The organism is Paenibacillus sp. IHB B 3415, assembly GCF_000802655.2.
GTDB classification, from domain to species: domain Bacteria; phylum Bacillota; class Bacilli; order Paenibacillales; family Paenibacillaceae; genus Paenibacillus_AQ; species Paenibacillus_AQ phytohabitans.
Genome location: NZ_JUEI01000033.1, coordinates 1 through 52,317 on the forward strand (window position 1 = coordinate 1; position 52,317 = coordinate 52,317).

Annotated in this window: 45 protein-coding genes, 1 pseudogene and 2 other annotated features; of the genes and pseudogenes, 1 reads left to right on the forward strand and 45 read right to left on the reverse strand. The window is 52.2% G+C overall.

Annotated elements, in window-relative coordinates:
- Positions 1-339: 339 nt before the first annotated feature.
- The 36 genes from QW71_RS38045 to QW71_RS16560 form a co-directional block, all read right to left on the reverse strand.
- Entirely contained in the window at positions 340-1,848 is a 1,509-nt protein-coding gene (locus QW71_RS38045) for a LysM peptidoglycan-binding domain-containing protein (protein WP_052770053.1), read from the reverse strand.
- 223 nt (positions 1,849-2,071) lie between these two features.
- Entirely contained in the window at positions 2,072-2,953 is an 882-nt protein-coding gene (gene ilvE, locus QW71_RS16390) for a branched-chain-amino-acid transaminase (protein ID WP_039300474.1), read from the reverse strand.
- Between the two features lie 4 nt (positions 2,954-2,957).
- Complete coding sequence (pheA, locus tag QW71_RS16395) at positions 2,958-3,845, reverse strand: prephenate dehydratase (protein ID WP_039300477.1); 888 nt, start codon at positions 3,843-3,845, stop codon at positions 2,958-2,960.
- Positions 3,842-4,822, reverse strand: a complete 981-nt coding sequence (gene thrB, locus QW71_RS16400) for a homoserine kinase (protein ID WP_039300478.1) — start codon at positions 4,820-4,822, stop codon at positions 3,842-3,844. The genes pheA and thrB overlap by 4 nt, the downstream gene beginning before the upstream one ends.
- 60 nt (positions 4,823-4,882) lie before the next feature.
- Positions 4,883-6,169 carry a homoserine dehydrogenase gene (locus QW71_RS16405; protein WP_039300481.1) on the reverse strand — a complete coding sequence of 429 codons (1,287 nt, stop codon included), beginning with the start codon at positions 6,167-6,169 and terminating at the stop codon, positions 4,883-4,885.
- A 162-nt stretch (positions 6,170-6,331) separates the two neighbouring features.
- Complete coding sequence (locus tag QW71_RS16410) at positions 6,332-6,769, reverse strand: ACT domain-containing protein (RefSeq protein WP_039300484.1); 438 nt, start codon at positions 6,767-6,769, stop codon at positions 6,332-6,334.
- A 153-nt stretch (positions 6,770-6,922) separates the two neighbouring features.
- Positions 6,923-7,678 carry a zinc ribbon domain-containing protein gene (locus tag QW71_RS16415; RefSeq protein ID WP_039300487.1) on the reverse strand — a complete coding sequence of 252 codons (756 nt, stop codon included), beginning with the start codon at positions 7,676-7,678 and terminating at the stop codon, positions 6,923-6,925.
- Positions 7,679-7,693: 15 nt separating this feature from the next.
- Entirely contained in the window at positions 7,694-8,440 is a 747-nt protein-coding gene (locus tag QW71_RS16420; RefSeq protein WP_152679777.1) for a hypothetical protein, read from the reverse strand.
- A gap of 5 nt (positions 8,441-8,445) precedes the next feature.
- Complete coding sequence (locus QW71_RS16425) at positions 8,446-9,618, reverse strand: SPFH domain-containing protein (protein ID WP_039300492.1); 1,173 nt, start codon at positions 9,616-9,618, stop codon at positions 8,446-8,448.
- 321 nt (positions 9,619-9,939) lie between these two features.
- Positions 9,940-11,250, reverse strand: coding sequence for a GTPase ObgE (obgE, locus tag QW71_RS16430; protein ID WP_039300495.1), 1,311 nt, complete (start codon positions 11,248-11,250; stop codon positions 9,940-9,942).
- A 15-nt stretch (positions 11,251-11,265) separates the two neighbouring features.
- Entirely contained in the window at positions 11,266-12,006 is a 741-nt protein-coding gene (locus tag QW71_RS38535) for a Spo0B domain-containing protein (RefSeq protein ID WP_039300498.1), read from the reverse strand.
- Between the two features lie 216 nt (positions 12,007-12,222).
- On the reverse strand, positions 12,223-12,534 hold the full coding sequence (gene rpmA, locus QW71_RS16440; RefSeq protein WP_020429282.1) for a 50S ribosomal protein L27: 312 nt from the start codon (positions 12,532-12,534) through the stop codon (positions 12,223-12,225).
- 17 nt (positions 12,535-12,551) lie between these two features.
- Positions 12,552-12,887 (reverse strand): ribosomal-processing cysteine protease Prp, encoded by a 336-nt coding sequence (locus tag QW71_RS16445; protein ID WP_039300501.1) that lies wholly within the window; start codon positions 12,885-12,887, stop codon positions 12,552-12,554.
- A gap of 12 nt (positions 12,888-12,899) precedes the next feature.
- Positions 12,900-13,211 carry a 50S ribosomal protein L21 gene (rplU, locus tag QW71_RS16450; RefSeq protein WP_036698983.1) on the reverse strand — a complete coding sequence of 104 codons (312 nt, stop codon included), beginning with the start codon at positions 13,209-13,211 and terminating at the stop codon, positions 12,900-12,902.
- Positions 13,212-13,225: 14 nt separating this feature from the next.
- Positions 13,226-13,311, reverse strand: a sequence feature (ribosomal protein L21 leader region).
- 123 nt (positions 13,312-13,434) lie between these two features.
- Complete coding sequence (locus tag QW71_RS16455; protein WP_039300508.1) at positions 13,435-14,676, reverse strand: Rne/Rng family ribonuclease; 1,242 nt, start codon at positions 14,674-14,676, stop codon at positions 13,435-13,437.
- A gap of 31 nt (positions 14,677-14,707) precedes the next feature.
- On the reverse strand, positions 14,708-15,550 hold the full coding sequence (locus QW71_RS16460; protein ID WP_039300511.1) for a M50 family metallopeptidase: 843 nt from the start codon (positions 15,548-15,550) through the stop codon (positions 14,708-14,710).
- The gene (locus tag QW71_RS16465) at positions 15,543-16,397 is read right to left on the reverse strand and encodes a M23 family metallopeptidase (RefSeq protein WP_039300514.1); all 855 of its coding nucleotides are present in this window, start codon (positions 16,395-16,397) and stop codon (positions 15,543-15,545) included. The genes QW71_RS16460 and QW71_RS16465 overlap by 8 nt, the downstream gene beginning before the upstream one ends.
- 206 nt (positions 16,398-16,603) lie before the next feature.
- Positions 16,604-17,398 (reverse strand): septum site-determining protein MinD, encoded by a 795-nt coding sequence (minD, locus tag QW71_RS16470; RefSeq protein ID WP_039300516.1) that lies wholly within the window; start codon positions 17,396-17,398, stop codon positions 16,604-16,606.
- 5 nt (positions 17,399-17,403) lie between these two features.
- The gene (gene minC / locus QW71_RS16475; RefSeq protein ID WP_039300519.1) at positions 17,404-18,063 is read right to left on the reverse strand and encodes a septum site-determining protein MinC; all 660 of its coding nucleotides are present in this window, start codon (positions 18,061-18,063) and stop codon (positions 17,404-17,406) included.
- A gap of 81 nt (positions 18,064-18,144) precedes the next feature.
- Positions 18,145-18,675 carry a rod shape-determining protein MreD gene (mreD, locus tag QW71_RS16480; RefSeq protein ID WP_083442576.1) on the reverse strand — a complete coding sequence of 177 codons (531 nt, stop codon included), beginning with the start codon at positions 18,673-18,675 and terminating at the stop codon, positions 18,145-18,147.
- The gene (gene mreC / locus QW71_RS16485) at positions 18,675-19,550 is read right to left on the reverse strand and encodes a rod shape-determining protein MreC (RefSeq protein ID WP_039300521.1); all 876 of its coding nucleotides are present in this window, start codon (positions 19,548-19,550) and stop codon (positions 18,675-18,677) included. The genes mreD and mreC overlap by 1 nt, the downstream gene beginning before the upstream one ends.
- 58 nt (positions 19,551-19,608) lie before the next feature.
- On the reverse strand, positions 19,609-20,643 hold the full coding sequence (locus tag QW71_RS16490) for a rod shape-determining protein (protein WP_039300524.1): 1,035 nt from the start codon (positions 20,641-20,643) through the stop codon (positions 19,609-19,611).
- A gap of 39 nt (positions 20,644-20,682) precedes the next feature.
- Complete coding sequence (radC, locus tag QW71_RS16495) at positions 20,683-21,372, reverse strand: DNA repair protein RadC (RefSeq protein ID WP_039300526.1); 690 nt, start codon at positions 21,370-21,372, stop codon at positions 20,683-20,685.
- A gap of 21 nt (positions 21,373-21,393) precedes the next feature.
- A complete protein-coding gene (locus QW71_RS16500; RefSeq protein ID WP_039300528.1) occupies positions 21,394-22,002 on the reverse strand; it encodes a nucleoside triphosphate pyrophosphatase in 609 nt (202 codons plus the stop codon).
- A 37-nt stretch (positions 22,003-22,039) separates the two neighbouring features.
- A complete protein-coding gene (locus tag QW71_RS16505) occupies positions 22,040-22,285 on the reverse strand; it encodes a DUF4321 domain-containing protein (protein WP_039300531.1) in 246 nt (81 codons plus the stop codon).
- Positions 22,286-22,570: 285 nt separating this feature from the next.
- Complete coding sequence (locus tag QW71_RS16510) at positions 22,571-23,890, reverse strand: SPOR domain-containing protein (RefSeq protein WP_152679778.1); 1,320 nt, start codon at positions 23,888-23,890, stop codon at positions 22,571-22,573.
- Between the two features lie 76 nt (positions 23,891-23,966).
- A complete protein-coding gene (locus QW71_RS16515) occupies positions 23,967-25,154 on the reverse strand; it encodes a glycosyltransferase (protein WP_039300534.1) in 1,188 nt (395 codons plus the stop codon).
- 176 nt (positions 25,155-25,330) lie between these two features.
- On the reverse strand, positions 25,331-26,503 hold the full coding sequence (locus tag QW71_RS16520) for a glycosyltransferase family 4 protein (RefSeq protein WP_039300537.1): 1,173 nt from the start codon (positions 26,501-26,503) through the stop codon (positions 25,331-25,333).
- 243 nt (positions 26,504-26,746) lie between these two features.
- Positions 26,747-27,934 carry a GGDEF domain-containing protein gene (locus tag QW71_RS16525; RefSeq protein ID WP_039300539.1) on the reverse strand — a complete coding sequence of 396 codons (1,188 nt, stop codon included), beginning with the start codon at positions 27,932-27,934 and terminating at the stop codon, positions 26,747-26,749.
- A 57-nt stretch (positions 27,935-27,991) separates the two neighbouring features.
- The gene (locus QW71_RS16530) at positions 27,992-29,149 is read right to left on the reverse strand and encodes a diguanylate cyclase (RefSeq protein ID WP_039300542.1); all 1,158 of its coding nucleotides are present in this window, start codon (positions 29,147-29,149) and stop codon (positions 27,992-27,994) included.
- 249 nt (positions 29,150-29,398) lie between these two features.
- Positions 29,399-30,775 carry a UDP-N-acetylmuramate--L-alanine ligase gene (murC, locus tag QW71_RS16535; RefSeq protein WP_039300544.1) on the reverse strand — a complete coding sequence of 459 codons (1,377 nt, stop codon included), beginning with the start codon at positions 30,773-30,775 and terminating at the stop codon, positions 29,399-29,401.
- Positions 30,776-30,782: 7 nt separating this feature from the next.
- Positions 30,783-32,159 (reverse strand): folylpolyglutamate synthase/dihydrofolate synthase family protein, encoded by a 1,377-nt coding sequence (locus tag QW71_RS16540; protein ID WP_039300547.1) that lies wholly within the window; start codon positions 32,157-32,159, stop codon positions 30,783-30,785.
- 5 nt (positions 32,160-32,164) lie between these two features.
- On the reverse strand, positions 32,165-34,801 hold the full coding sequence (locus QW71_RS16545) for a valine--tRNA ligase (RefSeq protein WP_039300586.1): 2,637 nt from the start codon (positions 34,799-34,801) through the stop codon (positions 32,165-32,167).
- Positions 34,802-35,071: 270 nt separating this feature from the next.
- Positions 35,072-35,357: a binding site (T-box leader), on the reverse strand.
- A 163-nt stretch (positions 35,358-35,520) separates the two neighbouring features.
- Complete coding sequence (locus tag QW71_RS38055; RefSeq protein WP_052770055.1) at positions 35,521-36,171, reverse strand: stalk domain-containing protein; 651 nt, start codon at positions 36,169-36,171, stop codon at positions 35,521-35,523.
- Positions 36,172-36,397: 226 nt separating this feature from the next.
- Positions 36,398-37,798 (reverse strand): LysM peptidoglycan-binding domain-containing protein, encoded by a 1,401-nt coding sequence (locus tag QW71_RS16555; protein ID WP_039300550.1) that lies wholly within the window; start codon positions 37,796-37,798, stop codon positions 36,398-36,400.
- 137 nt (positions 37,799-37,935) lie between these two features.
- On the reverse strand, positions 37,936-39,357 hold the full coding sequence (locus QW71_RS16560; protein WP_052770056.1) for a glycosyltransferase family 4 protein: 1,422 nt from the start codon (positions 39,355-39,357) through the stop codon (positions 37,936-37,938).
- Positions 39,358-39,554: 197 nt separating this feature from the next.
- On the opposite strand from QW71_RS16560, the gene QW71_RS16565 reads away from it, so the two are divergent.
- Positions 39,555-40,796: a GGDEF domain-containing protein gene (locus QW71_RS16565; protein WP_039300552.1), complete on the forward strand. Its 1,242-nt coding sequence runs from the start codon at positions 39,555-39,557 to the stop codon at positions 40,794-40,796.
- A gap of 655 nt (positions 40,797-41,451) precedes the next feature.
- Here the strand turns inward: QW71_RS16565 and QW71_RS16570 are convergent.
- From QW71_RS16570 to QW71_RS16610, 9 genes and pseudogenes are all read right to left on the reverse strand, one after another.
- Entirely contained in the window at positions 41,452-42,309 is an 858-nt protein-coding gene (locus tag QW71_RS16570) for a neutral zinc metallopeptidase (RefSeq protein WP_039300554.1), read from the reverse strand.
- Positions 42,310-42,481: 172 nt separating this feature from the next.
- On the reverse strand, positions 42,482-43,036 hold the full coding sequence (locus QW71_RS16575) for a hypothetical protein (RefSeq protein WP_039300557.1): 555 nt from the start codon (positions 43,034-43,036) through the stop codon (positions 42,482-42,484).
- A 195-nt stretch (positions 43,037-43,231) separates the two neighbouring features.
- Positions 43,232-43,669, reverse strand: a complete 438-nt coding sequence (locus QW71_RS16580) for a hypothetical protein (protein WP_039300560.1) — start codon at positions 43,667-43,669, stop codon at positions 43,232-43,234.
- An 865-nt stretch (positions 43,670-44,534) separates the two neighbouring features.
- A pseudogene (locus QW71_RS42215) lies at positions 44,535-45,296 on the reverse strand (RluA family pseudouridine synthase); the annotation flags it as partial.
- 86 nt (positions 45,297-45,382) lie between these two features.
- A complete protein-coding gene (gene hemL / locus QW71_RS16590; RefSeq protein ID WP_039300562.1) occupies positions 45,383-46,684 on the reverse strand; it encodes a glutamate-1-semialdehyde 2,1-aminomutase in 1,302 nt (433 codons plus the stop codon).
- Positions 46,685-46,728: 44 nt separating this feature from the next.
- Complete coding sequence (hemB, locus tag QW71_RS16595) at positions 46,729-47,727, reverse strand: porphobilinogen synthase (RefSeq protein ID WP_039300565.1); 999 nt, start codon at positions 47,725-47,727, stop codon at positions 46,729-46,731.
- 136 nt (positions 47,728-47,863) lie between these two features.
- Positions 47,864-49,411: a uroporphyrinogen-III C-methyltransferase gene (gene cobA, locus QW71_RS16600; RefSeq protein WP_039300598.1), complete on the reverse strand. Its 1,548-nt coding sequence runs from the start codon at positions 49,409-49,411 to the stop codon at positions 47,864-47,866.
- A 21-nt stretch (positions 49,412-49,432) separates the two neighbouring features.
- The gene (hemC, locus tag QW71_RS16605) at positions 49,433-50,440 is read right to left on the reverse strand and encodes a hydroxymethylbilane synthase (RefSeq protein ID WP_039300568.1); all 1,008 of its coding nucleotides are present in this window, start codon (positions 50,438-50,440) and stop codon (positions 49,433-49,435) included.
- 729 nt (positions 50,441-51,169) lie between these two features.
- Positions 51,170-51,811 carry a bifunctional precorrin-2 dehydrogenase/sirohydrochlorin ferrochelatase gene (locus tag QW71_RS16610; RefSeq protein WP_039300571.1) on the reverse strand — a complete coding sequence of 214 codons (642 nt, stop codon included), beginning with the start codon at positions 51,809-51,811 and terminating at the stop codon, positions 51,170-51,172.
- Positions 51,812-52,317 lie beyond the last annotated feature (506 nt).

The window sequence follows — 52,317 nt, forward strand, 5'->3', positions numbered from 1 at the left end:
AGCTCGTTGTCAGCGCCGCTTACCGCGTCACCAGCAACTCTTATAATATACCATGTTTCTCATCTGAATGCAACACTTATTTTTCATAAGCTGTTTGCATACTCTTCAGAGCAACATGTCCAATCTTGTGAAAAGGCTTCCGCCCCGCGACTGGATTTATAATATACCACGCATTTATTACTAAAAACAACCCTCAATATTTACCATTTCAAAAAATGGTTCTATAGAACTCCATAGTTATACTATACAAGTCTCTGTACCTGCAAAACTCTAAAAAAGTGCAGCAAGCCCGCATCCTATGCGTGACCTGCATGCACTCCATAATCTATCGTTTCAGAGTTAGTTAGAAATCCATGGATTCTTATTCTTTTTGGCTGTACTTGAACGTCCGTTTGAGCTTGAACCTGTTTTGGAAGAAGTCTTAGCTTTGGCCGTGGTTGTGGTTGTCTGGCTGGAAGTTTTCACTTTTCCCCCTCCCGGTTTGGAAGCACCGCCTTTGGAATTCTTAACAGGCTGCGCTTCAGGAGTCTCTGCGGCTTCCTGCACCGCAGGCTCTGGAATCTGGATTTCAGGTACACGGTTATGGGCAAAGTTCTCCATACCAGGGTAGGACGGATAAGGCGGGATATTCGATACCATTGGCTGATCGTACACAGGTGAAAGCGCATTGGGCATTGAATTCATTCCTGCTGAATAAGGGGATATCATTCCCGGCTGCGGCATATCATACACCGGATACGTATTGTACATAGGCTGCATTGCTTGCTCATACGGATAAGGCTGAATAGACATCCCGCCGCATCCGCAGGAAGGCCAAGGGAGATTGACTGGCTGGCTGCTATACTGCGGAGATACAAAAGATGCGTTATCGCTCAAAGGGCTCACTGCGGACATTGCCGCATTGTTATAGTCTGGCGCAGCATTCGGGTACCAGGCTCCGGGATAATCCCCTGCAGGATAAGCATAGTACGGGGGGCAATCCGGCATGAAAGCTGCAGGCTGAATGTAATTAGGCGCAGCGTTTATATCCATCATCCCCATTGGCTCATACACGGGATACACCGGCGGACAATTCATGAAATACGGATTCTCATTCAGACCGGGATAACCTTCGGTCTGGTCGCATGGAGAGACCTTACCATCGTTCCATGCCGCTGGCTGAATCTCAGTTTTATGTGCTTCTTTGGGCATCTCATATGTGATGGCTTCTTGTGCCGGAACTGAGATTTGTACAAATAAGCTTTGTTTCTCATGAACGATTTCCTGAATCGGCATCACTTCGGGTGCTTTATTGGGTGCAGGATTAGGTGCCGGTACAGGAGCAGCAATGGGAACCGGGACAGCTTCTGCGGCAGGGGACACGACAGGAGCCGGCTTTTCTATGGGCCCGGTATAGGTTTTTCCGCCAATAGCTGTTTTGTCTACGACTGCAGGTGCTGTGGATTGTGCCTGAATGGGAGTAGTATTAGCTTTTGCCGGAGAGACAGACTGAGCCTGAATAGGAGAAGCGGTATTAGCCTTCTTAGGGATATTCACTACTTCCCCAGTCATCAGAACATTGGGATTCTTAAGCTGCGGGTTGGCATCAATCATGTCCTTCAGCGTAATGCCCCATGCTTTGGAGAGCTTCCACAAGGTATCGCCTTGCTTGACGGTATGCTTGTAGTAGACCTCACTGTTATCTGGTACAGGTATCGGGGCTGCCGGTATTTTGACTTTATCCCCGACAGCAAGCACATCTGGATTCGTGATTTGCGGATTGGCCTCGATTATTTTTTGCAGCGGCACTCCATACTTCTGCGATAGCGCAAATAGCGAATCGCCTTGCTTAACAATGTGTATTTTCACGCAGCATTTACCTCCTAATAAGTATCTGTTATCGACGTTGCCCCTAGTTCAGGGATTACTGCACTCCAGCATGGTATATGCGGTACAGCCGCCTCCTTCGTTACTACATCTTATGCAGCCCATGGGCGAATGACATCCCTAATACAAAAAAAATCCTCCCATGGCTCCATGGGAGGATTGCTGCTTTATTCATTCATTGGTTTGCGGAATAACTATTAATGAACTATTCCCACACCTTATAACCGTCTTTATCCACAACATTACGGAATTCTTCAAGCAGCTGCAGGGTAATCGGACCGGCGTGACCGGAACCGATAATCCGTCCGTCGATTTCACGGGCTGCAATAACTTCGGCTGCGGTACCGGTGAAGAAAACTTCATCGGCAATATATACATCATGCATTGTGAACGGCTCTTCCTTCAGCGGCAAGCCCAGTTTCTCACATAGCTCGATAATCGCCAGACGGGTAATTCCTTCAAGCGCGCCCAAATAGCAGGGAGGCGTGTAGACTACTCCTCTTTTGATAATGAAGATGTTGTCGCCCGATCCTTCGGTTACATATCCTTGCGCATTCATCATGATAGCTTCATCAGCTTCCGCCAGATTAGACTGGATCTTCACCAGAATGTTGTTAAGATAGTTCAACGATTTGATCTTCGGATTCAGCGCATCCGGGATATTACGGCGCTGGGATACCGACACGGCACGGAGTCCGTTCAGATAAGCCTGTTCCGGGTAGATCGCCAGCTGCTCTACAATAATAATGACACTCGCTTTGGGACAGCGGCGCGGATCAAGCCCCAGGTTACCAGGACCGCGCGAAACGATCAGACGGATATACCCGTTACGCATTTCATTAAGGCGGATAGTCTCAGCCATAGCCTCCAGCATCTCATCATACGTCAGCGGAATCTCCAGCATAATCGATTTGGCTGAATCATACAGCCTGTCCAGATGCTCTTTGCATTTGAAAATGTTGCCGTTATAAATACGGATTCCTTCGAAAATACCGTCTCCATATAAAAAGCCGTGATCAAATACCGATACCTTAGCATTGTCCTTCGTTACATGTTGTCCATCCAGATAGATCCATTGTTCAGCCATGAACTTACTGCACCTCCGCTTTCTCTTCCTCATAGGTGTATGTGGGATAGGACCCCAGAATCCGTACCTGACAGCCCAAGGCCTTGATCTCTTCAATCGCCCCCGGGAGCAGCACCGACTCTATCGGTTCCAGCACATCAATATAGAAATAATAAGTACCCAGTTTCTTCTTGGTCGGCCGTGATTCAATCCGCGACAGATTCAGCTTCCGCCAGGAAAATGCAGCCAGCACCTGATGCAGCGCACCAGGAAAATCCTCGGGCAGCGTCACAAGAATACTCGTCTTGTCCCCGCTGCTCTCTAGCGGGAGCTCCAGCTTCTCCTGGCCAACAAGTACAAAACGCGTGTAATTGTTGTTATGGTCTGTAACCTGCCGCTCCACAATCTCCAGCCCGTGCGTAGCTGCCCCCAGTGACGTACCGATGGCGGCCCAGCCCTTGCCGGGATTATCCTTTACAATTTCAACAGCTTCGGAAGTGCTGCCCACAGATTCCAGCTCCGCCCACGGTGCGGCTTTGCGGATGAACTGCAGACATTGTGCCATAGCAACCGGATGGGACAGGATTTTGACAATCTTCGTATAATCCTTATGCCCGCTCCCATCCGTGAATTCCTGCGGATTACCGATCAGATTCTGCACCGACGGAAAAATCCACTCCGCCTGCATCGGCAGATTCACCTCGTTAATGAGCCAGTCAATATGCAGGCTGACCGAGCCTTCAATCGTATTCTCAATCGGAATCACACTGTAATCCGTAACTCCGTTCGCCGTAGACAGAAAGACATCGGATATCAGCTTATGATGCTCAATATTTACCGGGCTACCCCCAAATAAATGCAGCAGCGCTTCATGCGACACCGAGCCCTGAGGCAATACCGCTATTGATTTCATGACTGTAATTCTCCTTTTATCATATCCAAAAATGATCCGTTTTGCATCCCGTTTCTTTCAAGCAGCTCCGTAGTTACACCTGAAGTACATGGCGACAGCCATACAGTCCGGGAAGGAATCCCATTCTCCTGCATCGTTTCTGTCAGGAAATGCTCCAGCTCCTGCTTCTTATCGCTGCTACGGTCCACCATACATAACAATGTAGGGCCTGCGCCGCTTAGCGCAATCCCCAGAGCACCACGCCTGGGCGCCTCGGCAAGCAGCTTCTCCATCCCAGGCACCATGGGTGCACGGTACGGCTGATGCAGGCGGTCCTGCATCGCTCTGCCAATCATATCGAGTCGGCCGGCGGATAGTGCTGCAGTTAGCAGCGAGGTACGGCTGATATTATGGACAGCATCGCCCATTGTAACTTCGGCAGGCAGCAGCCCTCTTGCTTTGACTGTCTCCAGCTCAAATTCAGGAATAACCACAAGCACTTCCAGCGCCTGTGGAGGCTCTATCCGGATATAATCGGCATGCTGCCCATCCCATGCTGCTGTGATAATCCCCCCGAAGATGGAGGCTCCAACATTATCTGGATGCTTCTCAAGCGCTGTGGCCATATCAAACAGCTTCGCAGACCCAAGCGGTGAACCAATCATAGCATTAGCTGCGGCCAATGCGCCAACAATCGCGGAAGCACTGCTGCCGAGACCCCGGGTAAGCGGAATTTCTGAATACATCGAGATGGATAGTTCGGGGACCGAAACCCCGGCTTCTGCAAACACCATCTGGGCTACCTTGTACAGCAGATTGCTTTTGTCACGGGCGGTACCCTTCATCTCATCACCATAAAGGTGAAATACCGTTTCTGCCGCCTCTTCCATCTCAATCCAGGCATACAGTGACAGTGCCATGCCCAGTGTATCGAATCCCGGACCGAGATTGGCGGTGCTGGCAGGGACTTTTACTCTAGACCTTCCGTAAATACTCATGGCGTGGGAAATCTCCTTCGTTATATTTGCACGCAGCCGATGAATCTCGGAATGCGGTACTCAGCCTTCTACACGATAATGGCTTTTGATGCGGTGAATGACGTTCAATTGCTCTAAATGCCGCATTACTTTATTCATACTCGCCTTGCTGGCATTGTGCGTTACAATAATGATTTCTGCATCCGGGTTATTGGCATTGGCCTGCTGCACTACAGAATCCAGACTGACATCATATTCGGCAAACACTTGAGTAATCTTCGCCAGCACACCCGCTTTGTCATCCACGTGCAGGAGGAGGAAGTTCTTGTAGAAGATATCTTCATCGCTCTTCAGCTTCTTCTGCTTATAGGGGACAATCTGCTTGAGCCCATTCACACCCAGCTTCAGATTCTTAATTACGGCCACAAGATCTGCCACAATTGAGGTTGCGGTAGGCATTGCGCCTGCTCCGGCACCATAAAACATCGTTTCCCCTACAGCTTGCCCATACACATATACGGCATTATATACTCCGTTCACGGATGCAATCGGGTGGCTGGCACGGATCATCGTAGGCTGCACACTGATGCTGAATTCTTCATCCTGGCGTTCAGCAATGCCGAGCAGCTTCATCTCATAGCCCAGCCGTTTGGCAAAAGCAATATCCTCTTTGCTCACGCCGGAAATACCGCTCACACTGACATCACTGAGTTCAACGTTGGTCCGGAAGCCAAGGGTTCCCAAGATCGCCATCTTGCGGGCAGCATCCAGACCCTCCACATCGGAGGTTGGATCAGATTCAGCATATCCGAGTTCCTGCGCTTCCTTCAGCACATCCAGATAAGACGCGCCTTCCTGGCTCATTTTGCTAAGTATGTAGTTGGTTGTCCCGTTAACGATACCCATAATCTTCATAATCTTGTCGGAGGAGAATCCTTCAATCAGTGTACGGATAATCGGAATGCCTCCAGCCACGCTGGCCTCGTAGAACACATCACACTGCTTCTCCTGAGCTTTGGCCAGAATCTCCGAGCCATGCAGGGCCATCAGGTCCTTGTTGGCTGTAACGATATGTTTGCCGCGCTCCAGCGCCTCAAGAATGTACTCTTTCGTTCCCGCAATACCGCCCATGACCTCGACAATGACATCAATTTCCGGGTCCCGGATAACCTCCCATGGGTCATCGGTGATCTTGGATGGATCGACTTCAATTTCCCGCGGCTTCTCCGTATTCTTCACGGCTATACGTTCAATCAGGATCGGCGAGCCTACCTGGCTGCTCAAATCCTCCTGATTCCCTTCAACGATACGGACTACGCCCGTACCTACTGTACCTAAACCCAGCAATCCCACTTTAACCGGCTTCATTTGTATCCTCCTAAAAGTTTTGCGAGCGTCTGCTCCTTGTATTTACTTCAAGCAAAACTCACTTCGTAAGCATAGGCTTAAGTTTTATGAAGCTAACTACTCCGAACCTCTTCGCAATAAAACTCGCTTCGAAAGCATATGCTTTAGTTTTGTTAAGCGATACTAGCCCTGGCCGATAATTAACGCCCGCTTCACACCCGAGATTGCCTTTAGACTATCCAGTAAATCGCCTAATTCTTCATTTAAATGAGAAATTTCAACAGAGATCACCACGTTGGCCCGCCCCTGCAGCGGGATGCTCTGGTGAATCGTCAGCACGTTGGCTCCGTGGACAGCTACAGAACCCAGCACTTTAGAGAGCATACCTGATTCGTGCTCCAGATCTATCGAGATGGTTACTATACGCTCACGTTCCAGCTGATGAATCAAATGAATTCCGTCTTTGTATTTATAAAAAGCGCTGCGGCTAAGCCCAACCTGCTCCACGCCCTCGTGTACCGTTTTGGCATCTCCTGCTTCCAGCAGCTGCTTGACCTGCATGGTCTTCAGTACAGCATCGGGCAATATGTCCTCCCGGACCAAATAATAGCGTTCTTTCACGAACGTCCTCACCCCAAAGACTTTTGTATGTACATAGTGGACATTATACGGGATTGAAGACTTAAATTGCAACACTTTTTCCTCTGACGGCAAGTGACCTTGAATTTTCAAAAAAGGCTATTCCACCCGTTAACCAGGAGGAACAGCCTTTGCTTAACTGTAAGAGACGGTCGTACCGCAGTAGTCACAGTTCTTGGACTGGAGAGGGGAGACGGTATTCTGTGCACCACAGCCAGGGCAGCGTATGGACTTCGGCTGCTGCTGCGGTCTTGGCGGCTGATACACCGTTTGTCCGCCCGGGGAAGAAAATGGCGATGAATCCGCCTGATTAACCGGAGCATCAGGCTCAGTATCCGCTCCCTCACTGAAGAGCAGCCCGGAGTCCAGCACCCCATACTTCTTGAGGTAGATCAAATCCCGATTCACATCCCCCTCACTTTGCCCGGTACGGTCAGCCAGATTTCCAATATAACGTACTCTGCCGGCAGTGATTAGCTGCACATATTGATTGGCGAGCTGGGAGAAACGGAATCTGGCTTTGGCCGCCCTTTTGGCAAAAGCTGACGCGGGCAGGAGCAGAACAAGAGCAAAAAGGATTAACAGTATAATCAGCGTAGTGACATCGATCCCGTCGTCACTATATATCGAATAAAGGATAAAGCCCATCATCTGCACAAATCCCCCTACAAAAACATGATACAGCAGGCTGTAATTGACGGGTTTGCGGTAATTTTTGTAATGCGTTCCAAAGAAGCGGATCAAAGCAAGCACAAGCCCGAGCGGCATCACAAGGTAGCCCACTCCGATAGTTACATAGTCAAATGTTGTCCGCTCATATTTGGGCAGACCGTCAGACGGCTGGCCTTCCCGGCCCGGCAGCAGTCCCTCTAGCTCATTCACGATACCCATTCCGTAATCTTCCTCCTATTTAAGTGCCGCCAGCTCCCGGTTGCGCCGCTGGAGCGTGCCGGCAATACTATCCGTCAATTCCTGTGTTTCCGCTTCCCAGCCGCCTGGCGGATCCTTCAGTACAAGCAATAAGGCAACATGATCATGAAGCAGAGAAATCTGCTGGCTTATCATATCCTCAGTTGCGGCCAATTCCGGATTCGAAACCGGATCACTGTACTGGAACCTTTCCTCCAGGGAACCCACCAGTTCAGTCAAACGAATGGATTCCGGATGCTTCCAGCTCCCCGCAAGCTCTCTAATCTCACGCAGCTCCTGCCGGTAACGCCGCAGATTCCTTGAGGCATCGGCATCCCTCTGTTCCTGAGACGCTGCATTCCGGCCATATAACCTTATCGCTTCAAGAACAGCCACAGCAGTAACCAACATAAGTAGCTGCACTCCCGCATACAAGAGCGGGCTAAGTTCCAGGATCCAGTCAAGCAGCACAGCTGACGCAATTACCACGAATACATAAAAGGCAATAATCCAAGCCCCGCTCAGGAGTAGCGGTGAAGTCCTGCTGACATCAGGAGTAGAACGCAGCCAAAATACGCAATAACCATATACGGCTGTCTCAGCAATGCATACGGCAAGCAGGGTCACTATGAAACGCACCAGCGACTCAGAAAATCCAAGCATGAAGAAGGAGAAAACAGTGACCGCCAGAACAGCAACATAAATGACAGTGATAAGCCCCGTGTAAGACCTCTGTTTATTCATCCAGCTCACCCATTAGCCGCCCTTGTTCCGCATTCCGCGCAGAATTTCTGGCCGGGCTGCAGTTCATGCCCGCAACCCGTGCATTTGATGATCAGGCTCTCGCCGCAGTGCGGGCAGAATTTGGCGCCGGGAATTACCGGCTTGCCGCAGCTGCGGCAAGTACTGCTAGCTGCTGCCGGCACCGTCTGCAGGCTCTGACCGCAGCCGGTACAGAACCGCGCATCTGCCGGGTTAAGTGTTCCACAGCCTGCACAGGATTTGGAATTTGTTCCCGGTCCTGCCGCCGTACCCCCGTCCAGTGACATACCGCGTGTCATCCTGTTCATCATATCAGTCGCAGGTCCGGCAAGGCCAAAGCCCATACCGAGCCCCAGGCCGGTATTCATCATCCCGGCGCCTAAATTACCCGGATTCCCTGCGGCTTCCTCCATGGTATCGAAGCTGCGTTCCTGCTGATAGGTGAAGCCGATGATGTCCATCTCTGCTTTTTTGGCTAAAGCCTCTTTCAAGCGGAGTATGGCCGGATCATTATCAGGAATGTTAATGGAATCAATAAAGAAGTTATTCAGCTCGATCCCGCTATCCAGGAAGGACGACGCCAGACGGCCTTGTATATGCTTCGAAATTTCTACGACATAGGCATTGATCTCCAGAATGCTGATTTTTTTGTGCACCAGATAAGAAGAGATCAGTTCATTAATATTCGACATCAGCAGGCCGCGGAAATAACTTACCATAGTGTCTTGATCAAATAACGGCAGCGTCCCCACCAGCTTCAGCAGGAATTTGCGGGGATCCTCAATCCTGACTCCGAATTGGCCGAAGGCGCGGACAGAGATCATGATTTGGTATTTAGGATCCTGCAGCTGCAGCGGCGAACTTGTCCCCCACTTGACGTTCATAGAGTTCATCTTGTTCACGAACCATACTTCCGCTGTAAACGGTGATTTGCCGCCGAACGGCAGATTCACTACATTCGACAGAATCGGGATGTTCGCCGTGCTGAGTGTGTGACGTCCCGCTGTGAAGGAATCGAGTGCCTCACCGCCTTTGAACAGAATCGCCTCCTGGGATTCATTCACAATCAGCTGTGTCCATGTGCCCAGCTCCTGATTAGGATATTTCCAGGCAAAGACGCCTGCAGGCCCGTCATATTTGACTACTTCAATAATTGCCATCTGCCTATTCCCTCTTTCATGACAGGTTTGTATTTATATTATCGGTTGGTTCAGCTGGAAATTAGTGCTTATTGCCCTTAATTATATACGGGGATTTCCTTATTTGGATTCGGTTGCAGATAAATCCGTCCGCCCATGACCTATTCCCGTTCTTGGGCCCACATATGATTGTAGTAAATTTAGCCAAATATTTAAAGCAGACTTTATACAAAGCGGTTCTTTATTCCCCTGTCTATTAAAAAAGCCGGCTGTGTCCCCTCACGGGAAACACAGCCGGCATATTCGAAGCTGCTTGACAACACTCAGCAGCAAGCGCAGATATTAATAGTAGCTGCTGTTCTCAACAAACTCGAATTCGAAATCAGCAATGCGCACAATGGTGCCTTCTACAGCACCGCGCTTGCGCAGTTCAGCATCCACGCCCATGTGACGCAAGGTACGGGCCAGCTTAAGGATGGCATCATGTGTACTGAGCTGCATCCGCTTCAGCATCCGCTCAATACGCGGACTGGTGACCACAAATGCTTCATTGTCGCGGGTAATAGTGAAGGAATTATCTTCTTCCGCTTCCAGCTTATACACCTTGCGCTCAGTAGTTTCAGCCACTTCTTCAACGACCGGTGCCACAGGAATACTATCCAGTACGTCCGTTGCCCGGTAGAGCAGTTCCTGCACTCCCTGACGGGTAAGCGAGGAGATCGGCATGATTTCAAGATCCGGACGAAGCTCCGCCACACGCTCGCGGAAAGCCGCAAGATTCTCTTCGGAATCAGGCATATCCATCTTGTTCGCCGCAACAATCTGCGGACGGTCAATCAGAGCCGCATTATATTGCTTCAGCTCATCATTAATCATCACCCAATCCTCAAAGGGATCACGGCCTTCAGAGCCGGACATATCCACGACATGAATGATGATACGTGTACGCTCAACGTGGCGCAGGAACTCATGTCCAAGCCCCACACCTTCACTCGCACCTTCAATCAGGCCCGGCAGATCCGCCATAACAAAGCTGCGGCCATCCCCAACGTCAACTACACCAAGGTTTGGTGTAATTGTTGTGAAATGATAGGCGCCGATCTTCGGCTGGGCAGCAGATACTACCGACAGCAATGTAGATTTACCCACACTCGGGAATCCTACCAAACCTACGTCTGCCATTACCTTCAGTTCCATTACGATATAACGCTCCTGGCCTTCTTCGCCGTTCTCGGCAAGCTCTGGCGCAGTGTTGTTTGCAGTCGCAAACCGGGTATTTCCCCGGCCGCCACGGCCGCCACGGGCCACAACGACCTGTTGTCCATGACGGGTCATATCCGCAATGATCTCCTGGGTATCATCATCGATCAGCACAGTTCCCGGAGGAATGCGTACGATCATGTGATCAGCGTTTGCCCCGTGCTGGCTCTTATTGCGTCCCTTAATTCCCTTATCGGCCTTGAAATGGCGCTGATAACGGAAATCCATCAGTGTACGCAAGCCTTCATCTACCCGGAAAATCACATCTCCGCCGCGGCCGCCATCGCCGCCGGCAGGACCGCCCTCCGGCACATATTTCTCACGGCGAAACGCCACGAGACCATCTCCGCCGTCGCCGCCCTTAACATAAATCTTAGCTTTATCTACGAACATTAATGTTCACCTTCCTTACATCTCCAGCGGTAAACGCAGTTCTACAGAGCTTGTGCTCGGCTGGAACTGCTCCGCCTTCATGATTTTTCCTCGCACTATATTATAAATTTGCCCCTGCAGCAGTTCGGGATTGCCATGATCTCCCTCCCCTTCGAAAGAGATAAGAATGTCTCTTCCCTCCTGTGAAAATCCGAGCCGTAGCTTCCGCGCTTCTCCTTGCGGTACAAGTCCGCTGTACTGATACGCCCTTATTGTCTGCATAATCACAGACGTCAGCTCATTACCGGTTTCGGGAGTCAGCTTGTCCTCCAGCTGCAGCCCTTCTTCCACCTCTATTTCCAGCTCCAGGCTGCTTCTGTAGGTGCGGAAGGATTGCAGATAGAAGACCAGTGAAGGAACCCCAAGTTTGGCGATACGGCTGTCCAGCGCGATACGCTCCTTTATTCTTTCCACACATAACACGGATTTATCAGGCTTGCCCAGCTGGATATATCCGTAAAGTACTTGCAGATCGTTCATCCAATCATGACGATGGTGATTCAGTGTCCGGTTTGCCGCCTGCTGCAGAGTCTTCTCCTGTATACGCAGTTCCTCTTCATAATGACGCCGGTTGTAAAGAAAGCTGAATGCAAGCACTGCCGCTACCCATACACCGAGCAGCAGGCATGTGAAAAGGGAGGGTTGCCAATACACGAGACCTAAAGGAAGCACTGCGGATAACATGACTGCCCAGACGATACTTTTCCAGGATTTCATTCTTTCTCCCCGTCCCTCGGTTCGCAAAATTCATTCCAATGTCGCTATTGCTCATCTTGCTCGATATTTTCCATTTCCCAGTATAACACAGGCTTTCCCTGCAATCACCAGCATTCCTGCCGGGCGTTTGACTTGAATTCTATATGTGCGAATATTTTCAAAAAAAGCCCCCGGCACTCATGCCGGAGGCTTCTCATCTAAATAGGTTCCGAAAGCTTACGCTTCCAGTGCCGCTGCTACCGGAGCGACATCAACCGGGTACACGCTCACTTTTTTGCGATCGCGACCCCAACGTTCGAACTTCACTACGCCGTCCACAAGTGCGAACAGTGTATCATCCTTACCGATGCCCACGTTAGTGCCCGGGTGGATTTTTGTTCCGCGTTGACGAACCAAGATGTTGCCGCCGGTTACTGCTTGACCGTCAGCACGTTTCACGCCAAGACGTTTAGAGTGGGAATCACGTCCGTTCTTTGTGGAACCTACACCTTTTTTCGATGCGAATAATTGAAGATCCAATTTCAACATGTTGTCAACCTCCTTCTTCAAATAATGACTTCCTGTATCTGAACAAATTTTCTGTAAGATTTAGCGATATCTTTGAGCATCAGCACCATGGATTCCAGCAAAAGCTGCACCTTGGCGGAGACTTCAGGATCATTCACGGGAACCAGGGTTCCACTCAGAAATCCATCCTTCATCGAAGTATCCAGGACTACACCGGTCAGGCTTTCAATCGCATTCACTGTTCCAACCGTAACGGTCGAAACGCCCGCGCAGACGATGTCTCTACCATTCCTTGCGTATTCCGCATGCCCTTTGACGGCAAAACCGACAATGACACCTTGAGCAGAAGCCCGTGTAATCCGCACGTTAATCATTAACGCACCTTCTTACGCCTGAATCTTCTCGATAGTTACTTTGGTGTACGGTTGACGATGGCCTTGTTTCTTGTGGTAGTTCTTCTTAGGTTTGTATTTGTAAACTACAACCTTATGACCTTTACCATGTTTCTCGACTTTGGCTGTTACAGACGCGCCGCTTACCAGCGGAGTTCCTGCAGTCAAACCACCTTCGTTAGAAACAGCCAAGACACGGTCAAACGTTACGCTTGCGCCGTCTTCAGCTTCCAGCTTCTCAATGAACAACACGTCGCCCTCTTGGACTTTGTATTGTTTACCGCCAGTTTCGATAATTGCATACATTGTACTTGCACCTCCTCATGTCTCAGACTCGCCTAGTCTAGGTGGCAACCCCCGGAGGAATTACACTTGATATACCCGATCGGAGCGGTTACAGCATGTGCAGGAATTTAACAACCAAACACATACTTGAAGATATTATCATACTTATTAGCCTAAGTCAAGTAGAAAGCGGCATTGTCATCCTATTAACAGACGGTACCCTCTCAGCGAGAAAAAAACTTCCCTACTCCAGCCATGTCCCTACTTTGCCGGTCCCGCCGCAGCATTGACAGATCACCGGAGCAAATCCGGCCGAATCATGCCTTGCCTTCTTGCGGGTCATTTCCAGCAGGCCCAGATGGGTCCAGCCGAGAATATGCGTCTTGGTGCGGTCACGGCTGATGATGCTCTCCAGCTTCGCGATAACCTGCTTCCGGTGCTCCTCCCGCTCCATGTCAATGAAATCAACAATAATAATGCCGCCCGTATCCCGCAGACGGACAAGCCGCCCGATCTCTTCCGCCGCCAGCAGATTGGTCCGTGTTACAGTATCCTCGAGGTTCGTCCCGCCGGTGTACTGAGCCGTATTCACATCAATAACGGTGAGCGCCTCTGTCTCATCCCAAATGAGCGTAGCCCCGCCTTCAAGGATGATTTTGCGGCTGAAGCTCTTATGGAGCTGATCCCCCACACCATATGCCGAGAAGATGGACTCTTGTCCACGGTAGAATCCTACAGGCTTGTACCCTTCGGGAGCCATATCCGTAAGGAATGCTTCCGCCTCTTTAACCGCCTTGGCCGAATCAATCATCAGCTCATCACGCTGCGGGTTGAAGGCATCCCGGATAAACCGCTGAACGATGCTCAGATCACAGTGCAGCAACGCCGGCGCGTCCGCTTCCTTAGCCCGCCGGGTAATTACTTCCCACTGGGCCCGCAAAAAGGCCAGATCCCCTTCAACAGCCTCCACAGGCTCGTCCTCGGAGACTGTACGCATAATGATTCCTTCTTCACCCTGACGCAACCGTTCGCCGATTCCTTTAAGCCGGCTTCGCTCGGATTCGCGGCTGATTTTTTTGGAAACCCCGACATACTCGGCAAAAGGCATATACACCATCCAGCGTCCGGGCAAGGTATAGTGGGTAGTCACCCGCGCCCCCTTGCCGCCACGCGGCTCTTTTCTCACCTGGACGACGATCTCCTGACCGGGCTGCAGCAGCGTCTCAATAGAGGGCTTCACCTCCGGCTGCTTCTCCAGATGGGGATGCAGCACATCGTCTACATATAGAAAGGCATTCTTTTTCTGTCCGATATCTACAAAAGCCGCCTGCATACCCGGCAGCACATTCATAACCCGACCTTTATAATAACTCCCGACCAGACCTTGCTGCTGATCGCGTTCAGCCGCATATTCCACCAGCCTCCCGTTCTCCAGAAGTGCCATACGAGTAATATGCTGTGTGCAGTGAACGATCATTTGTTTCATGGCTTCACCTCTGGTTTGAATCATTCTTGCTTTATATTCCGAAATAAGAAGAAATCAGACGCTGCTCAGGGAGAACAGCCACTATATCCCTGTCATCGTTCATTACATAGATAAAATGATAATGGTTACGTTTAAATAGACGCAATATATCATCCAAAGGTTTCGCAGAGAACGCAACTATTGGCCGGGCAGCGCCCTCTGAATGCAGATACCGCTCATAGATCTGTTCCCTGTTCATCAAAAAAGCAACAAACCGGTAAGGCAGGTTGCGCTGGTCCGTTATATTGGAATAGAGCAGAAAGGCACCAATCATCAGCAGGTTAAGACGGAGTCCGCCGCCGGTTCCCAGCGGAAGCAGGGCGAACACCACCACAAGCAGACTGGCCGCAATACTGACTCTGCCAATCCACAGCAGGGTGTAATAATACGGAAGCAGCAGGCTTAGAGCGGCCTGCAGAATTTTGCCTCCGTCGAGCGGAAGCACCGGCAGCAGATTGAACAGCGCGATCATGGCATTGGCCCCGATGAAATAATCCAGATAAGCGCTGCTGCCATACTCCGCTTGCTTGAGGGCCAGCGCCATCAGGATCATAATCCCGTTCTGAAGCGGTCCGGCAAGGGCAATCCCCATTTCACGTCCGGCTGTTAGCCGCCCATGATCCTCAATAACCGCAACTCCCCCGAACGGCAGCAGTTGCACGGACTTGACGGTAACCCCGGTCAATAGTGCCGCACATACATGTCCGAGTTCGTGGATAAATACAATCGAAAACAGAGTAATAATTTCAAGGAACTGTCCGGTGAGCACGGAGAAAAACAGAATCAGCACGAAGAGCGGATGCAGAGACAGCTCAATACCGAAGATCCTAATCAAACGATACCACTTCAGCAGGATCAATATAAGACTTGTCTTTCATAATCGCAAAAAAAAGCATCGGAATCTGTGCATCCTCTGTCCCCTGAATCCAGCCCACCGCATCTCCGCTCTGTACCCAGTCATCCACCGCGAGCCGCGTCCCGCTCAAATGGCCGTATTCCGCCGTTATATTTCCGGTATGGCGGACTGTGATCCGAATGCCTCCCTGGGCTTCTTTGGACACGGACAATACGCGGCCCGTATCTACACTTTCCACCGTGACACTGGAGCCTGAATCATCTGCCGGTATAATTTCTACCCCCTTAAGGGATGCGGCAAAGGGACGCGCAATGCTTCCCTCCAAGGGGGCGCTCAGTTCATGAACGGCTGTCACTTTCTCTGCCGGCACCTCTTTATCTCCGAAGATCGGAATGAACGAAGGTGCTCCATTGAAATGCTCCTCATACCATACCTGCGCTGCGGCGAAATCCATATCATTACTAAGGGCGCCAGTAATGAAATACTGCGACTTCACTGCCCACGGCTCACTCACTGCGAAGATTCCCCATACCGCTCCGAAGACAAGCAGGCTGGCTATCGTCCTCCGCATGAAACCTGCGCCAAAGCGCGGCCCACCCCCGCCTTCGTCCTCCCAGCTGCTGCGCTGCTTCTTCCACATTACCTCAGGATCAGGTTCCGTTGAAGCAGTGAATTCATTTCGGGGACCCGCCCCCCATTCCCTGAATGGGATAGTGTTGTCAGGCAGCGTGAAAAGCGCTGGCGCTGATCCGGCTTCGGTCTGATCCTCTAATAAGCTCTGTATACGTTTCTTACGGCGATTTTTGATATCTCTCTCGTATTCCATATTGATCCCTCCGGACGGGCTTGTTTTACTTCCATTTTATGAGTAGCGGAAGCTGCTTTAGAACAAGCCCTGCGGGGAGATAACTATCAAGCGGAAGTGGTGGTACCGGCCTTACTTCGTATATTCGCACAAAAAAAACCCGCCAAGGATTTCTCAGCAGGCGGGTCAAGACGAAAGATCGCTATAAATAAGTGCCTGGCCAGGGTTCAGCCCATTCCAAAAAATTTCTTGAACTTCTTAAAAGCACCCGGTTTCTGGTCCAGCTGCATCAACGGTACCGCATCGCCAAGAATACGCCGGGCAATATTGCGGTAAGCAATCGCAGCTGCAGAATTCGGATTCATCACGGTAGGTTCGCCGCTGTTCGCTGCCTTGATGACCAGCTCATCATCAGGCACGATCCCGATCAGATCAATGTTGAGCACCTGCAGAATATCCTCGATATCCAGCATATCGCCGGATCTCACCATACCCGGACGGATACGGTTGACCACAAGCTTCGGTGATTCCACATGCGACTGCTCCAGCAGACCGATGATCCGGTCCGCATCCCGCACCGCAGCATGCTCCGGAGTAGTGACCACAATAGCTTTATCGGCCCCTGCAATGGCATTACGGAAGCCGTGTTCAATTCCGGCTGGACAATCGATCAGAATATATTCGTATTCCTTCTTGAGTTCAAGAATAATATCCTTGACCTGCTCCGGAGTGACTGAGGTCTTGTCTTTGGTCTGGGCTGCAGGCAGCATATACAGCTCTTCAAAACGCTTGTCTTTGACCAGCGCCTGATTCAGACGGCAGCGGCCTTCCGCCACATCCACAAGATCGTAAATGATCCGGTTCTCCAGCCCCATGACTACATCCAGATTCCGCAGTCCAATGTCAGTATCGACCAGACATACTTTTTTGCCCTGCAATGCAAGTGCGGTCCCAATGTTGGCTGTTGTGGTTGTTTTGCCAACTCCGCCTTTGCCCGAGGTTACGACAATCGCTTCTCCCATGGAGGCTACACCCCTTTAAACACATTTAAATCCTGACGTAATTTGACTATATTATGAATTTTGTCGATTTGCATAGCACCGCCTGATAAATAGGCAAATTCCATGCTGCTCTCCCGGGTTCCCCATTCATCCGGCGGCCTGCTGATAATATCAGCAATCCGGAGCTGGGTAGGAGCCAGCAGCGAAGCCGCAATAATTGCTTCCTGATTGCCGTTGATTCCGGCGTGTGCCATCCCTTTAAGCGCTCCAAGAATATAGATATCCCCCGAGCAGGTAATGGTTCCTCCCGGATTCACATCGCCGAGAAACAGCAGATTGCCCTCATGATGCAGCACCTGGCCGGAACGGAGCATTCCGCTCATCATAAATAATGCTTCCGTATCCTTCTCTTCAGGGTCCTCCAGGGCTTCAACGGAACGGATTAATAAGTTCCCCTGGCTTTTGAGGATCTCCAGAACTGCCTCTTTATCTTCTTCGGTAACAGGACGGTTGCCCAGCTTGATGTCCACATGCACAATCGGTCCGGTCAGAATATTTTGATGGCTGTGCTCCAGCTTATAGCGAAGCTCGCTTAAGAGATCTTCAAAGGGACACTTGTCGTCTAGCAGGAATACCAGGCCATCCTTGATGCCCTTAATCCTTACATGCTTGGATTTAACTGTCATATGCCTGTCCCCCCATCCTCATTCATTCGTGCCGGGCCGGGCAAATTCCTTCTTTATAGGATAAGAAAATGCAGCAGCGGCTTAAGCAGCTTCTTCTTCGCGGGTCTCTTTCTTCAGCAGCTCCAGCTGGCGCCGGAGCGGAATGTAGAGAAGCAAGCCGATGGCAAAATGAAACAGCATAGTAGGCAGCATATGGTGCAGGAGCGCCCAGTTATAGGGTTCTTTACTCAGATTAAAGACACTGTAAATGGCAAAAAGCATGCTGTCCTCCAGCAGGCTGCCCAGCAGCACCACCGTCATCATCAGCGGCAGCGGTGCACGGGGAATCTGGAATATCAGACCAATCAGATATGCGGATAATCCCATTGCAAAAGAATGTGCCCCAAGAATGCGGCCATAGAACACCACATCATGCAGCATTCCGAAGGATAAGCCAAGAATAAGTGCCGTATGCCGGTGATGGTATACCGTCACAAACAGGATTACGATGAACACGAGATCAGGGATAATCCGCATCTCCCAGGCATTCGGAATCAGCCAGGGGAGAATAGTGTCTTCAAGGATAAACAAGAGGAACAACAATAGAATTAGAACGGATCTGCGCATCCTCACTATTCCGCACGCTCCTCCGTAAAGACAACGAAGAGTTCCTTCCAGTCCTGGAATCCTGCCGCCGGCTTAATGATTGCAGTAGAGGTTAAATAATCTCCTGTCTTCACCTCTTGGACTGTACCGATGGTCATTCCGCGCGGGTACACTCCGCCACTACCGGAGGAGATAATGATATCATCCTTGGCAATTGGATCTCCTGCGGGAATTTTGTTCATCATCAGCATTCCGGTCTGCTGGTCGTAACTTTCAATCATCCCAAAGGTCTCGCCTTCCTTGTTAAACACCGTCGCCGCGATCGGTGGCTGCGAATTGGGATCATGAATATCCATCATCGTCATCAGCTTGACGGTAGAGGTGAAATTACTAACATTGCTTATGACCCCTACAAGTCCCTCGACAGAGGTTACAGACATATTCAGCCTGATGCCGTCCTTCGCCCCGAGGTCAATAACGAGCGTGTTATTGCTCGGCTCTGTCGTCACGCTGACTACGTTAGCGATATGATATTCATAGTTATACAGATCCGTTTGCGCCTTAGTGAAATGAAGATCTTTTTTATAATTTTCATTCTCGGCCTTGATAAAATTATACTGCGCTTTATCCCGGGCGTATTGTGCAGCCAGAATCTTAAGCTCCTTGTTCTCTTCCGCCAGATCATGCAGATTGCCGATATCTTGGAACAAGCCCGCTACGTATCCAGCGGGCTTGTAGAACAAATTCTGCACGAAACCGGTCGTATCTCTGAGGAAATTCTCCGGCCAGGACAAGTTTTTCCTCTGTCCCAGGCTGAAGCCCATCAACACAATAAACATAACCAGTGTAATCAGCAATATGAATAAACGTTTATTATTAAACAGCTTAAACAGTTTCAACACCCTCTAACAACCGAATTTCTCCCACATCAGGGGTTGACGTTCACAGGTCAGAATTGTCCTAGCGTTTGGAACGAAGACTCGAACTGCTGCGGCTCTTGAACAAATGAATATTCTCGAGTGCCTTGCCTGTACCAATAGCTACACAGTCCAGCGGATTCTCGGCAACGATAACCGGCATTCCGGTCTCACGCGCCAGCAGCTTGTCCAGGTTACGCAAAAGCGCACCGCCGCCTGTAAGCACAATACCGCGGTCCATAATGTCGGCAGCAAGCTCAGGCGGACATTTCTCCAGCGTTACTTTTACAGCTTCAACAATAGCGTTCACTGTATCCGACAAAGCTTCACAGATCTCATCAGAGGTAATAGTCAGCGTCTTCGGAAGTCCCGTTACCAGATCGCGGCCGCGGATTTCCATAGTTTCGGCTTTCTCGAGCGGCAGAGCAGAACCCACATCCATCTTCAGCTGCTCCGAAGTGCGTTCGCCGATCATGAGATTATACTGGCGTTTGATATATTGGATGATGGACTCATCCGCTTCATCGCCGGCTACACGGACAGAACGGCTTGTTACGATACCGCCGAGTGAGATGACCGCCACTTCGGTAGTTCCGCCGCCGATATCCACAACCATGCTTCCTGTAGGTTCCCATACCGGGAGATCTGCTCCGATGGCAGCGGCAAAAGGCTCTTCAATGATATAGGCCTCACGTGCTCCTGCCTGCTTCGTTGCATCTTCAACGGCGCGTTGTTCAACAGCCGTAATTCCGGATGGAACACAGACCATGACATTCGGGTGGCGCTGGAACATCGAGCGCTGCTTCTGTGCCTGGCGGATAAAATATTTGATCATTGTTGCCGTAGTATCAAAATCGGCAATGACCCCGTCCTTCATCGGACGAATGGCACGAATGTTGCCCGGTGTGCGTCCGATCATTTTTTTGGCGGACTCCCCTACAGCTTCAATCGTCTTAGTATCAGTATTAATGGCTACCACGGAAGGCTCTCTTACAACAATCCCTTTACCGCGCACGTAGACAAGCGTATTCGCTGTCCCCAAGTCAATTCCTAAATCTTTCGTAAAACCACCTAACATCTTGTATGCTCCTTTTCCTTGTGAATCTAGACAATTGTATTACATATAACCTTTTTCTTTCAAACTTACAAAGCTGCTGTCACCAATGACCAGGTGATCCAGCACGTCGATGCCGACGATTTCACCTGCCTGCATCAGCCTTGAGGTCAAGGAGATGTCTTCAGGACTCGGCGTCGGATCACCGCTCGGATGATTATGTGCGCATATAATAGCTGCGCTGCTGCATTTCATGGCTGCCCGGAACACCTCGCGGGGATGCACAATGGAGGCGTTAAGGCTGCCCATGGACAATGTTTCCTGCGCAATAACATGATTCTTCGTATTCAGAAACAAGCAGATAAAATGCTCCTTCTGCAAATAACGCAGCTGCTCGGTCAGAATCTCCGCCGCGTCCTGGGGACTGCGGATGATAACCGGTTCTGTAAGCCGGGAGTTCGCCATGCGTCTTCCCAGCTCTATGCCTGCTTTCAGTTGCACGGCCTTGGCAGGGCCAATGCCTTTGATTGTTGTCAGTTCTTCAATGCTCAGGTCCGCCAGCCCGCGGAGGCCGCCTGTAATCCCCAGCAACCGCTGGGCGATATGAATAGCCGATTCACTCTGCGCACCTGTGCGCAGCAGAATAGCCAGCAGCTCCGCCTGACTTAATGATTCCGCCCCATAATGCATCATGCGCTCTCGTGGTCGTTCTTCATGGGGGAGGTCACGCAGCATAAATGTTTGCGACTCCATCCCTAACCCTCTTTCTTCCTGCTATCCTTGCCGGTTCAGTACAGAAATGCCGAACCCGGACAACATGCCGCTTAGCAGCGACAACGGCAGACCGACCACGTTAAAATAACAGCCTTCAATTTCGTCCACCAGGGTGGCACCAAGCCCTTGTATTGCATAAGAGCCGGCTTTGTCGGCAGGCTCCCCGGTCGCGATGTAGGCGCAGATTTCATCTTCGCTCATTGCTCTCATAGTTACAGAGGTTACCCTGTGATCTACCAGGGTCCGCCCCTCTGCGAGACCGATACAGGCCACCCCGGTATATACCTGATGTGTCCTTCCCTGCAGCATGGCCAGCATCTTAGCGCTGTCCTGCTCGTCCACCGGCTTGCCGAGCACCTTGTCGTCAAGCACGACAATCGTGTCGCTGCCGACAATAACAGCATCCCGTTCTCCGGCAGCAGGGATTACTGCCTCCGCTTTGCGCACAGCCAGATTACGCACGATGGTCTCAGGCGTCCATTCCGGCGGCGTACTCTCATCAGCATCACTGACCAGAACCTCGAAAGGCAGGCCAAGCGAGGCTAACAGTTCACGCCGCCGCGGCGAACCCGAAGCAAGAATAATGTGTCGCGTGTTGTCATGCTCCACTGTAATAAACGTCCCTTCTAGATGCCGGCAGCGAACGCTACAGTCTGCGGTACAGCCATACAGCTGTTATCATTCCGGCAAGACTGAGCAGGCACAATTTCAAATGGATAGTGATGTCATAGGTTATGATGTCCAAATCAGCTTGCGGCGACCACTTGAGTACAGTCGAGGTTGTAAGAAAAGACAGAGCTTTTACAGGTTCCAGCAGCTTGGCAATCCAGGCTCCGGCCAGCCAGCCCAGAATTAGAAATAACAGCAGTGTTCCTACATTTTTCTTCTTCATTTTGGTCTTCCCTCGCCATTTTTTGACACCCTAATTATTATACGGTGAAACGGAGTTCAATACAAACGCAAAATCCGTTCAGGGAATGTTTACCACATCCGTACCGCATAAAGCCTGATTTCACCAGTCTCCGCCGGGTGTGGTCCACTAACATTATCCGACTCCGGCACAATAGGCAACTGATTTATCATGCAGCAGCTATACTGGCGAGCCACACAGCAATCCCCCGTCCGGCAAACAGCCGGTACGGGGGATGGGCAACACCTTATACAATTGGGTGGATGTTCAGCTTATCGCAGACAGCAGACTTTTCTGGCCGGTCAAAAAGCTCATCATAGCCTCCTGCACTTCCCAGAGCAGGCCCTCTGCCTTATTCTTGCCGTACTCGTTCAATGCGGATATTCCCCGGCTCATGGATTTCTCCAGCCCGGCGGCGATACTCTTCCCTTCCGGAGACAGCCCCGACTCCAGCTGCTTGACGGCTTGGGTCCATTGCATATGAAGATCACTTACCGCTGAGCTGTCTGTACTGCTGGCCGCACCGCTCAGCAGAGAAGCAGACAGGCCGCTCAGCTCACTCAACAACTGGCTGCTGACCACAAAATAGCTGTCCACCGCTTCCGCCGTTCCGTTATAGCTGACCTGATCCACAGCCGGCAAGGCCACTTCCCTTACATACAGCTCGATCCCCTGATTCTTCAGGCCGCTGCTGAGCAGCTTGGCCTGCTCGCGGTCAGGCGACATCCCGGCATACACCCGGTTGCCGTCCGCTGGGTCCAGACCTGCGGCAAGCCCTGCGGCAAGTAGCTCCTGCTGAGCCTGCGCAGCACCAGCCGGTGTGCTGAATACGCCGTATTGGAGCAGATAATAGCTCTGCGCCGCAATCTGTACCGGAACATGCGCTGCCACCGCTTCACCGGTTCCTTCAACCGGCACGCCTGTGATATCTGCTGCTCCCCCGCCAGTGTCATTCTGGCTCTGAACGATCCCCGTCTGAACAGCGGAACTGCCGCTTCCATTCCCGGTGCCCGTCCCTCCGCCGCTGATGAAGGACAGCGCTGCATAGCCGAGCAGGATTCCCGTGCCTATTGCCCCTGCTACTGACAAAGCAAACTTCCACCAATAAGAAGGGCGGCGGGTATGGTAGGAGCCTCCATACAGATTCCCGTGCGTGCTGAACTGCCCGAACCGCTCCTGCTCAGCGCCCCGCTCATCCTCAAACAGCGGGTAGTGTTCACCTGGCGGTGCATTATCATCTTCCTTGTAAACCTCCGCATAAACTGGAATTGTACGTGTTCTGGAGTCTGGGAGATATGAATACTGTCCAGTATCATACTCTCCATCTGAATCATCCCAGTTCCGGCGGCGCGGATCAGCGGATTTCATATAAGATACTTCAGCTGCACGGGGGATTTCCACCCGCTCCAGATCAACGATATATTCATCTGCACGGAGATGCGGGGCCGTTCTGATCTCCTCACGCTGTTCCCTGTCCTCAACCTCCAGGGTTCTAACAGGTTCTCTTCCTATACGGCGGTCTGCCATTTCCGCCTTACGTTCTGCCGTCTCCCCATCAAACCGGAATGTCATTCTTCCGCTATTCAATGCTCACACCTCGCTATCTTCAGTTCTATACTGAAATATATGATAGATGTGAGATGGATATGCTATTTTAATATATTTATACCAGACTAAGTACCTTCTCCCTAACCCCTTCCGCCGCGTAATGCTTGAGCAGTGTCCGGTAAGCCTGATCCGCAATAATGTAGCCCAGCTCCGGCGTTGTCAGCAGCTTCACCAGCTGGCCGGCAAAGACTGCGCTCGTGCCTGCGAGCAGAATATCCCGTCCCGTCTCACAGATTAATTCCTCCGAACCGCTCAAGCTGCAGACGACCGGCGTCCGCAGCGCCCAGGCTTCCAGGATCTTAATCTGCCCCCCGCAGCCTTCGCGCAAAGAAGCTACCACGGCGCTGGCCCGCCGGATGTAATCGGCTGTATGTTCAAATTCCCTGACAATTTCAATAGAAGCATCATTGCGGGCTAAGGCAGCGACCTCCGGATGCACTTTATCGCTGATCATATAGCACCGGAAATCCGGCACCTCCGCTTTGACCAGCGGGTATATCTTCTTTAAGAACAATAAGGCCACATTCTTGCCTTGGCTGGTATTCATATTCCAATGAAGGACTATGGATTTCTCCTTGATTACTGTCTCACCGGAGGCATAAGCAGGCTCCTTCAGGTCAATGTAAGGCGGAATTACATGCACCTTGCTAGCATCCGCAAAGGATAACGCCTTAAAAGAAAGGGCATCCCATTCTGTAGCGGTCAGCAGCAGACTGGTCTTGTTCATTAATCTGCGCTCTTCCCGGCGGATCAGTGCGGCATTCAGCTTATGATAGCTTTTGCTAATACCGCGTTTGCCGGCTGCCCTATTCTCCAGCATTCCGCTCCCGAAACGGTGGGCATCTGTAATGATGACAGCCTCCGGAAGCAGTGAGGATACAATATCCAGGCAATTACTCAGCATATAATAGGAAATAAACACATGACTGTATGTATTCAAGCGGCACATCTCCGTGATTTCAGCCCGCAAAGACTTATCATTACCGATCAGCGGAGAATGTGAGCGCAGCTTATTCAGCGGGTGCAGCAGTGATCTCTGGGAAGCAGAAGTCCTCTTCACCTGGTGCACCGTAAGCGCAGGTCCAGGCTCTACCGCCAGTTCCCGGCGGCAATGACAATACTCTAGCAGATCAATATCAAACCGCTCCAGCAGAATATCAAGAAAATTCTCTGTTCTTATTTCTCCTTCTAAATCTTCGGGATAACGGCTCTGGGCTGATAGGAACAGCATTTTCTCTCTCATGGCTATAGCTCCTTGGTTCTATGTAAATGGTTATTATTGTATACAAAGAAAAATAGGCCGGATTACATCCAGCCTTCATTTATGAATCTTTAGATGTAGATCAATAGTAACGCAGTTTCCGGAAAAAGATTGTCGATTTATGGGATGAAATAATATTTTTTCGTATTCCCCTTACATTAGACAAGACTTAGCAGCTTTTCCCGGACACTTTCCGCCTCATAGTTAGCCAGCAAGGTCTGGTAGGCACGGTCCGCAAGCACTACTCCTTTTTCGTGATCCTGAAGTAATTGAGTCACACTTTCAGCAAACGTAACCGGATCATCGGCAATCATAATATTCGCGGAATGCTCATACAGCAGCCCTTCTGCTCCTTTGGTGCTTGAAACGACAGGAGTCTTGAGCGCCCAGGCCTCCAGTATCTTCAGGCGTGTTCCGCTGCCCTCCTGCAGAGGGGCGATCACAACCTGCGCCTTCCGTATATAGTCCGCCACACTGTCGACATATCCGGTGATGATGATGGATGGGTCCTGGTCTGCCAGAGCGGCAACTTCCGGATGCACATCCCGGCCGACGATATACCATTTGATGCCCGGAACCCTGGCTTTGATGAGCGGATAGATCTGACGGTAGAAATAGGTAGCTGCATTAATGTTCGGGAAGTAGTTCATATTGCCCGGGAGGATAATCCACGGCTCTTTCGGAAAAAGCGTATTTGTCCGATAATCACCCATACGGATGAAGTTAGGGATCACGTGGACCTTGATAGAATTTTTAAAAGAAAGTGCCTTGAAGCTCAGCCCATCCTGTTCGGATGTTGTAAGCAGCAGATTGGTCTTGTCCATCAGCTTAAGCTCATCTCTGCGCGTCCATACCGCATTAAGGGAATAAAAGAGTTTGGCGATCCCCCTCTTCCTGCGGGCAAGCTGTGCAGACAATCCGCTCTCGAAGTTATGCGCGTCCGTGATTATAACAGTGCCAGGCAGGGAACGGCGCACAATGTCAATGCAGCAGCCGAGCAGACTATGGGAAATAAAAACATGGCTGTATGCATGCTGTCCGCAGAGCTCTGTAATCTTCTCCTTCATATCTACATCTACATGGCTCATATAAGAGCAATTGCGCCATTTGTACAAGGAGCGAAGCATCGCCCTGCGGTAATTCATTGTGCGCTTCACCTCATGCACGGTAAGGGACGGTATGGCCTCCGTATCTTTGGAACCTGAATACGTTAAGAGATCCACATCGTATTTGGCGAGTAAAATATTCAGAATATTGCCCGTTCTCAGCTTGCCACCGCTATCCTGCGGAAATGGATTCTCTGCAGATATGAACAGCAATTTTTCCCTCATGGCTTCTTCTCCTACTCTCCATTTATCTATCTGTGTCTGGCAGTGCCAGGTATCTAGCATATATTACCCCAAAGTTCTGCGGAGTTTTGTCGTTTCTTGGCTAATGCAAAAATAATTTCAAAAAACTGTCATTTTATTAAGCCCGGACACAACAACAGCGCTGCTCCAGTAACAGGAGAAGCGCTGTTGTTCCTAATTTTGTGATTGTATTTAAATTGCACTTTAGGATTATGGTCAGTACATTCAGGAATGTACTTCAAGCTCCCTCGCTGCATAGCCGTGACTACGGACCACACAATTGCGTCCGCGCTGCTTCGCCTGGTACAAGGCGGTATCGCTCAGCTTGTACAAAGTATTGAGCGGGACGCGCTCGCCCGAGACGATCGTAATCAGACCGATGCTCACGGTATACGAGAGGGTTATGCCATCAATGGTGGCGTCCAGCACGGACCGGCGCAGCCGCTCAGCCACTTCCTCACTCGCTTCCTCATCCGACCGGTGCAGCAGCACAGCGAATTCTTCCCCGCCGAACCGTCCGAACAGGTCCCCGTTGCCGAGCTGACGCTCAATTCTGCGGGCAAAGTCGCGCAGCACCTTGTCACCCGTGTCATGCCCATAAGTATCATTCACCTGTTTGAAATGGTCCACATCCAGCAGCAGGAAAGAGAAGGGCGCCATCTCCTTGGCAGCCGCAGCAATCAGGGGCCGGGCACGCAGCACGAATGCTCTGCGGTTAAGGATGCCGGTGAGCTCATCGTATGTGGCTGCACGCTCCAGTTCCGCATAGGACTGCTCCCTGGAGAGCAGCATGAAGCCGGCGGTTCCGAGAAACATCAGCAGGTATATTCCAATATAGAAAAAGACTTGCATCCACTCACCAACGGGCGAGCCCTCAGGCGGAAGATATACCAGTCTGCTTGCATAGCAGAGCATCGAGAGAATAACAATTCCGTATAGCAGGCCCATAATTTCCTGAAGCGGTGTTTTTTTCACTTTCCAGCATAGTATATACGCAGGATAACCCAGCAGCAGTGCCCCCGCAAGCGGGGCAGACGCAATTAGCCGCGGCTCGTCCGGAGACAGCAGATACAGGAGCAGCAGACCAAGTGCGGCGCATCCGGTTAGTGTATAATAAATCCGTTTTATCCGTTCGGAATAGGCCTCCAGTATCTTGAGCAGCGCGAAGATCTCTGCGGTTCCTCCGGCCAGATTCAAGAGAATAATGCAGGGAAGCACAACCCTAAATTCACGATATTCCCTTAACAGCAGAAGGATCATAATCACCAGCTGCAGAATTTTGGCGGTCAGGAACAGCAGGGATGTACCATCTTTCGGATAACGCGACCGGTAAGCCAGAGTGAGCATAACCGTAAAGAAATTACCAAAAAAGAGACACGCCAGCAGTGTCTTGAAATCCAAACTGGCAGCCATAGCATCCACCCCCTTGCTCATCGATGTCATATGTATGATGTGTATTATCCCGTTCTTTTACCCGGCTCTGACCACACGGTCCCGTCCGTCCTGCTTCGCCTGATACAGGGCTCTGTCACTAAGCTTGTACAGGGTATTCAAGGCGGTCTGCTGCTCAGGAAGTACTGTAATCATTCCGATGCTTACGGTGTACCCGCCGGCAAGACTGTCTCCCGAAGCCTCCTTGACGGCTTGACGCAGTTCTTCCGCCTTGCGGCTGCTGTTCTCCACATCCTGCCCATAGAGCATAATGGCGAATTCCTCGCCGCCAACCCGGCCGAACAAGTCACCGATTCCCAGCCGGCTCTCAATGGTAAGCGCGAAATCCTGAAGTACTACATCGCCCTTGTCATGTCCATATGTATCATTTACTATTTTGAAATGGTCCAGATCCAGCAGCAGCATTGAGCAGTATTCCCGCTTTCTTGCCGCCATCGCCAGCTTCAGCTCAGCCTCTATCAGAAAAGCCCTGCGGCCAAGGATTCCGGTAAGGCTGTCATAAGTGGCTATGCGCTTCAGCTTCTCATATGAATGCTCATTGGAGAGCAGGATGAAAGCCGCAATTCCCCCGACCAGCATCAAAAACATCCCCAGGTAATACAAATACTGTGCCGGATTAGCTGTCAGCGGTCCCATCTCCGGTTCCAGAAACAGCGCGACAAAGGACCGCAACAGCATCACGGCAGCAATGGTATAAAATACGCCTCCCATTATTTTCTGGAGCGGAGAACGTTCTTTACCCGCTGTCAAACGGTAGCCGGGGTAGATCACAAACAGCATCACCCATAGCGAGGTCGTGGCCACCCTCAGGTTCGCATGGTTGAAGAACAGGGCGACGATAGAAAAGCTCAGAACACTGCCCACAACCAGCCCTGAATAATAGAGTTTTGCCTTACTGTCCATCATCCCCATCATCATCAGCAGGGCCGAAATTTCCAGACCTCCTCCAGCCAGAATGAGCGCATTGCTTAGAGGTACGGCGATCCAATGGGGGACATAATCCCATAGCAGAATAGAGCCCCAGAAAACGACCTGAAGCCACTTTGCAGTTATAAAAAGGACCGAGGCGGTATCCTTGGCGAAATGGTAGCGGTAAAAGGTAATCAGCAGTCCGGAAAACAAGTTCCCCAAGATGAACAAGTACAACAGTGTATTAATATCAAGCTGAAAGCTCATGAGTACACCACCAAATATGCGGAAATACCTTCTCTTTATGGAGGACAATATCATTCACAAGCTATATCGGCAAAATGGCGGTTTAATTTCACTTCTAATTTCTCAGACCGCCAGATACCTCCTGACATAAAAAGAAAAAACGGCTTCGTTGTCCTTATTCAAGGAACGGAAACCGTTTCTGTTAAAATGCCTAGCTATCTATTACCCTAAAGTGATATGTGTAATCCGCATAGAATGACCTAAGCCCTATTAACGATTCTTCAGATTATCCGCCAGAGCATACCCGACCTTCCAGATATCACCCGCACCCATTGTAATCACCAGATCACCGGGAGCAATGCGGTCCTGCAGGTCAGCCAGCACAGCTTCCTTCGTCGGCAGATGCCGTGCACCGGCGTTGCTGTTCTGCACAATCAGCTCCACCAGCTTCGCGGAGGTGACTCCCTCGATCTGCTTCTCTCCGGCAGGCGAGTAGATATCGGTAATAATCACTTCGTCCGCTTCGCTGAACGCACGGCTGAACGCATCCAGCAGGAAGAAGGTACGCGTGTAGCGCTGCGGCTGGAACACGGCGATAATCCGTTTGCCGGTAGCCTTGGCAGCACTAATGGTAGCCTGAATCTCCGTTGGATGATGCGCATAATCATCAATGACGAGAATCTCGTCGATCTCTCCCAGCACCTGGAAGCGCCGCTTGGCACCGTGGAATTTCACGATTGCTGCAGCGATCGCTTCAAAGGCAATGCCGGATTTCAGACAGGAAATTACCGCCGCCATTGAATTATACAGATTGTATTGCCCCGGAATGGAAAGCTCGATACGGCCCAGAACCTCCGTACCGCGATTCATCGTGTACGACACCTGGCGGTCGCCCAGAACGATGTCGGTCGCCGTGTAGTCTGCACTCTCCGAATGAATTCCGTAGGTGATAACCTTACCTTTTACTTGAGGCAGCAGAGATTTCACATTCTCATCATCCGCGCACACAATAGCCGTTCCGTCCTCACGCAGCTGGTTCATAAACTGCACATAAGCTTCCTTCAGCTGGCCGAAATCACCGCCGTAGTTCTCCAGATGGTCGGCTTCAATATTCGTTACAATCCCCAGCCAGGGATGGTACTGCAGGAATGAGCCATCACTCTCATCCGCTTCGGCTACGACGAATTCCCCTTGTCCCGCCTTGGCATTCGTACCGACGTTCATGATCTCCCCGCCAATAATATACGTAGGGTCCACTCCGCAGTCTTCCATAACCAGAGCAATCATCGATGAGGTGGTAGTCTTGCCGTGCGCACCCGCAACAGCCACACCCTTGCGCTCATTCAGCAGACGGGCAAGCATCTGCGAACGGTGAAGAATCGGTATTTTGAGACGCTCCGCTTCTACCCATTCTACGTTATCCGACGCAAGCGCCGTAGAATATACGACCAGATCCGCGCCTTTGACCTGTTCGGCCGTATGTCCGATGTAGACCTTGGCACCTTTGGCAATCAATTTCTCCGTTAACTCTTGGGCAGCTACGTCAGAACCCGTAACTGTATATCCCATCTCCAGCATCACCCGGGCAATCGCGCTCATACCGTAGCCGCCGATCCCTATAAAATGCACACGTTCAGTAGTATCCAACAGTTCGTCACCAGCCTTTTTCAGAATCGGGTTGCCGTAAAAGCGTACTGCGTACATCAGAAATCAAATACAGCGTTCCGGACACGACCGCAAGGTCATCGTCCGCTGTGATCGTCTGCAGCAGATGCAGCGCTTGGCCCCAATTACGTTCTACTATGATTTCCAAGTTTTCCTTGGCATATTTATTCCGCAGACTTTCTGCGATGGCCTGCAGATCTTCCGCGTCCATTTTCTTCCGGAAATCCGGTTCGGTCAGGATGAGCGTATCCACTATAGGCAGTATATGCTTGAGATACGACTCGTGATGCTTATTTGCCAGCATCCCCATGAGCAAATTTAATTTACCGTATGGCCCAAACTGCGGAAGACTCTTGGCCAGGCTCTCTGCACCTTCCGGATTATGCGCTCCGTCCAGAATAATTCTGGGCGAAGTGCCCACTTCCTCCAGCCTTCCGGCCCAGAATGTACCGCGGAATCCCTCCAGCACATCCTCGTCCTCCAGCATGAAGGCCATATACTGCCGCAGCACCTCAAGGACCATCATAGCTCCCGCTGCATTCTCCAGCTGATGTTCGCCTTTCATAGCGATATCCAGCTCAAGCGAACGGAATGGACCCTGGAAGGTGAAATGCTGGTGGCCGTCCCTGAGCTCTACGCCACTATAGCTGAAATCTTCTCCAGCCAAATATAGAGTAGAACGGGTAGACGCCGCTTTAGCCTTCAGTACAGCGATGGCCTCCGGCTGGCTCACGCAGCTGACTGCAGGAACACCCGGCTTAATGATTCCGGCCTTCTCACCGGCGATCAGCTCCAGTGTATCCCCGAGTACATCGGTATGATCATGTCCGACATTCGTGATTACAGACACTACCGGAGTAACAATATTCGTTACATCCAGCCTTCCCCCAAGACCTGTCTCCCATACGACTACATCCGGATAACAGACTTCGCCATAATAGAGAATGGCCAGTGCCGTCGATACCTCGAACATTGTCGGCGAACCCAGCTCACCGCCCGCAATCTCTTGAACCAGCGGACGCAGTTTATTAACGAGTTCCAGCAAAGTCTCTTCGGAAATATCTGCTCCATTGTACTGGAAACGGTTCGTGAATTTCGTGATATAAGGAGAAGTAAAGGTCCCCACCGTGTACCCGCTCTGAATAAGCACACGGGTCAGAAAAGCACAGGTAGAGCCTTTGCCGTTCGTCCCCGCCACGTGAATGAACTTGAGCTTGCGGTGCGGATGACCCAGCTTCTCCATCAGAAGCTCTATCCGCTCCAGCCCTGGCCGGATACCGAAAGGAATCAGGCTGTTGATCCAGTCTACCGCTTCTGTATAAGAACTTAAGGGAGCGGTACCGCCGCTCCGGGTGATCTCATCCATATCCCTTATCCTCTCAGCTCTGCGATACGGGCCAGCACTTTCTCGCGTCTATCAGAATAGTCCGCCTGCTTCGCCCGCTCCTCTTCGATGACTTTAGCTGGCGCCTTGGCGACAAAGCCCTGATTGCCGAGCTTTTTCTCCACGCGTTCAACTTCGCTGTTCAGTGTCTGGACTTCTTTTTCCAGACGGGCAATTTCCTGTTCAATGTCGATCAGTCCTGACAACGGCAGAAGCAGCTCGGCTCCTGTAACCACAGCGGACATCACTTTATCCGGTGTCTGCGGCGCAAGGCCTGCTTCGAAGGAAGAGGTGTTGCAGAAGCGCCCGATGTAATTGTCGTTGCGGGAAATAATGTCCAGGGTTTCTTGACCCCCGGCTTTGATAATCAGTTCTACCTTCTTGCTCATCGGCACGTTCACTTCCGCACGGATATTACGAACGGCACGGATAACATCCATCAGGAGATTCATCTCTGCCACTGCCTGCGGATTCTCAAGCGCAGGTTCATACTTCGGCCATTCGGCCAGCGTGATTGTGTCTCCCTGATGCGGCAGATGCTGCCAGATCTCTTCCGTAATGAACGGCATGAACGGATGAATCAGGCGCAGCGTGCGGTCCAGTACATAGGCCAGAACTGATTGTGTCTTGGCCTTGGCAGCCGCGTCCGCTCCGTACAGCGAGAGCTTGGCGAATTCGATATACCAGTCGCACAGATCATCCCAGATGAAGTTGTACAGCAGCCGGCCGGTCTCACCGAACTCGTACGAGTCAATTAGACGCGTAATATCCCGGGAAGTTTCGTTCAGGCGGTGCAGAATCCAGTGGTCCGCCGTGCTGAGCTCACCTGTAATGTCAATATCTTCAAAAGAAACACCTTCGAGATTCATCAGTGCAAACCGAGAGGCATTCCAGATCTTGTTGGCAAAATTGCGTGCCTGCTCTACCTTTTCCATCCGGAACCGCAGATCCTGACCGGCCGTGCTGCCTGTAGAAATCATGTAGCGCATGGCGTCTGCACCATACTGCTCAATAACATCCAGCGGGTCGATCCCGTTGCCGAGCGATTTGGACATTTTGCGTCCTTCCGCATCGCGGACCAGGCCGTGCATCAGCACATCGGAGAATGGCTTCTCACCGGTGAATTCCAGCGCCGAGAAGATCATGCGGGCTACCCAGAAGTAGATAATATCGTAGCCGGTAACCAGCACATTGTTCGGATAATAACGCTGATAGTCGCTGCTGTTCTCATCAGGCCAGCCCAGCGTGGCGAACGGCCAGAGGTTCGAGCTGAACCAGGTATCCAGAACATCCTCATCCTGCTTCAGGTCCGTCAGACCGCTGATTCTGCGCGCTTCTTCTTCATCATTCGCAACAACGATCTCACCGGTAGATTCGGAGTACCAGGCCGGGATACGGTGGCCCCACCACAATTGGCGGGAAATACACCAGTCACGTACGTTCTCGATCCAGTTCAGGTAAGTCTTCTCAAAACGCTCCGGCACGAAGTTAACGCCGGTTCCATCCTTCTGCGCTGCGATGGCCGCTTCTGCCAGCGGCTGCATCTTCACGAACCACTGGGTGGACAGGTAAGGCTCAACTACGGCTCCCGAACGCTCGCTGTGTCCAACCTGATGTACGTGGTCCTCAATGGATACAAGTACGCCCTGCTCTTTCAGGTCAGCAATGATCGCCTTGCGGCAGTCGCTGCGGTCCAGTCCCTGGTATTTGCCTGCTTCCGCATTCATAATTCCGCCTTCATCCATCACATTAATCTGCGGAAGATTATGACGCACGCCCATCTCAAAGTCGTTCGGATCATGTGCCGGGGTAATCTTCACCGCGCCGCTGCCGAATTCCTTATCTACATAATCATCAGCGATAACCGGAATTTCCCGGCCGATAATCGGCAGGATCAGGGTTTTACCGATAAGATCCTTGTAACGGTCATCTTCCGGATGCACGGCAACCGCAGTATCGCCCAGCATCGTTTCCGGCCGGGTTGTAGCTACAGTAAGGTAACCGCTGCCGTCCTTAAGCGGGTAGCGAAGATGGTACAGATGGCCATTTACCTCTTTATATTCAACTTCGATGTCCGACAGAGCCGTGCGTGCAGCCGGATCCCAGTTGATAATGCGTTTGCCGCGGTAGATCAGGCCTTTCCGGTACAGCTGAATGAATACCTGGCGGACACCGCTGGACATTCCTTCATCCAGGGTGAACCGTTCGCGCGAGTAGTCCAGCGACAAGCCCATCTTGGCCCACTGCCCGTGAATCGTCTCCGCATATTGCTCCTTCCAGGCCCATACCTGCTCCAGGAACTTCTCGCGTCCCAGATCATGGCGGGAGATGCCCTGCTCGCGCAGCTTCTGCTCCACCTTGGTCTGCGTGGCGATACCCGCATGGTCCGTTCCCGGCAGCCACAGCGTATCATAGCCCTGCATCCGTTTGGTACGGATTAGAACATCCTGCAGTGTGAAATCCAGCGCGTGACCGATATGCAGCATTCCTGTTACATTCGGCGGGGGAATAACAATGCTGTAAGGCTGCGCATCCGGACGTTTGCCTGCTTCGAAGAAGCCGTTCTCCATCCAGTAAGTATACCATTTCTTCTCCGCCGACCCCGGATCATAGGTAGTCGGCATATCGCTTTGCTTGTGATTCGCAGTAGCGGTGTCTTCTGCCGCTTCCAGCTGATTCGTCAGCTCTGCTGCTGTATTGTTGTTATCAGCCATTGTGAACCCTCCATTAGAGAAAATGATGAGAAGCTTTTTGTATTCTGTAACGATCTGACAAGTGGAAACGGCTTTGCCGTCCAATTCTAAGGACGGTACCGTTTCAGCGAGAAATATAAGGATGATTGATAGAGTGAAACATATATATCCTTATATTTAAATACAAAAAGACCCTTCGTCTCAAAGGACGAAAGGCCATTCTTTCGCGGTACCACCTTTGTTTCGCGCTAACAAAAAATAAACCCCTGCCTCGGACCCCTTACAGGTCCGGAAGCTTAGCGCGACACTCATGCAGATAACGGCTGCGTCCGGCCACATCCTAACCTGGTCTCCATAAACATGGAGGCAAGCTCAGAAGGGCGACTCCGGGGCGACTTCGGGGGCTGCATCCTGCGGAAATTCACAGCAACTACAATTCCGCTCTCTGAAGGGCTGACCGCCTACTCTTCCCGTTCCCAGTCTTTATGCTAGTTATTACTTATGTCAATAATACATTCAGTCCTATTCCTAGTCAACCAGCATACACACAAAGGTCAGAGTTTATACCGCCCGGTTCAAAAAACTGTCTAATGGAGTTGTACACGCAGGGCTAACAGAGATAAATACACAGAGAGCCGCCCATCTACCGCTTACTTCCCGCTCCAGATCACATTGACGATATTGTAGCCTTCATAGCTGCCAGTTCCCACGTAGGCATCCAGCGTAACGGAGAATGTGCTTCCGGCATCGATAATCGAGAAGGCTGCCGCGGAGATCTCCTCGGATTTGGCGTTGGCGCCTTTGCGCACAAAATACTCTTTGTACGTATTGCCAAGCGTCTCCAGGTCCTGCTTCGTCAGATAGCTGAACGTCGCGGCCGGCGTGCCGGTCGCCGAGCCTTCGATCAGATTGAATACTTTGGCATCGGACGGAAGCGGGAAGTCAGACGGCAGGCTCTTCGGCCGCTGTACCGGTACCGCGGCCGGTTCCGGAGAGGACGTGCCAGGAGAAGCGGAGCCGCCGATGACGACCCGGCTGTTTGCGGCATCATAAGTGACAGAGGTGTTCAGTGCTTCACTGATTGAGCGTACAGGCAGATACGTCGTACCATTATACGTGATCGGGGCAAGCGTTTTACCGTTGCCGTCTTTCATCGTATAGACCTGACCGTTCACGATGATCCCGAGCTTGTAATTCAGTGATGCCCGAATCTCCTGCAGGTTGCCCGCGGCATAAACGCCGGCCGAAGCGGTCAGCGCCACGCCCAATGCGATCGCGGCTGCCGTCACTTTTTTCTTCATAAATATCCCATCCTCCCAAGAAGTAGTGTATACCGACGCACAGCTGGTTGAATCTGCCAAGTACATAAGCCGGTAGTGACCATTAACCCTGCCTAAGCGAATATGAACCCGCAACAGACCGGGCCAAACATACCCTATGTAAAAAAAATAAGGCTGCCCCAAGCAGCCATGTCATGGCTTGTGGGACAGCCCCCCGCAACTTCCTGCTCGAATTCCCCGATCCATCCTAGGGAATATACAAAACCTGGCCTTCCTCTACATTCTGTCCGGAGAGCCGGTTGTACATGGACAGCTCTCTGGTACTGAGCTGATATTTCTCGGCAATCGTATCCAGCGTTTCTTCCCGCTGAACGATGCAGAGCCGCACTTTGCGGAACAGCTCTGTACCGCCAAGGCCGCCGATGAACCGGCTTTTCCATTCGGTATCATTCCCTGCCTCAGGAATAACCGCCGCTTTGGAGGCTACCTCCTCGGAATGGAGAATCTCCTGCTCCTTGCGCGCACGGCTGGAGCTGAGCAGCGAAGAGAAGGTCAATGGCTCCTGCTCGGCAATTGCCGGATCTTTTTTGCTGCCAAGCGCAATCTTGAGATCCTGCTTCTCCTCCTGTGGAGGTAAGGATTCCTCGGACACGAAGCTCTCATTGTCTATAGCCTGAACCTCTTCAGGCACTTCTTCATTCTCGGCCAGCACTGCAGCATCGTCACTGGCCGCGGATGTGAATACCGGCTCTGCCTGATTGGCTGCATGAAGACTGGCAGTACCCCAATGATCCACAGTATTCAAGGCGGCTGTCCCTGCCGGGAGTCCTGCCTCCTCCGTACCTGCCTTGAACGAATCATTTACCGCAGCAATCTCTTCTGTCTTCTCCCGGGAAGGAAGAAAGTGACTGGAGACCGGCTCAGCCGCAGATTTGCTGTAGTTCTGTCCGGAATCCGCTGTTCCGGATGGAACGGTTGCGGGGGAGGAATCCAGGCTATGCGTCCTTACCTTGGCTTCCTTGTCCTTCAACTGAGCGGACACTAAGGCCGAAGGCTGAGTGTACAAAGAGTCTTCCAGGAATAGCGGATTACCCGCGGCCTCCACGGAATCCGCATATTCCTGATCCTCCACAGAAACATCCGCGACACCTTCCCCGTAGGTCCAGAGCGAATTTTCATATAGCGCATCATTCTCCGGCCCGCGGTTATCCGCTTCCGCCTTATGGTCCTCAGACTCAGGGGAGTAGGCTACTGTATATTCCTCCTGCTGCCAGGCCGGCTGGGCATCCGCGTTTCCGATTCCGCGCAGCGAGAGCACCCCTGTTATGTTGACGGTTCGCATCGTAAGCAGGTCAATATCGAAATTCTCGATCTCAACCCCTATGTCTTCAAGTGAGCTGACCCGGTTCAGCGGGACTGTGATTTCAACAGGAATCGCATGCTCCAGACGCTGTGTACGATCATCTTCCCCCCGGTAGAGTCCGGTGAGCAGCAGTTGCCCGTGCAATTCCGCCCGGTCCTCCCGCTGGATTACCTGGATGTCGGGAATCAGCTCGACTTCCTCCAGCTCAGCTATTCCCGGAAGCTCTTCCGAAAGGTGAATGCGTTCATAAATATCAAACCGCAAGCCGTGTGACTGGTCAAACACGGGAAATGTCCTCCTTCTTGGCATAATCTATCCCTGAGACAAGCCCAGAGCATAAGCCCAAAATGTTACTCCACTCATGTATATGCTTCAATCAGGAAGGCATGACAACTTTGCCGCCTACTTCGGCGGACAGAAAATCATTTCGGATCGGTGAGTACCGTAAGGGGATCCGGAATGGAATAATCCTGCGGGAGCCTTGCCCGCATGCTCGCCGCAAGCGGAATACCGGGATACATCGCATTCAGCACATCGGCTGGATGGAAGGCTCCGGGAACGGGTCCTGCCGCCGGCTCTGCTCCCAAGGTTGAACGGACTGCCGGGCTTTGTACGCTCTCCCGCATACTTATGGCTTTACGGTATACATTCAGCGTTCCGGCCGCCATGACATCCAGTGAACGGCTGCGCTGCGCCCACTCCCTTGCCTGGAAGCCGGTACGTACTCTCAGCTCCTCATTACCCAGCAGCTGCTCCAGCAGCCGGGCCAGCCGGGCGGCATCACCGGGCGGAACGATCCAGCCGGTCTCCCCGTGGCGGACCATTTCCGGCATACCTGAAGTGCCGGAAACGATCGGGGCAATGCCGGCAAGCTGAGCCTCTGTGACCGAGAACGGCTGAGTATCCTGCAGGGAAGGCTGCACATAAATATCAGCCTCGCTTAGTACTGCCGGAATATTATCCAGCTTCCCGGCAAAGCGGATATGCTCCAGAATCCCAAGCTGGCGCGCCTGTTCCCTGAGTTCTTCCAGCAGGCTGCCTATGCCGGCCACTACACAGGTCCAGTCTGTACGGTGCTTCTGCAGCATTCCCAGAGCCTCGATCAGCACATGCACGCCTTTGATATATTCGAGGCGTCCGGCATACATGATTACTTTGGTTCCGCCTCCGATCTTAAGCGGTGAGGGCTTCGCCGCCCTGGCCGCATACTGCTCCAGATTCACTCCATACGGCAAAGTATGAATCCGTTCTCTGCTTACACCGAGCTCCTGGGTCAGCTGGCCAATCCAATTCGAAGAGACCATAATCAAGTCGGCCGACCGGGCCGCGAGCGCCTCCATCCGCCGGAAATATCGCCAGATCGGCCGGAGCTCATATTCCTCGCGGGTAAGTCCAGGCTCAAGCCCTTTGTATTCATAATAAGCTTCCCGGGAAAGTGCCCCGTGCACACTGGAGACTAGAGGAACCTGACGGCGCATAATCCGCCGCAGCGCGTAGGAGGCAATGGGGTCCTGGGCATGAATGACATCGTAATTCTCCAGCCCCAGAACCGCCGCTCCCCCCTCAAATACATAACGCCCCAGCTCAAAGCTGAATATGCCATGCTCCAGATGCAGATGCGGGAATAAGGTAATATCGAGGTGCGGGAGCAGCAGCGTATAGAAGGCTTTTTTATCAAAAGAAGCATTCTGCCCAAGCAAATACAAGGTGTTGTTCTCCACATGGCTTCCCATGAGTGTTACGGAGTGTCCCTGTTCGCTCAGCTTATCGGCAAGCTGTCTCATATACGTCCAGATCCCGCCCATATTGGTAAGGCCCCAGTAGGTAACCAGCAATATTTTCATAACTTCCTCTCCCCGGCTAATAGATTCACTTCTGCACGAGAGCAGACGGCTCCACATTAACAAAGTATTATATGACCGCTGCCGGATATAGGACATGGGTGTATGGTTCAATCTATAAAAATTCCAAAATAACTTTATAATCAAAAAACGTCTTTTCGGTTATAATCGGTATAAATCCTGAAAGGAAAACTTCTGTCATGTCTAAAGCACGGGTATTTGACCTTTCCCTGTTTGCCGCTTCCGTTGCTATAGCTTTCATTCCCAAGCATGCTATAGTTCTGGACGATACATATATCAAGGCGCTGGTGCTCTATACGATCTTCTCCAGCTTCTACTTTCAACTGCGCATCGTGACCCGGAGCGGGAATTCTACGATAGATTATGCTATCAGCTATACCTCTTCATTCGGAATTTTCGCCGGACCGCTAGGCACCTTTCTGTTCGAAACCGTATACCGCTTCATTGTATTTTTCTATAAAAAGAAGACAAAAACCGCCGATCCCGGCGAATTTCTGGATACGTTCTACAACATTGGGTCCTTTACACTGGGCGGATCGGCTGCGTATTATCTGTACAATGTGCTTCACCCTTTTGCGGAGAGATTTCCGCTCGGATACTGGCTCCTGTTTCTCCTGGTCGTCTGTGTAACCACATTGCTGTCCTCCACTTTCCTGATCATAACCTTCGCGCTCTCTGGAGACATCAAGACACGCAAGGAAGCCCGCCACCTGCTGTTCCGGAGCCGTAACCTGCTTGATTTCAGCAAGGTAGCCCTGACCAATGCGCTGCTCCTGCGCCTGCTGCAAATGGAGAAATGGGAAATGCTGATCGCCCTCTTCCTGCTCAATTACATCGTCAGCCTCTCCTTCTATTCCAAATCGCAAAGCGCCCAGCACAAATATGAACGCGACAAGTTCGAGCAGATGGCTTACCGCGACTTCCTGACAGGAACCTATAACCGGGCTCACATGGATAAGATGATGAAGGAGCTGAACCAGAGCGGGGAATATATCGGAATTGTAGTGGCGGATATCGACCGTTTCAAAAAAATCAACGATTCCTTCAACCACGCCGTCGGTGACCGCGTCATTATTGATTTTGCCGATACACTGAAGCAATTTCTGCAGGAAGAAGACATCCTGTTCCGCAGCGGCGGGGAAGAGTTCACCGTGTTTCTCAGGAACAGAACCTTTGAGGAATGCCAGTTACAGATTCAGGCAATCCTGGACAGCCTTCACGGACACTGCGTAACCGCAGAATTCGAGGAACAGATGATCCGCGTGCCGTATTCCGCCTCGTTCGGACTTTATTATTACAAGGCAGACCCCGGCCAGAAGACTTCTATGGAAAAAGGGTATGTCTACGCTGACCAGCTTCTGCTCGAATCCAAAAAACTCGGCCGGAACCGGCTCTCGTACCGCAATGACCTTCGTCCGTAGCCGGACTTTAGAACGGTGAAGATCAGGTACGGGAGCGCTGTGCATTGCAAGCAGGAGGGAGCTGTCCCAAAAGCCATGAAATGGCCGCTTGTACAGTTCTTTATTTTGGAGTAGCATCTCCTAGGCCGGGCTCAACGTGTGCGCTTGGATGGACGCTCCGCGAACGGAACGTTGTTCCAATCGCTGTTGTCCCCAGATTTTATTGATTCTCCTTAGCGGTGAAAATCCGGGGACAAAGGCGACCGCTGCCGCTTTTCCACAATCGTTCCGTCCGCTCTCCGCGAACGGAACGTTGTTCCAATCGCTGTTGTCCCCAGATTTTATTGATTCTCCTTAGCGGTGAAAATCCGGGGACAAAGGCGACCGCTGCCGCTTTTCCACAATCGTTCCGTCCGCTCCGCTGTTTAAGCGGGAGGTGGTTCTGTAATCTTAAAAAAACACAAATAAAGAGACCTCCCGCCAAATGGCCAAAGCGGCACGCGAGAATATCCCTAAGCAAGCCGCAAATGAACAAAAACGTAAAGCAGCGATGCTCCAATGACCAAGAGAATCGCTGCTTTATTGACATTTAAAGCTTTTGAGAAGATAGAGGGCCAGTCTTCGCCAGTATAAACCAACATTGGGACAGATACCGCTTGCCTCTACAGTTCAATATCTACAGCTCAGTGGCATTAAAGGTATCTCCGCCTTCAATGGAGCCGGAGTTGAACCCTTTGTAGAACCAGCGTTTGCGCTGCTCGGAGGTGCCGTGAGTGAAGCTGTCAGGCACCACATAGCCTTGTGCCCGCTTCTGGATCGTGTCGTCACCCACTGCGCTCGCTGCGGTTAAGGCTTCCTCCAGATCTCCTTCCTCCAGCAGGTTCATTCCTTGGGCATGCTTCGCCCATACCCCGGCATAATAATCGGCCTGCAGCTCAAAGCGGACCTGAGCTTTGTTGAATTCGGTCTCGCTCAGGCTCTGGCGCAGCGAATTCAGCTGCTCGGAAGCACCCAGCAGTGTCTGCACATGATGACCCACCTCATGGGCAATTACATAAGCCATGGCGAAATCGCCCGGCGCATTGAATTGCTGCTGCAGCTCGTCGTAGAAGCTGAGATCGATATACAGTTTGGCGTCCCCGGGGCAATAGAACGGTCCGACTGCCGAACTGGCGGTTCCGCAGGCAGAGTCCACGCTACCGCTATAGAGCACAAGCGTAGGGTCCTGGTACGTCTTCCCCTGCTCCCGGAAGACCCCGGACCAGACATCTTCGGTATCGGCCAATACTACGGAGACAAATTCCGACAACTCCTTCTCCTGTGCGGTCTGCTCGTAAGGAACATTAGAGCTGGTGCTGGAGCCCGTGGAAGTCAGATTGCCCATAATGTCACCGATATTCCCGCCGCTCAGCAGCGTAACGATCACCACAATAATAATCCCGCTAATTCCGCCGCCAATCAGCTTGCCGCCTCCGCCTCTGCTTCCTCTGCGGTCTTCTACATTCGAACTACCTCTTCTGCCCTGCCATTTCATGGCCCAACCCCCAGTTATGAATTCCGGTTTTAGAGGATGTATTTCATCTTAATACTGTTATACCCATAAACGCAGGGGTCCCACTCGCCTCTCCCCGTAAAGAGAACATAAAAAAGACTCCCGCACAGCCGCAGCCGTGAAGGAGTCCCGTAAGCAAATATTAAAAGGGCAATTATTTCGCAGCTTTAGCAGCGTCCAAAATTGCTTTCAGATAGTTAGAGGTATCCACCAGAGTAGCACCGCTTACAGCGTCAACTACTTGCTCTGCGGACTTCTTGCTAAGTGTCATTTCAAGGGATTTGATTGTTTTGCCTGTAGCGAATTTCTCAACGGCAGCAATGTTCTTGTCATAAGAAACTGTGGAGCCTGCTGCTTCAGCCATATGCTCGCTGTAGTATTTAGTGTTAGCTTTCTTGGAAGCCAGAACCACGTTAGGGTCTTTGTATCCGTTCAGACCAAAGTCTTTGTCGGAGTTAGGAACGCCAGTTGCTACATCTGTACCCAGGAATTGATAATCATCCAGCGAAGCTGCAACGATTACGCCGTTCTGTACTACAGCAACAGCTACTGTGAAGCATTTGGTACCATGGGCAGCCGCTTCCACCCGGCCTACCTTAAGTGGTGCGCTCGCTGCAGATGTTACACTGTTCAGGGCGCCGCTGTTGCCTACCCCTACAAGTGCCAAAGAGATACCAGCTACGAGCATTAGTTTTGTTACTTTTTTCACAAAGATTCCCCCAGTTAATGTTATGAGATACGCTTACATACTATATTTATCAATATATTGGATATCCGTCTGTTACAAATGTTACTAGTTAACTGCAAATAAATGGGATATGTATTTTTAACAGGGAAATGAAGGGATAACTGGAGGTGAAACGCGATAAAGGGCAGATTCCCCTCCATAAAATCAGCAACAATATCAGCTGCAATTCTCTTTCACAGTCACTTTATTATTCGTTATCGTGACCTTTGAATATCCGGATAAAGATTCGGTGTAGGAGCATACCCCTATGGTTTGGAGGACATCCGGTGCTCTGGGATCTGTATATTTCAGATAAATGCCCCCCTCGCCGCTTAAGCTAAGCCGGGGTCTAATTTTGATTGTTTTTCCGCTGCTGAGCGTTTTCCGGAGTTCATCTGTGGAAGCACCGGCAGCTGCGCCCGTAACCACCCCTGTCTCAAGGATGCTCAGATCAAAGTCAGACTCATTGTTTACTGTCACCCTGAAGCTCTGGAACTGGGCAGCCATACTCAAAATGCCGTATTTGCTGTTCACCTGTACGGCCAGTATTAATACGGCGGCAATAACCGCTGTACCCAGTGCTGATACCAGGATTACTCTGCGATTGCGTCTCATAGACTCATCTCCTTTACAGTAAGACGAACAGTAACGCGGAAATGTATCAGCGGACCTGCGCTCCGCCTGAATATTTACAGCCGGATAGGCTTGGGTAACAGAACAGCAAGAGTTGGAAAAGAAATAGCGGCGTTGGCCTTGTTCAGCCAATCTCTGTCACTTCTATCATACTGGTCTGCAGAAAGCAAAAAAAAAGCAGCGCCCCTCCTATGGGAGAATCGCTGCTTTGCTTAATTTACATAGCTTCGCGGATGTCGATCAGCTGTTATAGAAAATTCCATTTCAAATGGAAATTCAGTGATAGTTGTATTATGTACAATTAAAAATAGCGAAAAGATGTGCATGCCTCGTATAACTGTATTCTGTACAACTAAATCCTCCCGAATCGGTGAAAACCTTTTATAACTGGCAGTTTAATTGCACGAAATACAACTAAACGGATAACCGGTTACTAATCAGCCGATTTAGTTGTACAAAGTACAATTAAGCATGCCGCATACTCCTAAGCGTTATACTAGTTCAGCGGCTCCCCGCCTAATTGCTCGCGAAGCTTCCGCATATCCTCCGGCCATGGATCGGATACTTCGACCCTGCTTCGGGTCCAGGGGTGGGAAAAAATAAGCTTCTCGCCATGCAGCGCCTGCCGGTCTGCACCTGCCGGCTTCGCCTTGGCCTTAAGCTTAACCTCCGGCCGGCCCGGACCAGCCAGCTTGCCTGGCTCCTGCAGTCCCGGTGTAATGCCCGCCTTCTCCTGCTCTTCGAACCAGGCTGTAATCGCCGACTTCACCTTACCCGGCTCCGTACGCAGCGGCAGCTTGTCGTTCTTACTGCCGCCCGCACGGACACTGGCCGTATGCCAGCCGGGTCCGCCGTAGAGGTCATCCCCGTACAGCGGATGGCCCGCATGACTGAGGTGGACACGGATCTGGTGCGTGCGCCCTGTCTCCAGCTGCACCTTCAGCACAGTTCCGCCAGGCAGCGCTTCCCGCCCTATGATTCGCGTGACTGCCGCCTGTCCTCCCGGCGAGACCCGCCGGCGCGCCGCATGATGGCGGTCACGGCCGATCGGGGCATCGATCACGGTAAGCTCAGGCGGCACTTTGCCTTCTACAACCGCCGCGTAGAGGCGGGATACGGTTTTGTCGCGCATATCCTCGTCCAGCACAAGCTGGGCGTATTCGTTCTTCGCATAGAGCACAGGTCCTGTTGTATCCTTATCCAGCCGGTGAATATGGCGGACGGCTACTCCTCCGCCGGAAGCGGCATAATGCGCTGCGACGATATGATCCAGCGTTACGCCCGCTCCGCTGCCATCCGGATGAACCGCCATGCCGGCCGGTTTATGGACCACGAGGCAGAAGTCATCCTCGTACAGTACTTCAAGCTCCTGCCATACCGGCTCAATACCCGCTTCCCGGTAAGGGAACAGGGATAACACCAGCCGGTCGCCCTTCCACTGGATGCCGCCTTCGCGGCGCAGCCGCGCGTGCAGCTTCTCCGGCATCCCGGCCGTGCCGAGCAGCCATGCGTCAATGGCTGCCTGCCTGTCGGCCGCAGCCGTAATCACCCGGCCCGGCATGACTTGAAGCCACTCTCCGCGCCGGATCCATTTGCCGCCGCCGGTGATGTTCCTGATGACCGCGCCAGTATTCCCTGTATCTGCATCCGCTCCACCAGGGATACTTGTGCCGGACAACTCCTCCGGCCCGCCTGTCATAGCGACTTCAGGGCATTATAATGGCCCTCAATCGTATCATCAATATCCTGCTCGCTGTGCACAGCGGATACGAACATGCCTTCAAACTGGGATGGGGGAACGCTGATGCCCTGATCAAGCATTTTGCCGAAATAACGCTTGAACAGATCCAGGTTGCTGGTCTTGGCCGTCTCGAAGTTGACAACCGGTCCTTCAGTGAAGAACGGGCAGACCATAGAGCCCACACGGTTAATCGTAAGAGGGATGCCAGTTTCCTGCGCGTTACGCTTAAGGCCTGCTTCCAGACGTGCACCCAGCACCTCCAGACGGGTATACACTTCAGGTGTCAGCAGCTTCAGCGTGCTGTAGCCAGCCGCCATGGCCAGCGGATTCCCGCTGAGTGTGCCTGCCTGATAGATCGGGCCAGAGGGAGCGATCTGCTCCATAATCTCTCTTTTGCCGCCATAGGCACCTACCGGGAGACCGCCGCCGATAACCTTGCCGAAGCAGGTCAGATCAGGGTCCAAACCGTACAACCCTTGCGCACAGCCGCGGTCCACACGGAACCCGGTCATCACTTCATCAAAAATCAGCAGCGCGCCGTACCCCGTGGTCACCTTGCGCAGACCCTCCAGGAAGCCCGGAAGCGGAGGCACTACGCCCATATTCCCGGCAATCGGCTCAACAATCACAGCGGCAATCTCATTGCCGTAACGTTCGAACGCGATTTTGACCCCTTCCAGGTCATTGTAAGGCACCGTAATGGTGTTGATGGCTACGCCTTCCGGCACACCGGGGCTATCCGGCAGACCCAAAGTAGCTACCCCGGAACCGGCTTTGATCAGCAGGCTGTCAGCGTGGCCGTGGTAGGAGCCTTCGAACTTGAGGATTTTGCTGCGTCCCGTATATCCGCGGGCCAGCCGAATGGCGCTCATCGTAGCTTCTGTTCCCGAGTTCACCATGCGCACAATGTCCACCGATGCTACACGTTCCACGACAGTCTTGGCCATTTCGGTCTCCAGGAGTGTCGGTGCGCCGAAGCTTGTCCCTTTAACCGCAGTCTCCTGCAGCGCCTTCACCACTTCCGGATGGGCATGGCCCATAATCAGCGGTCCCCACGAGCAGACGTAGTCGATGAAGCTGTTGCCGTCGATATCGTAGATACGTGAGCCTTCGCCTCTGTCTACATAAACTGGGGTCAATCCTACGGATTTGAACGCCCGGACCGGGCTGTTGACCCCTCCCGGAATATACTGTTTCGCTTCTTCAAAAGCTGTGCGGGAAGCCTCTTCCCTGCGTGTAAGCGGCACATTGCCCATGCTTCTTCACTCCTGCTCTGCTGAATTATACAGCTGAATATAGTCTAGCCGCGCAGCCAGCGGGCTGCATCCTTGGCGAAATACGTAATAATTATATCTGCTCCGGCGCGCTTCATGCCGGTCAGCATTTCCAGGACAACTGCCTGCTCATCGATCCAGCCCTGCTGTGCGGCCGCTTTTACCATTGAATATTCACCGCTCACGTTGTAAGCCACCAGCGGCAGATCGAACTGGTCGCGGATCGTCCGGATGACATCCAGATAAGCCAGTGCGGGCTTAACCATCAGCATATCAGCGCCTTCCAGCACATCTGAATCAGCCTCACGGATTGCTTCCCGCAGGTTGGCCGGGTCCATCTGGTACGTCTTGCGGTTACCGAATTGCGGTGCAGAATCCGCTGCTTCACGGAAGGGGCCGTAGAAGGCGGATGCGTATTTTACCGAATAGGACATAATCGGCACATGCTCAAAACCATTCTCGTCAAGGCCGCTGCGGATCGCCTGCACGAACCCGTCCATCATATTGGAAGGCGCGATAATATCCGCACCGGCCCGGGCCTGGGATACCGCCGTGCGGGTCAGCAGCTCCAGCGAAGCATCGTTGATAACATCACCGTGAACTACGCCGTCTACCGTATGGGTATGCACCATGCCGCAATGGCCGTGGTCGGTGAATTCACATAGACAAGTGTCGGCAACAACCAGCAGCTCCGGGTACCACTTCTTAATCAGCCGCGTAGCCTCCTGCACAATGCCGTCCTCAGCGAATCCGGAGGAGCCGATGGCGTCCTTCGTTTCAGGAATGCCGAACAGCAATACGGCCGGAATTCCCAGCGAGGCAATCTCATCCACTTCCGCCTTCAGGGTATCCAGCGAGAAGTGATACACGCCGGGCATGGAGCCAATTTCATTCTTCACACCGGTACCGTAGGTTACAAATATCGGCTGGATAAAGTCCAGCACGTTCAGGACGGTCTCCCGCACCATTCCGCGGATTCCGGCTGTACCGCGCAAGCGGCGGTGTCTAGTAATTGGAAAGCTCATTGCTGTTTCCTCCTGTACAGTAAGTATTTAAACACATCTATCTGTCTCAAGCATTATTCGAATATGAAATCACAAAATGCAAAGTTGAAATGCAGTGCTCAATTGCATTAGCGGAATAGCGGAAACCATGCCGATGCTATCTGAGCCTCGTTGTTTCATTCCAGCGGCAGAGCTCCTGCACCAGCCCTTCGATCGTTGCTTCGTCCGGGAGCAAGCCCGGAGTCAACCCGGCCTCCACAGCAGTCTGTTCGGTTACCGGACCTATGCAGGCGATTTTGACCCCCGCCAGCAGCGTCAGCGGATCTTCCAGGCCCATCCGTTTCAGGATAGAGATGAAGTTGCGCACCGTGGAAGAGCTGGTGAAGGTGACCGCATGAATCCGTTTCTCTTCGAGCAGCTTCACCAGTTCAATATCATCTTCACCAGTAACCACAGTCTCATACGTATCCACTTCAGTCACTTCCAGCTCCAGCTCCTTCAGCTTGCCGGGCAGCCACTCGCGCGCCAGATCGCCGCGCGGCAGCAGCACCTTCTGCCCTGGCTGCAGCTGATCGCCGAAGGCTTCAATCAGCCCTTCTGCCTGGAACCGTCCAGGCAGCTCTTCGGCAATCAGCCCGCGCCCGGCAAGCGCCGCAGCCGTACCCGGTCCCACCGCGCATATCCGCGCGCGGTGCAGACCGCGCAGATCCGTCTTCAACTGCGCCAGATGCCGCATGAAGAAGTCCACGCCGTTCGGACTGGTGAAGAACACCCAGTCGTACTCTGTAAGCCGGCCAAGCGCTGAAGCAATCTCTGCCTGCTTGTCCGCATCACGCTGCATAACCGTCTCAATGACAGGGAACTCATACGGTTCGCCGCCAAGCTCCTCGATCCGGTCTACCAGCTCGCTGGCCTGGCTGCGGGCCCGCGTCACCACAATCCGCTTGCCGAACAGCGGCATCGCTTCAACCCACATGAGGTGCTCCCGCTGGAGCACTACATCGCCGACAACGATAACGGCCGGCGGCTGGAAATCCGCCGCCTTGACCTTCGCTTCAATGTCGGCAAGCGTGCCGGTTAGTGTCTCCTGATCGGCACGTGTCCCCCAGCGCACCAGCGCCACCGGCGTTTCTGGCGGACGCCCGTGCTTCATCAGCTGGGCGCTGATATATCCGATTTTGGCGACGCCCATCAGGAACACCAGGGTTCCCGTGGCGTTCGTCACCTTATCCCAATGAATGGAATGATCCAGCTTATCCGGGCTCTCATGTCCGGTAATGATCGACAGGGAAGACGCAGCCTCCCGGTGGGTTACCGGAATACCGGCGTACGCCGGGACGCTGATAGCCGAGGTAATACCCGGCACAATCTCATAGTAGATGCCATGGCGCCGCAGCAGCTCCGCTTCTTCACCCACCCGGCCAAAAATCACCGGGTCTCCGCCCTTAAGACGCACTACCGTTTTGCCCTCCAGAGCGAGATCGACAAGCAGCTGATTAATGTCCTCCTGCTTCATCGTATGGCGGTCCGGCAGCTTGCCTACGTATATTTTCTCCCCGCCCGGCTTCATCCACTTCAACAGCCTTGGACTGGCCAGCCGGTCATAGACCAGCACATCTGCCTTCTGGATACACTCCAGACCTTTAACCGTAATCAGCTTGGCATCCCCCGGACCTGCACCTACAAGATAAACCTTCCCCGCCATCTCCGTCATCCCCTTATCACCTTATCCCTGAGTATCCTGTCCCTTTACATCCGCCAAAATCTTCTCTGCGCCCCTGGCAATCAGCTTGCGGGCAACCTCCGCACCGAGCTGCACCGGATCTTCTCCCGTGCAGGTTTCTTTAAGGATTACCAATCCGTCCGGTGTCCCCACCATTCCGGTTAAAGTGATTAACAGACCGCCTTCTCCAGAAGTCCCGCCGGAATGAATAGTCCCGGTTGTTCCCGTTGTCCCGGCCTTCTCCGTCTCCAGCACAGCGTAGGCGCCGATCGGCACCTGACAGCCGCCGTTCAGGGCGCCGAGGAATGTGCGCTCCGCCGTCACCGTAAGAGCGGTGCGCTCATCATTGTAGAGCGCGAGCAGCTTGCGCAGCTCCTCATCGTCCTCTCGGCATTCGATGCCGAGAGCTCCCTGGCCCACAGCGGGCAGGCAGATTTCCGGCGGCAGATAAGCCGTTACCCGGTCCTGCCAGCCCATCCGCGACAAGCCTGCCGCTGCCAGCAGAATCGCGTCGTATTCGCCGTTCTCCAGCTTCTTCAGCCGCGAGTCAATATTGCCGCGTACCGGCTCAATTACCAGATCCGGCCGGAGTGCGGCCAGCTGGCTGGAGCGCCGCAGGCTGCTTGTGCCTACGCGCGCTCCCTGCGGCAGATCCTCAAGGCCAGCTCCGCTGCTTGAGATCAGGCAGTCACGTGGATCGACACGCTTCGGCACTGCACCGTTAATCAAGCCTTCCGGCAATTCGGAAGGCATATCCTTCATACTATGTACTGCCATATCTATTTCTTTGGCCAGCATGGCCTGCTCAATTTCCTTCACAAAAAGACCCTTACCGCCCACCTTGGACAGGGTGACATCAAGAATCCGGTCGCCTTTGGTAACAATCTTATGCACCTCAAAAGTAAAATCAAAGCCATGCTCCCCGCTAAGCCGCTCCAGATCGGCAATCACCTGTCCTGTCTGCGTCAGCGCCAGCGCACTCTGTCTGCTGCCCACAATAATCTTCCGCATGAACCATTCCCCCTGTTCAAGTTACCTGTACCCGCCCTGTTTCCTGCACGATACCTCTCATTCGCTCATCTGAGCCAATTTTGCTGATATCAAGAGCACTTTTACCCTTCATTTGCTCATCTGAGCTACTTTTGCTGGAATCAAGGGGATTTATCCCTCTAATTTGCTCATTCCGGCCGATTTTGCCCGAATCAAAGGGATTTATACCACTAGTTTGTTCATTTCGGCCGATTTCGCCCGAATTAAAGGGATTTATCCCTTTAATTTACCGCACAACACTAGGCTTTGGTCATTCCAGTCACATTCCAGCGAATCCGCCCTGTTCAACGTCATAAACACATTTAATTAGTCCACTTATTCGTCCATAAGTTTTATTATTCGGCCGTTCGACCGTTCGTCTATTCTATCGTCGATTCAATATGTGGGCAGTCAGCATCAGCCAGACATTTCGTTTGAAACAGATTTAGCTGCACGATTCAATCGGCAGCTAAAGTCAATTTCTGCCGCCGCTTATGTCTTTGCAGACTTAGTTTTGAAGCAGTCTCAATAATTGATGAATTAGTTTTGAAGCAGCCAGAGCAGATGCAAACTTACTCCGCAATCGCAGCAGTTGTACTTGATGCTTGCTCCATCCGCTCGTTCCATCTACGCCTGCCGATGACCTGCTCCACCCACTCACTCCATCTTCACTTCCCGATGGCCGACTCCACCCGATCATTCCGCCTTCTACTACCGGTTACGCGCAATCCAGGATTCGATAACCTCTGATGTCCATGGTATAAAGGTGCCCTGCCGCATCTCATCCAACACATCAAGCTTCCCCAGCCTCCGCAGCAGCCGGGCGCGAATCTCAGCTACAGGCTCCAGCCGCTTGATTTCGGTGCGCAGCTCATGCAGGAAATCCAGATAAGGCTCGTATTCCTCGCCCAGCAGTCCAGCGATCTGCGCCGTGATCTGCGCAGCAGCGAACGGTCCCGCCCCGGAGGTCGAGACCGCAACCGTCAACCGCCCCCGCCGGAGGATACCGGGCGTGATGAAGCTGCCCGCCTCGGCGTGGCTGGCCACATTGACCGGCAGGCCCAGCATCCTGGCCTCCCCGGCCACCGCTTCATTCACCGCCCTGTCGCTGCTGGCGGCATAGACCAAGACAGCTCCCTGGAGATCTCCGGGAGCATAGGGGCGGCTGACCCATTGCAGCCGCCCCTCCGCCGCCGCTGCGGACAACGTCCCGCTAAGCGCAGGACTGACAATCACCAGCTCCGCTCCTGCCTCCAGCAGCGGAGCCGCTTTACGTTCAGCCACAGCTCCGCCGCCGATCATTACCACCAGTCTGCCCTGAACATCCAGCATAATGGGCAAATATTTGCTCATCCCGCCTCACTCCAGCATCTGAATATCAACTATACTCCACACCACAAAATTTCAACTTGCTCAACTAAGAAATCCGTCCCCGGTTGCCACTACTGCAGAACAGCAGTCCGGCGCGCACTCAATTAACTTTTCTCATTAGCCGCCCATAACACTTCAGTTCAGTCACTCGCTCCATAAGTCACCATAGCACTTCAGTTCAATCACTCGCTCCTTAGCCACCATAGCACTTCAGTTCAATCACTCGCTTCATAGCCACCATAGCACTTCAGTACAATCGCTCGCTCCATAGCCACCATAGCACTTCAGACAATTGCCTGCGCTCCTTAGCCGCCACAACATGCCCGCATAACTTCCCGTTTCTTGCCTGTACATTCCAGCATAACCCCTTGCTTCTCATCCACCTGTGCTCTCGAGCACAATTCAGTCGCCTCTGCATTTCAGCACACCAGCCGCCTCTGCACTTCAGCACACTAGCCGCCTCCGCACTTCAGCACACCAGCCGCCTC

Coding starts and splice junctions, on each gene's coding strand:
- ilvE (WP_039300474.1), bottom strand. CDS start 2,953: ATGGCTGAACAATGGATCTATCTGGATGGACAACATGTAACGAAGGAC.
- pheA (WP_039300477.1), bottom strand. CDS start 3,845: ATGAAATCAATAGCGGTATTGCCTCAGGGCTCGGTGTCGCATGAAGCG.
- thrB (WP_039300478.1), bottom strand. CDS start 4,822: ATGAGTATTTACGGAAGGTCTAGAGTAAAAGTCCCTGCCAGCACCGCC.
- QW71_RS16405 (WP_039300481.1), bottom strand. CDS start 6,169: ATGAAGCCGGTTAAAGTGGGATTGCTGGGTTTAGGTACAGTAGGTACG.
- QW71_RS16415 (WP_039300487.1), bottom strand. CDS start 7,678: ATGGGTATCGTGAATGAGCTAGAGGGACTGCTGCCGGGCCGGGAAGGC.
- QW71_RS16420 (WP_152679777.1), bottom strand. CDS start 8,440: ATGAATAAACAGAGGTCTTACACGGGGCTTATCACTGTCATTTATGTT.
- QW71_RS16425 (WP_039300492.1), bottom strand. CDS start 9,618: ATGGCAATTATTGAAGTAGTCAAATATGACGGGCCTGCAGGCGTCTTT.
- obgE (WP_039300495.1), bottom strand. CDS start 11,250: ATGTTCGTAGATAAAGCTAAGATTTATGTTAAGGGCGGCGACGGCGGA.
- QW71_RS38535 (WP_039300498.1), bottom strand. CDS start 12,006: ATGAAATCCTGGAAAAGTATCGTCTGGGCAGTCATGTTATCCGCAGTG.
- rpmA (WP_020429282.1), bottom strand. CDS start 12,534: ATGTTGAAATTGGATCTTCAATTATTCGCATCGAAAAAAGGTGTAGGT.
- QW71_RS16445 (WP_039300501.1), bottom strand. CDS start 12,887: ATGATTAACGTGCGGATTACACGGGCTTCTGCTCAAGGTGTCATTGTC.
- rplU (WP_036698983.1), bottom strand. CDS start 13,211: ATGTATGCAATTATCGAAACTGGCGGTAAACAATACAAAGTCCAAGAG.
- QW71_RS16455 (WP_039300508.1), bottom strand. CDS start 14,676: ATGAAACAAATGATCGTTCACTGCACACAGCATATTACTCGTATGGCA.
- QW71_RS16465 (WP_039300514.1), bottom strand. CDS start 16,397: ATGGAATACGAGAGAGATATCAAAAATCGCCGTAAGAAACGTATACAG.
- minD (WP_039300516.1), bottom strand. CDS start 17,398: ATGGGAGAAGCGATTGTCGTAACCTCGGGCAAAGGCGGAGTTGGCAAA.
- minC (WP_039300519.1), bottom strand. CDS start 18,063: ATGACAGTTAAATCCAAGCATGTAAGGATTAAGGGCATCAAGGATGGC.
- QW71_RS16490 (WP_039300524.1), bottom strand. CDS start 20,643: ATGTTAGGTGGTTTTACGAAAGATTTAGGAATTGACTTGGGGACAGCG.
- radC (WP_039300526.1), bottom strand. CDS start 21,372: ATGGAGTCGCAAACATTTATGCTGCGTGACCTCCCCCATGAAGAACGA.
- QW71_RS16505 (WP_039300531.1), bottom strand. CDS start 22,285: ATGAAGAAGAAAAATGTAGGAACACTGCTGTTATTTCTAATTCTGGGC.
- QW71_RS16515 (WP_039300534.1), bottom strand. CDS start 25,154: ATGAGAGAGAAAATGCTGTTCCTATCAGCCCAGAGCCGTTATCCCGAA.
- QW71_RS16520 (WP_039300537.1), bottom strand. CDS start 26,503: ATGAGGGAAAAATTGCTGTTCATATCTGCAGAGAATCCATTTCCGCAG.
- QW71_RS16525 (WP_039300539.1), bottom strand. CDS start 27,934: ATGGCTGCCAGTTTGGATTTCAAGACACTGCTGGCGTGTCTCTTTTTT.
- QW71_RS16530 (WP_039300542.1), bottom strand. CDS start 29,149: ATGAGCTTTCAGCTTGATATTAATACACTGTTGTACTTGTTCATCTTG.
- QW71_RS16540 (WP_039300547.1), bottom strand. CDS start 32,159: ATGGATGAGATCACCCGGAGCGGCGGTACCGCTCCCTTAAGTTCTTAT.
- QW71_RS16545 (WP_039300586.1), bottom strand. CDS start 34,801: ATGCCGACTACCTATGATCCGGGGTCGGCGGAGAAGAAATGGTATACT.
- QW71_RS38055 (WP_052770055.1), bottom strand. CDS start 36,171: ATGAAGAAAAAAGTGACGGCAGCCGCGATCGCATTGGGCGTGGCGCTG.
- QW71_RS16560 (WP_052770056.1), bottom strand. CDS start 39,357: ATGAAAATATTGCTGGTTACCTACTGGGGCCTTACCAATATGGGCGGG.
- QW71_RS16565 (WP_039300552.1), top strand. CDS start 39,555: ATGTCTAAAGCACGGGTATTTGACCTTTCCCTGTTTGCCGCTTCCGTT.
- QW71_RS16570 (WP_039300554.1), bottom strand. CDS start 42,309: ATGAAATGGCAGGGCAGAAGAGGTAGTTCGAATGTAGAAGACCGCAGA.
- QW71_RS16580 (WP_039300560.1), bottom strand. CDS start 43,669: ATGAGACGCAATCGCAGAGTAATCCTGGTATCAGCACTGGGTACAGCG.
- hemL (WP_039300562.1), bottom strand. CDS start 46,684: ATGGGCAATGTGCCGCTTACACGCAGGGAAGAGGCTTCCCGCACAGCT.
- hemB (WP_039300565.1), bottom strand. CDS start 47,727: ATGAGCTTTCCAATTACTAGACACCGCCGCTTGCGCGGTACAGCCGGA.
- cobA (WP_039300598.1), bottom strand. CDS start 49,411: ATGGCGGGGAAGGTTTATCTTGTAGGTGCAGGTCCGGGGGATGCCAAG.
- hemC (WP_039300568.1), bottom strand. CDS start 50,440: ATGCGGAAGATTATTGTGGGCAGCAGACAGAGTGCGCTGGCGCTGACG.
- QW71_RS16610 (WP_039300571.1), bottom strand. CDS start 51,811: ATGAGCAAATATTTGCCCATTATGCTGGATGTTCAGGGCAGACTGGTG.